We start from the raw sequence: 49,256 nt of genomic DNA, 5'->3' as shown, positions 1-49,256 counted from the left end.
TGCCTGTATTCCTGTCCCATCGCAACACCAACTATAACTGATGTTGCACTTGTGGTGTGAGTCTCCGGAATCCAGTCTCTTTCAATGGGGCATGGATTCCGGGTCTGCGCTCCACTTCGCCCGGAATGACGATTTTGATCAATCGACAAGCCAATCCAGCCAACCAGCCCTGCTGCCCTCGACATCACCAAACGCCACCGACCAGGTGGGCTGGACGGACAGGACAGGACTGAACCGGATTGCACCAGACCGACCTCGCCCCAGTCCGTGCTGCCCCGAACAAACACCTCGGGCTTTCGATGGACACCACAAACGCACCTCGCCCCAAAGGCAATGGCGTTGTCGCATGGCAGGCACAAATCCCGCCATCAATGACCCACGTTTCGGCATCTCCGAACGCACCATCGCCCCGCTGGCAACCGATCCCGCCCGCCGCTCCGGGCAAACCGATCCAAACCCGCCAAGCCAAGCCCGTTGCCCCCGGCATTGCCAACCGCCACCAACCACACCCCGGACGGACCCAGTTGCCCTGAACAGGCACCCGCCGCCCTCGGTTGACGCCGCAAACGCACCTCACCCCAAGGGCAACGGCGTTGCCGCATGGCAGACACACAAATCCCGCCATCGATCACCGGCCTTTCGGCATCTCCGAACGCACCATCGGCCCGCTGGCAACCAATCCTGCCAACCTATCCCGGCAACCCGGCCCACCGATCCAGTGCAGACGCAATTCGGGCCTGCTGATTCTCGGCATTGTCACACTTCACCGACCGGACTGGCCCCGGACTGGACTGAGCTGGACCTAACCAGCTTCGCCTCGCCCCGGCTCTCGCTGCCCCGAACAAACGCCCTTGCCCTAAGGACACATCTCTCCCGTCATGATAAACACCCGTTTTCGTAAATTTCCGACGGCCTTACGGCCCGGACGCACCACCGCCGTAATGACTTTTCCATGCGCCGTTAACGTCCCTTTGGCGATACCGCCTCCGCCATTGCGGCCTTTCAGATCGCTGCCCTGTCATCGTCTCATTCCTGTTTTTGCCGCCCGAAACGCAAAAAACCCACAAAAGCGAATCACGCTTTGCGGGTTTTGTCTCCGGACCCATTTGTCCTGTTGACTTTATCTTTATGCCACAAGAAAAAGAACAAATCAAGAACTTTTTTCCAGAAAACCGGAAAAAGTTCCCAATCAAAACTCATTACGACATAAAAGATATATTTCTCAATATCTTATCCGGGAAAATCTGTTTCCCCGGCCTTGTCGCTTCCTGAAAGCAGCATCAGTCCCAATCGGGTGCCAGCCCGTCGGGGCTGACGATCCGGCCGTTTTCATCGGCCAGACCATGAATGGCCTGCATTTCCTCGCCGCTCAGTTCGAAATCAAAGATATCGAAATTTTCCGCGACCCGGCTTTCGGTTGCGGTTTTCGACAGGGCAATCACATCATTCTGCTGCAACAACCAGCGCAAAACCACCTGTGCGACCGACCTGTCATGCGATTTGGCAATCTCGCCAAGCTGCTCATTCTCCAGCACCTTGCCATCGGCCATCGCATAATAGGCGGTCAGGGCCATGCCATGCTTGCGCGCAACGTCCATGACCTTGGTCTGATCAATGAACGGATGATATTCGACCTGATTGGTCACAAGCGGCGCATCCGATAGCGCGGCGGCCTCGTCCATCAGGGCAATGTTGAAATTACTAACCCCGATATGGCGCACTTTGCCGGCCTGCCTGACCTCGTTTAACGCCCCGATCTGATCGGCAAGCGACACATCCTTGTTCGGCCAATGCAACAGCAGCAGATCGACATAATCGGTTTTAAGCTTTTCAAGGCTTTCATCGACCGATTTGACAAAGGCATCATGCCTGTAATTGCTGACCCAGACCTTGGTGGTCAGAAAGATGTCCTTGCGCGGAACGCCGCTATCAAGGATCGCCTGCCCGACCGCGGCTTCGTTGTCGTAAATCTGGGCCGTATCGATATGGCGAAAGCCGGTCTGGATCGCCTTGGGCACGATACGCAGAACGTCGGCTTCGGGCATGCGAAAAGTGCCAAAGCCAAGGGCGGGAATCACCGCACCATTTGCAGATACATCAAACATCTGAATTCCTCATTGAAAATGTCGCGACTGTCTCCGCAACGGCTGCCGAACCCGAAGGTTCCGATCATCACGGCACTCAGGCCGATTTGCGCAGCGTCAGGATGACAATCCCGGTAATCACGACCAACCCGCCCAGCATCTGGGCCGGGCTGATCATCTGTTCCAACACCACCCAGCCAAACAGCAGGGTGGCAATCGGTTCCATATTCATCACCGGCGCATTGCGCGCCATATTCAGCCGCGGCACCGAAATAAACAGGACGGAAAAGGCACCACCATAAAGCAATACCAATGCACCAAGACCAAGCCAGCCAGGCGTTGCCGCGGGCAAATTCATCCCGCCCGGCACCAGTTCGGCGAAACCGGCCACGATCATCGATGCAAACACAATCAGCATGGTGAACATGCTGCGCACCGATCCGCGCAAAGCCGACAATTTGTGATCGGTCACCCAAAGGGCCACGGCAAAGGACGTTGCCGCCCCCAGCGCAAAGACAATCCCCTGCCACCAGTTCGCACCGACATCACCCTCCATCGCCAGAACGCCGGGCACATCAAGTGCTAAAACAAGCCCCGACAGGATAAACAGCATCAAGGCCGCCGATTTCAATGTCGGTCGAGCCCCACCCAACGCCCAGGTCAGCAACGCCAGAATGATCGGGAAACTGTTGGCCGTCAAAAGGGCCAACGCGACCGGAATGCGGGCCACCGCCGAATACAGGCACAGGCTTTGAATGGTGACCAGAAGCCCCAGCAATATCTGCCATTTCCGACTTCCGGCCGGAAGCCGGACCGTCTGGCGTTGCCAGATCACAAGCGTGATCAGGATGGCCAAAGCCACACCGGACCGGCACAGGATCGCCAGAAGCAACCCGGTGCCGTTTTCAAATGCCAGCCTTGCCGCCACATGGTTCCCGGCAAAGGAACAGGCAACAACAACAAGGATCAGAACCGCAATCTGGCGCGGGAAATGCGCGGGAACGGCAGCAGGCAGGGCAGTCGAAATGGACATATCAAAACCGGTTTTGTGGGGCGAACAATCAGAAAACGCCAGAAAGACCATTAAAACAAGCCTTTCCGGCAAAGGTTGCCACATCCGGTGAACAGGATGCGGCAACCCGATATAGGTTATGCGGTCTGAAGGGCGTTATCGGACCGACGATCCAGCGCGCCGCTGATCATGGTCAGGCCGACAGCAAACGCGACCAGAAGGGCCGCAACCCAAGGCGTTGCCGACAGGCCAAGCGACGAGGACACGACAATCCCGCCAACCCACGCTCCAATCGCAATACCAAGGTTAAAGGCCGCAATGTTCAGCGCCGATGCGACATCTACCCCGCCCGGCCGGTGCAGCTTTGCCAGTTGCACGACATAAAGCTGAAGCCCCGGCACATTGGCAAATTGCAGGAAACCAAGGGCCGCCAGCGTAATAACCGCAAGGATCGGCGACACGGCAGTAAAGGTAAAGATCACAAGTGTGACGGCCTGCAAGGCAAACAGGATGGTCAACGCCCGGACCGGGTTCCGATCCGCAATGCGTCCCCCGGCAAGGTTGCCAACCGCAATCGCAAGCCCATAAGCAACGAGGATAAGGCTGACACTGGATTCACTGAAACCCGTAATATCCTGAAGCACGGCAGACAGATAGGTAAAGGTGACAAACGTGCCGCCATAACCAAACGCCGTCATGCCAAACACCAGAAGCAACCGGCCACCGCCAAGCACGCGCACCTGATCAAGCAAGCGTGCGGGTCCCGCCCGGCTGAGGTTCGAGGGCAGCAAAGCCGCAATCCCGACAAAGGCAATCACGCCAAGAAGCGAAACACCCCAAAACGTCGCCCGCCAGCCAAACATCTGACCGATATAGGTGCCAAGCGGCACACCGGTCACAATCGCAACCGTCAACCCCATGAACATCATCGCAATCGCCGATGCCCGGCGGTTTTCCGGCACCAGATCGGCGGCAATCGTCGCCCCGATGGAGAAAAACACACCATGCGCAAAGGCCGAAATCACCCGCGCAACCAGAAGCATTTCATAACTCGGGCTAAGGGCGGCGGCACTGTTGCCAACCACAAACACCCCCATCAGCCCCAGCATCAGGGTCTTGCGGTGCATGCGCCCGGTCAGGGCGGTTAAAACCGGCGCGCCAAACGTAACGCCAAGGGCATAGACACTGACAATCAACCCGGCCATCGGCAGGGTCACCGAAAGATCGTTTGCCACGGTCGGCAAAAGGCCGACGACAACAAACTCCGTCGTGCCGATCGCATAGGCCGCGATCGTCAACGCAAATAAAGCAAGCGGCATTTCAATTCTCCGGCCCGCGCGCCATGCGCTTGCGGGCACAAATGGTTGGTGGGGCATCCCGCCCCGTTCATTGCCGCCCACTATGCCGATGGAATGCTTGCACGATAATCCGGATTGCGCGACAAATGCTTTTGAATTCAATTCAAAGCCGGAGGATCAGTTGGATAATCGCGCAGGGGAAATGGAAGTCTTCATCCGGGTCGCGGAACTCAGAAGCTTTTCCGAAGCCGGGCGCAAGCTGCATCTGTCGCCATCTGCTGTCAGCAAGCTTGTCACACGGATCGAAGACCGGCTGGCGACCCGGCTTCTGGTGCGGTCCACGCGTGGTTTGCAACTGACACCCGAGGGCGAAATGTATCTGGTCCGCGCCCAGCGGGTACTTGATGAAATCGACGATGCCGAACGTGCGGTCGCAAGCGGCGGCAAGGCCGCCCCGCGTGGACGGTTGCGCGTCAATGCGTCCATCGCGTTTGGCGTGATGTATGTTCAGCCGCTGATCCCGGCCTTTCTCGCACGCTATCCCGAGGTCGAGCTGGACTTTTCCCTGACCGACGGGATCATTGATCTGCTTGAGGAACGGGCCGATATTGCCATCCGCTCCGGATCATTGCCCGACTCATCGTTAAAGGCCCGCAAACTGATCGAAAGCAGCCGCACCATCGTCGCATCACCGGAATATATTGCCAAACGCGGCCTGCCCGGCCATCCGGACGAACTGGACAGTCACAATTGCCTGCGGTTCAACTTCCCGATCCCGATGAATGAATGGCCATTCATCAATCCCGACACCGGCGAGCGTTTCGGCCGGACGGTATCGGGCAATTTCCTCTGCGACAGCGGCCCGGCCATGCGCCGCCTTTGCCTTTCAGGGCTGGGCATGGCGCGGCTGGGGCGGTTTCATGTTCAGGGCGATCTGAAGGCCGGAACACTGGTTGAAATCCTGCCCGACTGGAACCCGAATGACGAACAGCTGATCCATGCGATCTTTGCCGGGCATGAACATCTTGCCGCGCGCATCCGGGCCTTCATCGATTTTCTGGTCAATCATATTGATCCGCACGGAAACGGTATCCGACTTCCGTAACGATCATTATCACGCTAAAAATAAAATCGCGGGTTCCGGCAGATCAGGAAACAGGTGCGCTTAGCAGTTCAAGGCACCGCTGCGCTACCGTTCGGGCCGGTTGCAGGGATGGATGCCTGAACGGCACGATTTCCGTGTTGGGAAGCAATGGCCGCGCATATCCACCGTCATAAAGTGACTGATGCAGACGTTGATGGCGCGGGCCTGCGATGCCATCGGGGGCATAGATATAAACCCCGCCCGGTGCGGCAGCCGCTTCGCAACACATCGAAACCGAATCTCCGGTAACAAGGATGATATCGGCCAGCGCCAGATACCCGAAATACGGATTTTCCGCCTTCGAGCTCCAATCATGCAGATGATAGGCAAGCCCCGAATTGCCAAGCATTTCGGCAATGATCTCCTCGTTCTCCGGGCCTGTGCGACGGCTGGTCGTGACCAGCAGGCTACCATCAATGGCCCCGGTCGCCTCAATCGCCCGACCGACCAGTTCCCGGGCCATATCCGCGGTGAATACCGTACTTTTGGTGCTGCCGCCGATGATCAGTGCCACGCGCGGGCTTGGCAGCCCCTTGAAATGCGGCCGCCATAGATCGGCTTCGATCAGAAGCCGCGTTTCGGTTACCCGATGCGGGGCACCGGGGATTTCAACAACATTGTCACGCGCTGGCATCCGGTCATGGGCCGGGACCGCAATCAGGTCAAACGCCCCCTCGCCTCCATCCGGACGCATGATCTGGCATATGCGAGTATGGCCGTTGCTTTGCTTTTTGATCCAGCGGGCAATCGGTGCGGTACGACGTCCTGCGGCAATCACCAGATCGGGCCAGGGTGCGACAAGCCGCGCCCGTGATCCGGTATCCACCCCCAAAAGGCTGGCCCGGCGGATAACATTGGGCAACCGTGCCAGATTGGTATAACCGATATCGACCCGCTTGAAGGGCTGTGCCAGTGCTTCTGCGACACCGATGGCCTGATTGACGTTTCCTGCACGGTCATCGGCCAGAACCCAGATCAGGCGTGCATCATCATCGGTCATTCAGGGTCACATCCTTGTCGGAATATGGATTTCCCGTCCAGGCAGGAAACGTGGGGTCACGATCAGGCCAGATCGTTTCCTGATTGGTACAGACAGTGCGCACTTTTATCAAGCGCCTGACACGCGAAGCCTTTTTCGGCTATGCATTGTTACCAATATGTCATCATAATACCCCGGCATAATTCTTGAAACGGTCTGGCGGGAAATGCTCAAGACATCAATATCCGCAAAGCGAAGTGCCCGGCTGGTTTTGGCCGGAATGCTGATATTGCTGCCGGTTACCGTCTGGCTGACCACGGAACTGTGGCGCGAAACCCGTCTTGTCGAAATCACCGAGGACGGCCGCAACAAGCTGGAACTTTATCGTTCCAACCTTCAGGGGGCGATCAAGGAACACGAATATCTTCCGATCACGCTTGCCAGTGACAAACGTATCCTTGACCTTGCCCTGCATTCCAGCCCGTCGGACGCGGCCGAGGTCAATCTCTATCTGGAAAAACTCGCCGCTGACAGTGGCGCATCCGACATCTATTTCATGGATCGCAACGGGACAACAATTGCGGCCAGCAACTGGAACAGTGATGCATCCTTTGTCGGGCGAAATTTTGCGTTCCGTCCCTATTTCAAACAGGCCGAAGCCGGACTGACCGGGCATTACTTTGCCTTTGGCATCACGTCGAATGTCCCGGGTTATTATATCTCGCATCCGGTCCGCCCGAACGGGGCGGCATTCGAAGGCGTGATGGTGGTCAAGACCCATCTCGAAACCCTTGTCCAACGCTGGGCACGCGGGAACGAGAACGTTCTGGTAACCGATGAAAACGGCATCGTCATCATTACATCACGGCCCGAATGGCGGTTTCGCGCCCTGACCGGCATTCCGCCCGAAGACCGGCCGGAACTGATGCTTTCGCGCAAATATGGTGAATATCCACTCGATCCGATGCCCGTTCATCAGGGCGAATGGCCCGGCGATGACGGGATCAGTATTCTGTCGCTTGCACCAGCACAGGTCATCACTCCGGAAACCCTTCAATCAGGGCAAGCTGCAACGGCAAAACCAGACGCCGAAGCCAGCGGAAAAGCCAAAAATGATGCCAAACCATATCTTGTGATCCGAAGCCCCCTGCCCAAACAGGGCTGGAATATTTATCTGCTGACCGACAAGGCGGTTCTTGATCAGTCGATCCTGACCGCGGGCTTCATCGGCGGGGCCATGCATATCATCATCATGGGGACGATTTTTGTGCTGCTGCAACGCCGTCGCGCGATGCTCGAACAAATAGAAATCCGCGACTGGTCGCAACGCGAACTGGAACGTCAGGTGCGACTGCGCACCGCCGACCTCATGAGCACAAACCTCCGCCTTGCCGAGGAAATCAGCGAACGCCGCCGCACCGAAGACGCCCTTCGCACGGCACAGGCCGAACTGGTGCAGGCTGGCAAACTTGCCGCCCTTGGCCAGATGTCAGCTGGCATTGCACACGAAATCAATCAACCACTGACCGCCATTCGAAGTTACGCCGAAAATGCGCTTAAATTCATTGCGCGCGGCAATGACGAAACCGCCAGTCGCAATCTGGGCCGGATTTCTGAACTGACCGAACGCATGGGCCGGATCACCAACCATCTGAAAACCTTTGCCCGCCGCCCAAAACATGACACCCATCCGGTGCAATTGGCCGAACCGCTGGAAAAGGCCATTGATCTGCTGCGCGAAACCGGCCGGGCCGGATTGGCCGACATACGTTATCAGCCGTTGGAAAACCTGCCAAAAGTCACCGCCGAGGAAAACCAGCTTGAACAGGTATTCCTCAATATCCTGAGCAACGCCGCCGATGCCTGCCGGGATGAGGAATTCCCCGAAATCGGTATCATGCTTGAGGAAAAGGATGGTCGCGTTCTGGTCGCGATTACCGATAACGGCCCCGGTATCCTGCCCGAAAATTTGCCCAAACTGTTCGACCCGTTCTTCACCACCAAACCGTTTGGTGACGGGCTGGGGCTGGGGCTTTCGATCTGTTATGGCATCATGCGCAGCTTTGGCGGCACGATACGTGCGGAAAACCGCCCGATGGGCGGGGCCTGTTTCACGATTGAATTGCGATGCATACAACAGGTGTCCGGGCATGACGGCACATCAAACTCGACGTCATCGCCGATGCCTGATACAACATCCGTCCAAACCGCCGAAACAGAAGGCGCGGAAACGGATCTGCTGGTACATCGTATGATCGCCCCGTGATCCGGAACGGATTAAAAGGGGAAGGCATTTGAATAACTCGGCCCATTGCGTTCTGTTTGTCGATGACGACGAAGATGTGCGGGAAGCCGCACAGCAAACGCTGGAGCTTGCCGACATCCTTGTCGAATGCCACAGCAACGCCGGTTCGGCGCTGGAACGTGTTCGCCGCGGCTGGCCTGGAATCCTGATTACTGATATCCGCATGCCGCGCATGGACGGCATGGAATTGCTGTCTCAGGTGCGCAAGATTGAGCCGGAAATGCCGGTGATCCTTGTCACCGGGCATGGTGACGTTGCCACCGCGGTGCGTGCGATGCGCGAAGGCGCGTTTGATTTCATCGAAAAACCGTTCGACCCGGATCATTTCATCGATATCGCGCGCCGGGCCATGGCTCATCGGCAGCTGGTTCTTGAAAACAGGACGCTCAAGGCTGAACTGGCCCGCCACAGCAAGGAAGTATCGGGCCTGATCGGTCGTACGCCTGCCATGGAAAAGCTGCGCACGCTGATTGGCAATATCGCCGCGACCGATGCCCATGTCCTGATCAATGGCGAAACAGGTGCGGGCAAGGAAGTGGTTGCGCGCACCCTGCACGAGGCATCAGGCCGCCCCGGCCAGTTTGTGGCAGTCAATTGCGGCGCAATGCCTGAAAACCTTATTGAATCCGAACTTTTCGGCCACGAAGCGGGTGCCTTCACCGGGGCGGAGAACAAGCGTATCGGCAAATTCGAATTTGCCGACAAGGGCACCATGTTCCTTGATGAAATCGAAAGCATGCCGTTATCGCTTCAGGTCAAACTGCTGCGGGTTTTGCAGGAACGCGCGCTGGAACGGCTGGGCTCGAACAAGTTGCAACCTATTGATTTGCGCGTGGTGGCCGCAACCAAGATTGATCTGCGCGAGGCATCATCACGCGGAGCATTCCGCGAGGATTTGTATTACCGGCTGAATGTCGTGCAACTGCACATCCCGCCATTGCGTGATCGAAAGGATGACATCCCCCTTCTTTTCCAGCATTTCATGAAAGAGGCGCAAGGAAGGTTTGGCCGGGAATTTGCCCCGTTGAACGGCACGGAAATCGCCCGCCTGACTGCCCATGACTGGCCGGGGAATGTCCGCGAATTGCGCAACGCCGCCGAACGCCGGGTTCTGGGCCTTGATCCGTTTGCCGGTGACAGCGCACAGGCAACCGAAAATGTCCTGTCCCTGCCCCAGCAAGTCGAAGCATTTGAAAAAGGCGTGATCTGCGAGGCACTCCGTCAGCATGGCGGCCATGTAACGGCAACGGTCAATGCACTGGGCGTTCCGCGCAAAACCTTCTATGACAAACTTGCCAAATACGGCATCGTCCCCGCAGAATTTCGCAATAAATCAGACGGTTAGGCACGACCAAGGCAAATCGCCCCGCAATACTGCCCGTAATCTGACAAAGCGACTGGCGGGATAAGCCTTTGCCGCACCTTTTGCAATTGGTCTGACCAATCACCCGCCCCGCCTGCGTCAAAAATCCTGCAATCGATAAAAAATTTGCATTTTCAACTTGAGATATTGTGCGGAAGACCGCACATTGCGAAGAAGGGATGTGCGGGAAAGACAACAAAAAGAAGAACTTACGCTGCACCGCACCATTGCGAAACACACTGCAAACCGCTGATATTACTTATCGTAATGACAGATATGCAGAACTGGCCCGGCAATTGCAGTGTTGCACCCCAGCGCCAAACGGCGACCTGAACGACGCCGATAATTGGCGCGCTACTGGGAAAACGCACAAAGCTTATAGGGAGACTATTGATGCGTCCGATTACCAAAAAACTTCTCGCAACCAGCGTTGCAATGGCAGCCGTTCTTGGCATGACCAGCGCGGCATCCGCACAGGTTGTTGTCAAATACGCCCATGTGGTTGCCCCGAACACCCCGAAGGGCCAGGGCGCTGAATTCTTCAAAAAGCGCGCCGAAGAAATCCTTGGTGACAAGGTTAAAGTCGAAATTTACCCGAACTCGCAGCTGTTCGATGACGACAAGGTTCTGCCGGCAATGCTGCGTGGTGACGTCCAGCTTGCAGCACCGTCGCTTGCGAAATTCGGCAAATGGACCTCGAAGCTCGGCCTGTTCGATCTTCCGTTCCTGTTCAACGACATGGAAGCTGTTGAATGCTTCCAGAAAGGCGAAAAAGGCCAGGAATTGCTGCTGTCGATGGCAGACAAAGGTCTTACCGGTCTTGGTTACTGGCACAACGGCCTGAAACAGCTTTCGGCCAACAAGCCGCTGCTGACCCCGGCTGACGCTGCTGGCCTGAAATTCCGTATTCAGAGCTCAGACGTACTTGCTGCACAGTTCGAAGCTGTTGATGCCGTTCCTCAGAAAATGGCATTCGCCGAGACCTATTCGGCACTTCAGACCGGCGTTGTTGACGGTCAGGAAAATACCTGGTCGAACATCTATTCCCAGAAGTTCTTTGAAGTTCAGGATTACATCACTGAATCCAACCACGGTCTTCTCGACTATCTCGTCGTGACCTCGACCAAATGGTGGGACGGTCTTGATCCGGAAATCCAGGCTGGCCTGAAACAGGCCATGGACGAGGCAACCGAATATGCCAACGGCCTGTCGGGCAAACTGGCCGACGAACAGCGCCAGCTGATCGTTGATTCGGGTGAAACCGAACTCGTCAAACCGTCTGCTGACGATGTCAAAGCATGGCGCGAAGCCATGAAGCCTGTCTGGGCGCAGTTCGAAGGTGATATCGGTGCCGATCTGATCGAAGCCGCTGCCGCCTGCAACAAGTAATTCCTCGAACCTAGAGGACCGTTACCGCTATGATTAAAACGGTCGTTGACCGGCTGGAGGAGGGCATTATTGCCCTCCTTCTCGCCGCCATGACGATGCTGACCTTCGTCAATGTCGTCCTTCGTTACGGCTTCAATTCCGGCATGACCTGGTCGATGGAAATCACCGAATTTCTGTTTGCCTGGCTTGTGCTTTTCGGCATGTCTTATGGTGTCAAGGTCGGATCCCATATCGGGGTTGATGCCCTTGTTCAACTGTTTGCAAAACCCGCCCAGCGCATCACCGGTATCTTTGTTGCTTTGGTCTGCATGTCCTATGCCGCGCTTATTCTTTATGGCGGCTGGGAAAGCATGACCTTCTATCACATGATCGGTATCGAGGCCGAAGATTCCCCGATCCCGATGTGGGTCGTCTATCTGATCCTGCCACTTGGCGGTGCGTTGCTGCTGTTCCGTCTCGGACAGGTCCTGTGGCGTATTCTTTTGGGTCAGCAAAACGGATTCTCGCTTGCCGATGAAGCACGCGAGGCGATCGAAACCATTGGCGAAGGCGACAAAGCCGACGTCATGGCCGACGGCATCGTCCGTCGCGACAACGATAAATGATCGCGGGGGAACGCCTTAAATGACAATCGCATATCTGTTCATCACGCTGTTTGCGTTGATGGCGCTTGGCACCCCGATCGGCGTGGCGCTGGGCCTGTCATCCATCACCACCATCCTGTTTTTCGGATCAGACTCGCTTGCGACCCTGATCGAAAAGCTGTTCAACGGGATGGAACATTACACCCTTCTGGCCATTCCGTTCTTTATCCTTGCCTCGACCTTCCTGTCGACTGGCGGGGTGGCACGCCGCCTGATCCGATTTGCCGTCGATACGGTGGGCTGGTTCCATGGCGGTCTTGCCATGGCGTCGGTTCTGGCCTGTATGCTGTTTGCCGCCGTTTCGGGTTCAAGCCCGGCCACGGTTGTTGCCATCGGTTCCGTCGTGATTGCCGGTATGATCAAATCAGGTTATCCGCGCAATTTCGCCGCCGGTGTGATTTGTAACGCCGGGACGCTGGGCATTCTGATCCCGCCGTCGATCGTGATGGTGGTTTATGCCGCGGCAACCCAGGTTTCCGTTGGTCGCATGTTCCTGGCTGGTGTTATTCCCGGTCTGATTGCCGGCATCATGCTGATGACCGTGATCTATATCGTGGCCCGGATCAAGAAACTGCCAAAACAGGATCGTCCGAGCGTTACCGAATGGCTTGAAGGCCTGTTTTCAGCATCGGGTGGTCTGCTTCTGGTTGTTGTGATCATGGGCGGCATTTATGGCGGGATATTTACCCCGACCGAGGCCGCGGCCGTTGCATCCGTCTATGCCATGCTGGTCGCCATCGTGTTCTATCGCGATATGGGGCCGATAAAAGGCGTTGCATGGGTTCCGGAAAAAGGCATGAGCTTTGCTGCCATTATTGGCCACAACCTGCCGAAAATCGGCAAGGCCATTGCCATGATCCCGTTCGACAAGGATATCCGCCACGTGCTGCTTGAGGCCGGCAAAGTGACCATCATGCTGATGTTCATCATTGCCAACGCCATGCTGTTTGCCCATGTGCTGACATCCGAACGCATTCCGCACACCATTGCTGAAACCATCATCAACTGGGGTCTGGAGCCCTGGGCCTTCCTGATCGTGGTCAACATCATCCTGCTGATTGCCGGGAACTTCATGGAGCCGTCGGCGATCCTTCTGATCATGGCGCCGATCCTCTTCCCGATCGCGATAAAGCTCGGCATCGATCCGATCCATCTTGGTATCATCATGGTTGTGAACATGGAAATCGGTCTGATCACGCCGCCGGTCGGACTTAACCTGTTCGTGACGTCGGGCATTACCGGCATGTCGCTGGTTCAAGTGGTTCGCGCCGCTTTGCCGTGGTTGATGATCCTTCTGGTCTTCCTGATCATCGTGACATACATCCCGGCAATTTCGACATGGCTTCCGACCATGTTGATGGGCCCGGAAAAGGTCATGAATTACTAGGGCCGGTGAAAACCGAAAACCTTGCAAACGGCACCCCATCGCGGGTGCCGTTTTCTTTTGCCGCCTATATTCTTCCACCGCCTCAAACGGTTATATGCATAGCTGATATTCAGCCCGCAAAAATCGCCGGGCTGGAAAAAACAGAATTTACGTGGATAATAGCATGACTTGAATCGTTTCAGGTTGCGATCCACCCGGCCCCGTCAATCGTAACGGCGCAGCCTTCCTAACGCCACGGCCATATCTGACCGGAATTTTCGCACCTCCCGCTATCCGGAGGTCGGCGAATTTGCCCCATTACCTGTCATTGTGGCCAGCCTTAAGGAAGTCCGTTAAATATCTACACAAGAAACCGGACGGATCGCACCCCACCTGCCACCATAAGAAACGGATACGGAAGTCATGGCGAATAAAGATGCCAGCGCCCCGATCAATACCAAGCGCCTTGCGATCCTGCTTGCCGCCCTGATCGCGACCGCGCCCTTTGCGATTGATACCTACCTGCCTGCCATCCCGGCTATGGCGGTCGATTTTGGTGCGCCGACCCACAATGTCGAAGTATCGATCAGCATGTTCCTGATCGGCTTTGCACTGGGGCAACTGATTGGCGGGCCACTTTCGGATCGCGTAGGTCGCCGTCCGGTCGCCCTTGTCGGACTGGTGATTTACATCATCACCAGTGCGATGATCATCTTTGTCGACAGTTCTTTCTCGCTCAACGTCATGCGCTTTATCCAGGCGATTGGCGGCGGTTTTGCCCTTGTCATCGTCGGTGCGTCGGTCCGCGACCTGTTTGACGGCAAAGATGCGGCACGTATGTTTGCCCTGATCGCGGTAATCATGATGATTGCACCGCTGGTCGCGCCCACGGTCGGCTCGGCCCTGTTGGTTTATTTCCAGTGGCAGGCAATTTTCGTTCTGCTGGTGATCTATGGCAGCATCATGCTGGTGGTTGTCTGGTTCAAGCTGCCTGAAACCACCAAGCTGCGCCCACGCTATGCGGGGCCTGCGCGACGGGTCTTGTGGACCTATCTGGAAGTTCTGCGTACCCGCAAGGCGGTTGGTTTCATGCTGGCCCATACCGGCGCCAGTGCGGTGATGTTCAGTTTCCTGACCGACAGCCCGTTCATGTATATTGATTATTTTGGCGTGTCACCCAGCCAGTTCCCTTATCTGTTCGGGGCGAATGTCATTGTCATCGTGATCTGCAACCGGCTGAACAATCCGTTGCTGAAACGGCTTGAATGTCATCAGATACTGGCGATCGGCACCGGCCTTCAACTGGCGGCGGTAATCGGATTGTTCATTGCGGTGAATGTGTTCGAACCATCCCTTTATGCGGTTGTGCCACTTGTGATGGTCGCCGTTGGCATGATCGGGCTGACAGCGCCAAACGCAACTGCGGCCTTCATGCAGTATTTCCCGCATATCGGCGGGACGGCAACGGCCTTGATGGGCACCATCCAGTTTGCCACTGGCGCCTTGGCAGGCACCATCATCGGACAGGTTCATGACGGCAGCCTCCTGCCCGCGACCGCATCAATGCTGGCCTTTGGCATTTTCGCCAATGTCATGGTGCATTTCGTGGCCGAGGCAAAACAGATCGAACAACCCGCCCCGGCGCAAAGCGGCGATACCGTTGTCGTTGCCGCCGACTAAACACAGTCAATTAAAGCCAGACAGGAGCCCCACCAAAATGGCAAAGATGAATTTCAACGATTATGGCCGCGCCATGGCCAAATACAACATCTGGCAGAATGGCGTTCTGTACGAACTTTGCGAACAGATCGGCGACGCGGAACGCCGTCGTGACCGCGGCATGTTTTTTGGCTCCATCCATGCAACGCTGAACCATCTGCTGTATATTGATCACCGCATCCTCGGTATCCTGAAAACCGGACAGGCCGAACCGTTTGATGCCCGTACCATAATGGCCGATGATTTCGAAACGCTTCGCAAAATGCGCGTTGAAACCGACGCGGCAATCGCCGAATTCGTCGCTTCCAGTGATCATGGTTGGCAGGATGACATTCGCGAATTGATGGGGCTGGATGGTGTAACCCGCAAATTACCGCGCCAGCTTTTCCTGATGCAGCTTTTCAACCACCAAACCCATCACAGATCGCAAATCACAAGCGAGCTGCACAAGATGGGCCTTGATTACGGCATTACCGATGTTCCGCTGACGCCGGATTTGCCGTTGTGATCTGACCGTTACCTGCCTTCGAACACCGCTTTTCTTTTTTCCAGAAAGGCGGTGTAGCCTTCCTTAAAATCCGCACTGTCAAAGGCGCGGTATCCTTCGTCAAATTCCTTGGCACCGATGGCACCACCTTCTTTGAGGCGATTGATCATTTTCTTGTGCAGGCGTTGGGTGATGGGTGCGCCACTTGCGATACGGGCGGCGGTTGATGCGATTTCCGCATCGAACGCCTCAATCGCCACATGGCGGGCGACAAAGCCGATTTCACGTGCGCGTTCGGCATCAAACACCTGCCCTTCAAGCAGGATTTCAAACAACGCCGCCTCGCCCAGCAGATCGAGCATGATCTGCAATTCCGGATAGCCCAGTGTCGCGCCAAGCTTCATCGGCGGCACGGCGAATTTGGCGTTATCGGCCGCAATCCGCAAATCGCAGGCCGCAGCCAACACAAATGATGCCCCGATGCACGGCCCGTCAATCGCGGCAATGACCGGATGCTGACAAACCCGAAGCGCCTGCAAGGCCTCGGCATGAAGCATTCCATAATCACGTGCCTTTTCGAACCCATCGCGTTCGCGGACAAATTCATGGATATCCGCCCCGGCCCCAAACCCGGCCCCGCTGCCGCCGCGAATAACGATGCAACGCAGGTTGCTGTCCCCGCCAAGATCGTCGGCAATCCGGGCAAGCTCCCCCCACATCGGTTTGGTCAGCGCGTTTTTGCGCTCCGGCTGCGAAATGGTGATGGTTGCAATGCCGCCGTCATTGATATCGACGGCAAGTCCGGTTTCCTGCGACATGGCAGTGCCTTTCAGCTTAATTCGGTAAAGCTATACCAAATAAACCCAAAACCGGATTTTGCCAATGCCTGACAAGGGCTTGGGTCATTATCACTGTCTTTGCGGTCGCAACTCAGGATGCCGTGACGTTACGCAATCCATGCGCGCGAAGGCGCCCGACCGCCTTCTCGATATCGGTTTCATAATGAACCAGCGGCGGCTTGATACCATGTGCAAACAGTTCCCGTCGAAGGTCATGCGATGTGCCGGTCAGGATCACCTCGATCCCGCGCCCGCGTGTTTTGTGGGCAAGTCCCGCAATCGTATTGGCCGCGGTTGAATCGAGAAACGGTACAGCGGCAAAATCAATGATCAATGCCCGGTGCGTATCGCCAATCCGGTCCAGAACCGATCCAATGGATGCCGCCGCCCCGAAAAAGAACACGCCGGTAATCCGGTAAATCATGATGTCGGGGTCGGTTGTCGATGAAATATCCGATGCCCCGCCGCCGGTCGTACCGTCGGCCCGGTCTTCGGATACGAACGGGCTGTGGGTGGCAATTGCGGTTGTTTTCGACATGCGTTGAATGAACAGAACCGAGCCAAGGGCAAATCCAACAACGATTGCTTCGAGAAGATCGCGGAAAATCGTCAGTAAAAATGTTACCAGCAACACCGCAGCATCGCCACGCGATGCGCGCAGCAAGGTCGCTATCGCGTGCTTTTCGATCATGTTCCATGCCACAATCGCCAGCACCCCGGCCAAGCTTGCCAACGGAATGAAACTGGCTAGCGGCGCAGCAACCAATATGAACAACAACAAAAACAGCGCGTGCAAAACGCCCGAAACCGGCCCATGCGCACCGGCCCGGATATTGGTGGCCGTTCTTGCAATCGTGCCGGTCACGCAAATGCCCCCAAACAGACCCGACGCCATATTTGCCACCCCCTGGGCCACCAGCTCACAGTTCGATCTGTGATGTCGGCCAGTCATGCCATCGGCCACCACGGCTGATAAAAGCGACTCAATCGCCCCCAAAAGCGCAAAGGCAATTGCATTGGGCAAAACCGCCTGCACCTTGGCAAGGGTGAATTCCGGCAAGACGGGCATGGGGAAATCACCGGGAATACCGCCAAAGACGCTGCCGATGGTCGATACCGGCAGATTGAACAACGCGGTCGCCAATGCGGCCCCGGCCACCGCAATCAGCATGCCCGGCCAATGCGGGCGCGCCCGTTTGGTGCCGATGATCACAAGGATCGTCGCGCCGGACAACGCAACCGTCACCGGATCGATCCCCGGCAATGCCGCCCAGATCACCGGGAGCTTTTCCAAAAGCGGCCCCGGTTCTTTGCCTGACAAAGTCAGTCCCAGCAAATCCTTTATCTGGCTTGCGAAAATGATCACCGCAATCCCGGCAGTAAAGCCAACCGTCACCGGATAGGGAATGAATTTGATATAGGTACCAAGCTTCAGCGCCCCGATGGCGAGCAACATCAATCCCGACAGGATAGTGGCAATGATCAAACCATCAAGGCCATGCGTCTGAACCGTACCTGCGACCAGAACGATGAAAGCCCCCGCTGGTCCGCCAATCTGAAAGCGACTGCCCCCCAGGAGCGATACCAGAATCCCCCCGACAATCGCGGTATAAAGCCCCTGTGCGGGGGAAACGCCCGATGCAATCGCAATCGCCATCGATAACGGCAAGGCGACAATCGCCACCGTCAAACCGGCAATCGCATCGGCCCGCAACTGCGCAAACCCGTAACCTTCGCGAAGGACGGTTACAAGTTTTGGGGTAAACAGGTCGGCATATCCGGGTTCGGATGCCTGATTGGTTTTCGAGGTTCTGGTTTCCATAGTCTCCGGCAGCCTTGCAAAAGGCGGCGGGATCGTCGGCATAAGTCGGCGGTCGCCGTCGCAAAATTGTTGCGGTCGTTATTGTTCGCCCTGCTCGTCTGGCAGTGTCGGTTTTATTTCCGGTTCTTTCAGACGCACACCGCGCCCGGTTGCCATGCTGGGCACGTTATCCCCGATCAATTCGATCCCGGCACGGTCAAGTGCTTCGACGACCTTGGTCAACGTATCAACCACACCACGCACATTACCCTTGCTGGACTCCATCCGCTGGATGGTTGGCACCGAAATCCCGGCCATTTCGGCCAGCGTTTTCTGATCAATGCCCAGCAACGCACGCGCCGCACGCATTTGTCCCGCGGTAATCATAGGGCGCATCCTTCATTCACACATGATCGAAGCCTAACAAAACGCATTTAAAACTGCAATTATGATATTTCAGATATCAATAATGCCATTTCAAATCGGCATTGTCTTATTCGCATCCGGTCCTGCTGCCCGCAAATTTGCCCCCGACATCGCCGGGCACCTGATCCTGACCAGCCGGACAGCGGCTTTTCTTTGCGCTTTGCGTCCAAAAACGCTAAGACGTGCGCAAATATTCGATCCGGAAAAGGGTATAGTCGCCATGACCAACGAAACTTCGACCGCGCATTGCTCGTATGCTGCCAAAACCGTCGCAAAGATTTTGCTTGATATCGGGGCTGTGAATTTCCGCCCGGAAGAGGCCTATATCCTGACATCGGGCTGGGCGAGCCCGGTCTATATTGATTGCCGCAAACTGATTTCCTTCCCGCGCGCACGCCGCAAGGTCATGGAACTTGCCGCCCGTCAGGTTTCCGACAAGGCCGGTTACGAGGCATTTGATGCGGTCGCCGGTGGTGAAACCGCGGGCATCCCCTATTCCGCTTGGCTGGCAGATGTTCTGGACCTGCCGATGCAGTATGTCCGCAAGAAGCCAAAGGGATTTGGCCGCAAGGCACGGATCGAGGGCGACATCCACGAAGGCCAGCGCGTCCTTCTGGTCGAAGACCTTGCCACCGACGGCGCATCGAAAGTCAACTTCGTCAATGCCATCCGCGAAGCCGGTGCCGAATGCAGACATGCATTTGTCGTGTTCTTCTATGGTGTGTTCCCCAATGCGCTTGAAGAACTGAAAAAAGACGATATCGAACTGCATTACCTGGCAACCTGGGCCGATATTCTGGCGGTTGCCGAAGAAGGCAAATACTTCCCCAAAGAAGCCATCGAAGGCGTTCGCGCCTTCCTTGCCGACCCGATCGGCTGGTCCAAGACCCATGGCGGCAAGCACGACTAAGCCAGCAGCACATTGCCAAATTCAAACGCCCGCAGATTTTCCCTGCGGGCGTTTTGCTTTTGATGGCCGGTCTAACGGGACTTATCCCGCCATATCCAATTCCGGCTTTGTTACCTTTGCCGGGATCGCCGCCCCAACCTCGCGTGCTTTTTTCAAGAGCTCCGCAGGGTCATTGCCGTCGGCCAGCAACATCAATTCCGAAGTTGCGACTTCCACTCCGCAATAATCAAAAATGCCCTGATGGATTTGCAATTTCATTGCCCCGAAATATCCATGCCGGGCAAATGTGCCAAGCCCTGCACCGCCAATTGCAACAAGATGAACCTTCAGATGGTTCAGCTTTTTGATCACCTTTTCACCGTCAATATCCTCATAAGCCCAGCCATTTGAAAACACCCGATCAATCCAGCCTTTCAGGATCGCGGGCATTGACCACCAATAAATCGGAAAAACCAGAACGAGCGTATCGGCATCCTCAATTCGCTTCTGTTCGGCAAGCACATCGTCGGGGAACGGGGCCCTCATCTCGAAGGCTGCGATATCATCCTGGCTGAAACGCGGATCAAACCCTTCGGCCGACAGATCAGCAAACTCGGAACTGTGTTCAGGTCCGGCATCCTCAATCCCCTTACCAATACAATTGGCAACCGCATGACTGAACGAACCGGAATTTGGATGGGCGACAACAACAAGCGCGCGCATGACATACCTCCTTGCTAGGCAATTGCCACTCAACGGCAATCACTATATACTATAAGTAAGTTACTATCTGTAAGTTACGTTTGGTATATAAAGATGTCAAGCAGCGACGCAAAAAAGTCCCCGTCACATACCCCACGCAAACGGATGGCGCGCGAAGATCGCAATCGGCAACTTCTCGACGTTGCATGGAAGATGATCCATGACGACGGGACCGAGGCACTCAGCCTTGGCAGTCTTGCCGAACAGGCCGGAGTCACCAAGCCGGTGGTCTATGATCATTTCGGAACACGATCGGGTTTGCTGATCGCGCTGTATCAGGATTACGATCGACGTCAGACAGCATTGATGGACTCTACCCTTGCGCAAAGCAGCCATACCCTGCGCGACAAGGCATCGGTGATCGCATCGGCCTATATTGATTGCGTGCTGTCACAGGGGCGCGAAATTTCGGGTGTCATTGCATCACTTGCCGGATCGCCGGAGCTGGAGAAGGTCAAACGCGACTATCACATTCTGTTCATTGATAAATGTCGCGATATCCTGTCCCCTTTCAGCCCGACCGGTAAAATACCAATGCCCCGCCTTTGGGGCTTTCTGGGCGCAGCCGAATCCCTTTCTTACGCAGCGGCAACCGGCGAAATCACCGCCGATCAGGCAAAGCAGGAACTTTTTGAAACCATCATCGTCATGGTGTCGCGAGACAAAACATAAAGAAAAAAGCCATCAACAGTCGACATACACTATTGATGGCTTTTCAGTCCGTTATTTGTAATCTGACAAATCTATTGGGAGGCAGATAAGGCGGGCTTTTGTGGCACCGGAAGCATCGATAGCCTTTTGGCCAGATAGCTTTGTCTTGATGCGATAAAATGATGAAGTTCCCCATGATACGTTTGGTGGACTACCGTCCGCACGATATCGTTTTTTAACAATCGTTCGCTCCAGCCACGAACATGTTCAAACCCCGCAAACAAATCCCGGTTAAGCCCGTATACCAATACCGGAAATGCCCGAAACGCGGTCGCATAGGCCATATCGACCATGCATAGCCCAACCTCGCGAAAGGGTCCGGCGGCTTCAAACTTCTTGTTGAGTATGGCCAAGATCAGGCCGATCCTGTGCAATGTCAGATCGCAGTCATGCTCATTATGAGCCCGATACACAAGATCTGCAGTTAGCGACAATATCCGCTCTGCTCGTAAAATCCAGATACTGTGTTCGGCACTCTCAATCAGATCGACCGGATAAAGCGCACGACCATTAATCCTGTCGAGATAATCGCAAATAACCGCAGCCTCGGTTAGCGGTCGCGTTTGGTCAAGAAGCAAGACCGGCACTTGCCTTTCCGAACTGAACTTTTCAAGCCAGGCTGGCTTGTCTTCCAGACGAATATCTTCCCTTTCATGATCAATCGCGTAGTGTCCCATAACCATTGCAACCCGTTGCACATACGGGCACAGCCGGTGGCCTATCAGCTTAAAATGCGGATGTTCCACCCCCACCTCCTTTTAGCCGTTTTCTCCCAAAAACCGCCAAGTTTCAGGCAAATCACGACATGTAATGAATGTTGATTTTATTGCCATCCGGATCGCGAAAATAGGCTGCGTAAAAACCGCTATCATCACCGCCGCGCGCGCCCGGTTCCCCTTCCGATACTGCCCCGACGCTGATCGCCTTGCTGTATACGGCGTCGACCTCGTCCTTTGATTTTCCCTGCAAGGCGATCATTACACCATTCCCAACGGTTGCCCGCCTGCCGTCAAAAGGCAGATGAACCGAAAAATTGGCCTCTCCTTCCCCACGTGCCCAGACAATGAAATCCTCCATCTCCATCACCCGCTTGGCCCCCATCATGCCAAGAATGGCGTCGTAAAATGCCCCGGACGTAGCAAGGTTGTTTGTCCCAATCGATGTATAACCAATCATTTTGCTCTCTCTTGGTTGTCTGGCTTTATCGGCTCCATCGTATGAATTTGCAAATTTACAATAAATAGGCAATTTTGTATAAATCCATTGCAAATTTGAAAGGTCAAAATGGACTGGAATTATGTAAAATCGTTTCTTGCCGTTGTCGACGCCGGGTCACTTGAAAAAGCAGCCGAACGTCTGAATGTCAGCAATACAACGGTATTTCGCCATATCCATGCATTGGAAAAAGAAACCGGAACACGCCTATTCGAACGGATCAAAGGCCGTTACAGCCTGACCGAAGCAGGTGAAGAGATGCTTGGTCCCGCCCGGCAAATCCTGAACAATTTCGAAGCTATCAATCTAAGTGTTTCCGGGCGCGATATTGCCGCTGCTGGGACGGTCCGAATTACCGCACCGACAAGCTTTGCCTATTTCATTCTGCCTGATTATTTCGCCCGCTTACAGACGGCCTACCCAGATATCAGCCTTGAACTTCTGGCAAGTAATCAGGAATTCAACATGGCAGAACGCCATGCTGATATCGCGATACGGGTCGCGGAACTCCCGCCCGAATATCTTGTCGGCCGCGAAGTTCGCAAGATAGATTGGGGACTTTACGCAAATCATGATATGGCGGAAAAAACCGAGCAGAATTTCAATGCCATGAAATTTCCGGATCGCTTGCCCGGTGGGTTTATCGGTGCCAGCGGAGCCCTAAGAAATCATCCGGTATTTAAATGGCTCGACGAAAACCACGCTGACCGGATCATCCATCGTAGCGATGATTTTGTTGCAATGGCAGGCCTTGCTCGCGCCGGAATTGGATATGCTTGCCTGCCTGCTGATCTGGCGATCCCAGATCTTGAACGCGTTACGTCTCTGCATCAATTCGTACCAAACAGGCTTTGGGTGCTTACACATCCAGAACTCAAACGCATTGAACGCATCAAGCTGGTTCTGCAATGGCTCGGAAATGCGCTTAAGAACGAACCCCGCTTGATATCGCCAGCTCGGTAACAAAGCCCGGGTCAATAAGCTGTCACGCGCCCTTTTCTGGACATCACGCGTAACTGGGTCCAATATATTCACAAGCAAAAGCAAGGCCGTACAATAAATGGCACTGTAAAGTAAAGGGAACGGCCAGGCGGACATCGCCTTGCGGCCAAAGGAGCAAGTCATGAAGATCAGAAGCGCTGGCCTCCTGTCCGGTCTTGTTGTTTCTGCGGCACTGCTGTCGGGCTGCGTGCAGCCCACCGCACAAAGCAATTCCCCCACCAATACCACGGCGGAAATCGTAACCCCGTGGGGTGGCCCGACCAAGTCAACATCCGCAAATGCGCCAGCCAATACTGCAAATGACAAATTTGTCATGGCGCCAGATCCGAAAAAGGCCGCAATCACCGATATGCAGCGCCAGCAAATCGACGAGGCGCGTATCGCCCTTGGTATACTTGATCGCATGGCGCAACGCTGTGTTCAGCAAAATGACCCGGCAGCCTGCAACACGCTACAGACCAACTGGTCAACCCTGTCACAGCAATTGCGCAAAAGCCTTGCGATCATTTCGGGTGACAGCATGGGAACAATGCCGTCTGCCGGCGCACCAATGATGGCCGATCCAACCGCGGGAACGTCAACATCTGGTCCGGTCATGATGCCCGATGACAGTGCCCCGACCATGGAAAAGTCCATTCCGATGATGTCACGTCCTGCCGACGGCTGAGCCAATTCACGGACAGTCATTTTCTCGCCACAGGGTTACGCGACACTCTATACACGCGGTAAGTGTAATTTGAGATAGAACAAAGAACGCCAGCACTGATCGCATTAGACTGCTTCTCATAACCACGCTAGCCGCCTTGATCGAAGGCGGGGCTGCCCGGAAAAGGAGACTGGCAGATGTATCGGGATATCCTTGTTCATATCGACAATTCGGCCCCTTGCGCCCAACGGCTTTCGGTTGCCCTGAAAGTTGCCAAAGCGCACAAAGCCCACCTGACCGGGCTGTTTCTTCTGCCCTATGCGGAAATTCCGCGTTTCATGGAAGTTCAGATTTCCCAGGAAATCATCAATCAGCAGCGTGCTGCAATGGCCGAAACCGCCAAGGAAGCCAAGCGCGACTTCGCCAAAGCCTGCGAAGATGCCGGTGTAACCTTCAGTTGGCAGGAAACACCATGCTCTGCCGCCGAGATTGCCGACACGGTTGCCATGTATGCGCGCCATCACGACCTGACGGTTCTGGGCCAGTATGATCCGGACAGTGCCGACCCGTCCTCGACCTCGGAAATGCCCGACAAGGCCATTCTGACTGCTGGCACCCCGGTTCTGGTCGTACCTTATGCCGGTCGGTTCGAAACGATTGGCGAACGCGTCATGGTTGCATGGAAACCCTATCGCGAAGCTGTCCGTGCGGTGAATGACGGCATGGCGTTTCTTGAAAATGCCAAATCGGCCCTCGTTCTGTGTGCCGATCCGAACAAGGGGGCACGTGATTCCATTCCGGTGCCGGGTGTCGATATCGGATCGCGGCTTGAACGCCACGGTGTCAATGTCCGCAAGGAAAGCATGAATGCCAGTGGCATCAGTGTTGGCGATCTTCTGTTGTCGCGTGCGGCGGATGAAAGCATCGATTTGATCCTTTGCGGCGCCTATGGCCGTCCGCGCCTGCGCGAACTGATGTTGGGGGGTGTGACCCAACATCTTCTGCGTCACATGACGGTTCCGGTTCTGATGTCGCACTAGGTTACGACCGACAACATCTTTACCAATCCGGCCGGTGCCCCTTGCCCGGCCGGTTTTGCTTTTGGGCTTCTGTTTTGGTGATTTCTGTTTTGACGAACCGCCAAAGAATCTTCGCCGGAACAGGGCCCAACTAATGATTTCCAACCCGCAGAATGCTGACTAAAGTGCCTGAAAGCATCAGGAACTTTCCTGCACGAAACAGAGGTTATCATGACCACAGACGCCATCATCGCCCCAACTGCCCCATCGGCCAAAGGCAATTCCGCGGCCAGCCGCGATATCGCAAGCTATCTGCATCCCTATACCAACTTTGCCGCACACGAAAAAACCGGTCCGCATATCATTTCAAAGGGCCACGGGATTTACGTGACCGACGACAATGGCCGCGATTTTATCGAAGGCATGGCCGGTCTTTGGTGTGCATCGCTTGGTTTTGGCGAAAGGCGCCTTGTTGAAGCCGCAACAAAGCAGCTTGAAACCCTGCCCTATTATCACACATTCGCATCGCGCAGCACCAACCCGGCGATTGATCTGGCCGAGAAGCTTCTTGAACTTGTACCCGTCCCGATGTCCAAGGTGTTCTTTGCCAATAGCGGTTCAGAGGCAACTGATTCTGCGGTGAAGATGGTCTGGTATTATCACAATGCCATCGGCCAGCCGGAAAAGAAAAAGATCATCTCGCGCAAGAAGGGTTATCATGGGGTGACGGTGGCTGCGGCCTCAATGACAGGGCTTCCGGGAAATCACAAAATGTTTGATCTGCCGATTGACCGCATCATCCATACCGAAACCCCGCATTACTGGCGCGAAGCCCAGCCCGACGAGGAAGAAGAAGATTTCGCGACCCGTCTGGCCGAACAGCTTGAAGACCTGATCCAGGCCGAAGGCCCGGAAACCGTCGGCGCATTTATTGCAGAACCGATCATGGGGGCCGGTGGCGTCATCGTGCCGCCGCGCACCTATTTCGAAAAGGTGCAGGAAGTTCTGGATCGTTACAATATCCTGTTCATTGCCGACGAGGTCATTTGCGGTTTTGGGCGGACCGGGCGGATGTTTGCCACCGAAACCTTCCGGCTCAAACCCGACATGATCACGGTCGCCAAGCAGCTTTCGTCGGCCTATCAGCCGATTTCGGCCCTGTTCATCAATGACAAGATTTATCAGGCGGCGAAAAAGGCATCCGATGAAATTGGTACCTTTGGCCATGGCTTTACCTATTCCGGCCATCCGGTCGCGGCCGCGGTCGCCCTTGAAACGCTGCGTATCTACGAAGAGGACGGTATTGTCGAACATGTCCGCAATGTCATGTCGCCGTTCCAGAAACGCCTTAAGGACCTGAACAAATTTGAACATATCGGCGAAACCCGCGGGCGCGGGCTGATTGGCGCATTTGAACTGGTCGCTGACAAATGCCTGAAAACACCAATGCAGCCTGTCGGTGCTGCCGGTAAGGCGGTTGTTGCAAAATGTATGGACCACGGTGTGATCCTGCGTGCACTTGGTGACAGCGTTGCCTTTTGCCCACCACTGATCATTACCGAAGAACAGGTTCATGACATGTTCGACAAGGTCGAAGCGGCCCTTGCGGACTGGCATGAAAGCCTCGGCTAAATCCATAACATTCCAGAAAACACATTAAAAACAAACACCTGCCGCCGCACTCCAACGAATACGGCGGCAGGCGAATAGCCTTAAACTTCCGAAATAAAACAATCGATAGATTTTGCCACTTGTTTAAATTGATTTAATTGTGGGTCGGAAGTCCTTTCAAAACCTTGCCAAATGCGATCAATAGCGCCAAATTGGAAAGTGAATGGGGAACCGCCCAACGCCACGAGATGGCGTGATCGACACACAATGAATGGACGCCTTCTTTGACAGCGTGGTTCGCAGTGAAGCTTTGCTGAAAAGTTTTAGCTGAAACTGGAATCGCTTTAAAATTTTTGACAAGGGTCAATGCCAAGTCGGAAGCCATGTCCGATAAGGAAGTTATCAAGACCCGGTCAGACGGGACCATGCTGATCCGGAGATGTACGCATATCCGGCCAGGACCAGAGCTTTACCAAGGGAGAGAGAACGGGATGAGACACAAGCCCGTACCCGCGGTAAAGAGACAGGCGAAAGACACAAAAGATGAATTATAACACCTTCTTTAAAGACGCGTTGTCCGGCCTCAAGGCTGAAGGCCGTTACCGCGTATTCGCCAATCTTGAACGTATTGTCGGTGAATTTCCCAAGGCCATGTATCACCCCGATAACGGTGATACACCGCGCAAAATTACGGTCTGGTGCTCAAACGACTATCTCGGCATGGGGCAACATCCCACGGTTCTTGAAGCCATGCAAAACGCCGTCACCGGTCAGGGCGGCGGGGCGGGTGGCACACGCAATATTTCCGGCTCCAACCATCTGCATGTCGCGCTCGAGAATGAACTCGCCGATCTGCATGGCAAGGAAGCAGCCCTTCTGATGACATCGGGCTATGTCGCCAACTGGACGACGCTTTCGACCCTTGGCTCGAAGCTGCCGGATTGTGTGATCATTTCCGACTCGTTCAATCACAATTCCATGATCGAAGGCATGCGCCATTCAAAGGCGGAACGCCGGATCTGGAAACATAACGACGTCGAACATCTTGAAGAAATCCTGCGCGATCTGGGGCCGAACCGCGCCAAGATCGTTGCGTTCGAGTCCGTCTATTCAATGGATGGCGACATCGCACCGATCGCCGAAATCCTTGATCTGTGCGAAAAATACAACGCGATTTCGTATCTCGACGAAGTCCATGCGGTTGGCATGTATGGCCCGCGCGGCGGCGGCGTCGCCGAACGCGACGGCGTGATGGACCGCGTTGATATCGTCCAAGGCACGCTTGCCAAGGCCTTTGGCGTTATTGGCGGCTATATCGCCGGTAAAACCGAAATCGTCGATTTCGTGCGCAGCTTTGGCAACGGCTTTATCTTTACCAGCTCCCATCCGCCCAGCATCGCGGCTGGTGCCTTGGCATCGGTTCGCCACCTCAAAGACAGCAATGTCGAACGCGAAGCGCAGAAAGAACGTGCCGAAACGCTGCGTGAACGTATGCGTGCCGCCGGTCTTCCGGTCATGGATGCGCCAAGTCATATCGTGCCACTGATGGTGGGCGACGCCAGCATGTGCAAGGAAGCCAGCGACCGGTTGCTGTTTGATCACGACATCTATGTCCAGCCGATCAACTATCCGACCGTACCGCGCGGCACAGAACGGCTGCGCTTTACCCCCGGCCCGCTTCACAATGATGAACTGATTGATCACCTGATCGATTCACTTCTGACCGTCTGGGGCCAGTTGGGCATCGCAAAAGCGGCATAAAGCGGAAAATCACGCGATCCGCGACGGAACACATAAGACCGGCACAGACATGACCATGTGCCGGTCTTGCTTTTTATGCACCAATAAGATCATTCAATTTCAAGACCGTTATGCTAGACTGATCCAGTCATGTTGAAGCAGCAATTAAACATTCGTTTTGTAATCAATGCGGGTTCCCTTCTCGCAGGAGCCTTACCCCGAGTGGGGTGAGGAACGTATTCCTATACCTGCACTCGGGGTTTTGAAGTCAAACCTTCAATGACCTTCGATGAACATCCAACCGGATCGTTTGACAGGCAGGATTACAATGACAGCTTTGAAATGCCGTGCTTTGGGTGGCATTCCCCCAAACAGCATCACATGCACGCAAACACACGATGTGCGCACGCGCCCTATCGGTCGCCCCCAGAAATTCAAACGACTTGAAACTTTGCGCCCTCTGACAAGCAGGCTTTGCCCGGGCGATTTTATCTGCTTTTCGATTAATGATCAGCCGCCACAGACATCGTTCCTAAGCCTGAACCTAACCAAGCCTCAAAGCCATGATTGGCAATATCAATGATCACTCAGCCAACTCTGGTGGCAACAGTCGCGATCCGAGTGTCGTTGATTTGCGAAGTTTTATCGGCCTGACCGTTATCGGCATGAAACCACGACAACGCAGCCCGCTTCTTTTGGCCGACACCACAGTCAGAAGGCTCCCCCTTCAGGGGGGTGAGCTTTTGGTCCCGTTCAACTGAATCCTGTTTGCGACCTTATGTGTCGCAACATCACATCCCATCCAAAGGACTTTTCGATATGCAAACCACTACCAAAACCTTCACTGAAACCCAGTCCCATGATCCAGCCGTTTTCATCGATCAGACCATCGCCGATCAGCTTGAAAACCTTGCACGGGCCAATATTGGCCGGAACCCGATTGTCGCCAACCGCCTGCTTGACGAAATAGACAGGGCTGTGATCGCCACACGATCCGAACTGCCCCCTGATGCCATCACCATCGGATCGGAAGTCACATTCCGCGACAATGCGACCGGTGGCATGCAAACCATAATTCTTGTCATGCCCACCGAAGCAGACATATCCACCCAGCGGATTTCGGTCATGACACCGGTTGGAGCAGCCCTGATCGGTATCAGAAAGGGTGAAACCATCTGGTGGCAAACGCCCGATGGTGAAGTCCGGGAACTGACCGTTCATGACGTCGTTGCCCCCTGAACGGGAGCGATATGTCTTTGACAGTCTGTTTGCGGAATCATGATTGTGATCTATATTCACCGGTGCCGGGGTTTCTCCGGCATCGACACCTTGCAATTAAGAACCGTTCGCGTTAACATAGGTACCTGCAACATGACAGGGACCGTTTATGTATTCGGATAGAACATTGCTGCCCAAAGAATGTCTGCGCCTCTGCGCACTTGGTACCCTTGCCCTTTCGGACAAACCGATCAGCTATGCCGATCTGGCCAATTCAGTGCGTCATTTTACCGCCCATATCATGGGGCCATCGCTTGATATGATGGGAAGCTCGCTTCAGCTTCTGAAGCTTGAAGGGCTGGTGCGCGAGGATTGCAATAGCGGGTCCTATTCAGATGCACAATTGTCGCTGACCAAGGCCGGGCACGATAAATTTCAGGAACTGATGCAGGGCACGCTTCGAGATACGTCGGGCGAACTTTCGCGGCTTGTCATGGCGCTTAAAATGCGGTTCTTGCATCTGCTTGATGATGAAACCCGTCGCGACCAGATCGAAATCCTGCATGACGTTTGCGAACTGGAACTTGATCGCGTTCTGGCACTGCGTGAAGACCACGCAAACGAAGCCGCACCGTTCACCGGATGGCTTGATATGGAAGCCCGTCGGCTGGAGCAAAAGCGCGACTGGCTTAAAAGCCTGTTGGTCTAATTGATTTTCCCGTTATAGTCGTGTGACAGACCTGCAGGTAGCAGGCGTGAAGTCACAGGATGGGACGGGACGATCATGCTTATACGCGATGAGACAAAGTCCGATATTCCGGCAATCCATGCATTGCTGGCCAGCGCATTCGCAACAGCCCCTCATAGTCAGCAAACTGAACATCTGATCGTCGATGCCTTGCGCAAAAAGGGCAAGCTCAGCATTTCGCTTGTCGCGATTGAAGATAACGAACTTGTCGGGTGCGTAGCCTTCTCGCCGATTACCATCGATGGCAAAAATATCGACTGGTTCGGCCTTGGTCCGGTGGCGGTGTGCCCCGACCGACAGGGTTTTGGCATCGGATCGGAACTGATCCAGGCAGGCATTGCACGCTTGCGGATCAATGATGCGGCGGGGTGCGTGGTTCTGGGCGAACCTGATTATTACAGCCGGTTCGGCTTTGCTCCCCTGCCCGACCTGAAACTGGACGGCGTTCCGGAACAGTATTTCATGGCCCGTCCGCTGATTGATGATATTCCGGCGGGCAAGGCTGAATATGATCCGGCATTTTACATTTCCTCGAACCACCACCGATAAAAAACAGCCGTAAGTTCCTGGCTGTTTTTTTCGATCAAAGCCCTACAGACTTGCAAAATCAGTACAGATGCTGCCCACCGGTTACGAAAATTTCCGTACCGGTAACATAGCTGCTGTCCTCCCCCACCAGATAATGAACGGCGGCGGCGACGTCTTCGGGGGTGCCCATTCGGTTCATCGGAATACGCGGCACCAGTGCCTCGTATTCCGGGGAAATCATTGCGGTTTTGATCTCGCCGGGTGCCACGGCATTGACCCGCACGCCCAGTTCGGCAAACTCCACCGCCATTTCACGTGTCAACCCCGAAAGGGCGGCCTTGGACGTGGAATAAGCCGATCCGGCAAACGGATGAACATAGTGGCCCGCGATCGAGGTGATATTACAAATCGCCCCCTTGCCGCGATGCAGGGCTGCGGCAAAGCCGCGCGACAAAGTCAACGGGGTAAAGAAGTTCAGTTCGAAGACATCACGCCATGCCTCGATATCGCCATTCAGGCAGCCGAGCCGTTCTTTATACGGCGTCTTGGGCGATACCCCGGCATTATTGACCAATGCATGCAGCGGATCATCGCCAAGAACTTCGTTGGCCTGCTTGATGAAAAGCTCGACATCTTCGGGTTTGGAAAGATCGGCGGCAATATGAATGCCCTGAGCCGGATCACGCGGGCAACTGGGCGGCGGAGCTTCACGTGAACAGCAAATCACCCGCCAGCCGCGCGCGGCAAAATAACCGACCGTAACATGGCCGATCCCCCGGCTTGCGCCAGTCAGGACAACGGTTTTCGGGGCAGTGGCATTCATTGGGTGGCTCTTTCAAATCCCGCGCGCCGACGTGGCACGTTATATCGTATCGTCATCTTCTTATAGCATTGCGATCCGTCGCAAGCACGCATCGCAACACGCGTTCCTATATAGGACGAAGGTTGTATCAAAACCAGTCAAACGGCTATGATCATTGTCAATTAAGGAACGAACAGACAATCCGATGTGCAGCCAATACCAGCTTATCAACGACATGAACGCGTTTCAGGCACAACTGGCCATCGACCTTAGCGATATCATTCGCAAGGAAGCATCGGATTTTGCAGCCGACCGCGATGTAGACGGGCGGGATGCAGATCGACGAGATACCGAAAAGCCATTGGAAGACGCGAACCAAGCCGCATTTGAAAGCCTGTCTGGCATTCGACGCCCGACCGATCCGGTGATTGTGATCCTGCCGGGTCAAAAGGCTGCCTCGCGCCGTTGGGGGTTAAGCGTTTCAACGCTGAATGCGCCACTGATCAATGCCCGTGCCGAAACCCTTGATCAGAAACCAACCTTTCGCCCCTTGCTGGATCGGCGTTGCCTGATACCAGCGACAAGCTGGTTTGAATGGCGCAAGGACGGCAGGGCAAAGCACAAGACCCGCATCACCCTGCCAGATCATCAGCCAGTGCTGTTTGCCGGGCTTGAAAACGGACGCGAGGCGGTCATCATCACCTGCGCCCCCGCACAGGCAATTTCACATATCCATGACCGCATGCCCGCCGTGATCGGGCCAAACCATATCGCCGGATGGCTTGATCCGGTCAACGGATTTGACGCCGTGCGTCACATGCTGGGCCCCGTGCCCAATCATGTTCTGGATTGGTGCGAAGAAGATGTCTTTGAAAAAAAGAATTCGCGAAAGTGAAAAGACCAGATCAACCTGTTCTGATCGGGACATCAGGGACTTTGTAAGTTATTCGCCATCCACATCGTTGGCGGCACATGGTGCTTCATTGCAATTGCTAACAGGGCCAGCAGCAACACCGGAATAGCTTGCAACCAAAGCGCCAAGATCGGGCAAGCCGACATTCTGACGGGTAAGTTCCCGGCTCAGATCCTCGGACATGGATGCGAAATCAATAACATCGCGAAGTGATAACATGGGATTTTCCCCTGCCAGACGTTTCTTCCACTGTTCTTTTATCGGGCGAAGGCCTCGTTGATCGGGCCGTCGTCTTTGTAAGATTTCAGTAACGGTGGCGGGTTTTGTTCGCAGACGCAACAAAAAAGGCGCAAAAGACTACGCCTTTTTTGTCATATACCAATGATCATACAAATAATCATCCGGATTTCAGGATGTTACGTGACCTATGGGTCAATGCATTATCCAAAGCGGCAAAGTGCATTTTGCCAGCATATCCTGTGTAACACCGCCAAGGATCATCTCCTTGAACCGCGAATGGCTGTAAGCGCCAAGTACGATGCTATCGGCACCGACCTTTTCTGCCTCGGATATCAAGGCATTAGCAACGTGCGACTGTTCGGGCAATTCGGACACCCGTGCCTCGACTCCGTGCCAAAGGAACTGTTCGGCCAATGCTTTGGCACAGGCACGCCCATGGGGGACTTCGCCGACACTGACGATGGTGACTTCCTTGGCCGTACGCAAAAGTGGCATGGCCGATGTCACGGCACGGGCGGCTTCCACTCCGCCATTCCAGGCAATCACGACTTTTTCGCCAACGGTTTCGGGTGTTTTTTCCGGCGCAACCAGCAACGGACGACCGGTTTCCATCAGGGCGGCATCAAAAGTAAGCGACGCGGCAGCTTCGCGCGGTTCGCGGCCAATGACCACAAGATCAAACAGACGGCCACGTCGGGCAACGGTTTCGTCTTCACGGCCATTGTCGCGCCGCCATGCACAGGTCGCCTGAAGATCGGCCATCGGAACGGCGGCCTCGGCAACGGCGGCGGCATCACGCGCCGCATCATAGGCAGCACGCCCGCGGGTTTCACGGCGCTGGGTTTCGTTTTCAGCTGCCCGCATCATTTCTTCGATGATCAGGCCCGACATGCCTTCCCCGACAATCGGGATCGCATCTTGTGGTTCGGCGGCAACAAACAATGCCTCAAGATGAGCATCAAATCTTTTGGCCGTCCGGAACGCCAGATCCAGTACACGCTGATCAATGTTCGAACCCGCCACCGGGGCCAGAATTGTTCTTACTGCCATCGCACTCACTCCCGAGAATTGATGTGTCTTCCGACACGTGTGCCTTGTTGCGATCACTACAATGCGTCAAGACGTCAGAAAGGGACAGTCTGCAACCAGAAAACGCATCTTTCCTTGTTCAAGATCAAAACTTTTATAAAAGATCCCGTCCATGCATTGAAAAGGGGCTTTCCCCTACGAAATGCTTAGGCGGAGAAAGAAACCAGTGTAACATCAAACCAATGCGTTGCTGAATGCCGAAGATTAATCATCCTATACGGTTTATCGGTCTTAACGTGCCAGAAAATAGCCGGACTGACTTCGAGAATGGATACTGCCTGCGATGCCCTATAAAAACTTGCATGAAAACGCTCGCGAGGCTGCCGAGTTCCTGAAAACATTGGGAAACGAGTGGCGTCTGATGGTTTTATGTTCGCTTGGAACAACAGAAAAATCAGTCAGCACGCTTGAAGGTGAACTGGGTATTAAACAATCTGCACTGTCGCAACATCTTGCCCGTTTGCGCCGCGAGGGACTGGTCAAGACACGCCGGGAATCGCAAACCATCTATTATTCGCTGGCCAATCCCGAGATCATGAAAATCATCGTCGTGTTACAGGAAGTCTTCTGCCCGTCAGAAGAATACTGATCAAACCTGCCAAACAAAAACGCGCGAACCGACATTCGCGCGTTTTGCATTTTTCAGAACAGCCTTCTACATCACGGGAAAAGCTTTTGCAGGTTCCAGCCCTTATCCTCGGCATCGCGGGTGTAAAGCTGGCGATCATGCAGGCGGAACTTGCCTTCGGACCAGAATTCGATGCGATCAGGGATCAGGCGGAAGCCCCCCCAATGCTCCGGGCGAGGTACTTTGCCCAGCCCGAATTTGGCGGTGAATTCGGCAACCCGTTTTTCCAGATCGAACCGGCCACTCATCGGGCGGGACTGGGTTGACGCCCACGCGCCAAGCTGGCTGCCGCGCGGTCGGGATGCGAAATACTCGTCGGACTCCACACTGTCGACCTTGGTCACCGCCCCCTCGATGCGAACGCATTTTTCAAGCGACTTCCAGTGAAAGCACAATGCGGCAAAGCTGTTTTCGGCAAGTTGATCGCCCTTGCGGCTTTCATAGTTGGTGTAAAAAACAAAACCGCGCTGATCAAAGTCCTTAAGCAGTACAATACGCGCCGAAGGCCGCCCGCGCGCATCTGCTGTCGCCAGCGTCATCGCATCCGGATACGGTTTCTCCTTGTTTTTCGCCTCTTTAAACCACACGTCAAAAAGATCGAACGGTACGGCATGATCTTCATGCCCCATTTTTGGCGTATTTTTTTCGTCCATTGGGGTCAGGATTCCTTTGATAGTTCAAAATCCGCACCAAATTCGAAAGATACGGGTTTTGGATATACGTGAAACGACGCAATCAAGATCGTTCCGTAGATACAGAACATATCGGTTGGGACAGGAAAGACAAGGTAGGCAAAAAAATATGAAATTTCGTCATATCGTAATCCCCGTCATGATGACCGCATTCATTGCCGGTTGTGCACAGGATCAAGGTCAGAAACAAACCGCAGGCACCCTTTTGGGCGCGGTTGGTGGTGCGGTTGCCGGTGCGCAGTTCGGCAAAGGCTCGGGACAGCTTGTCGGTGTGGCACTTGGTACACTGGCAGGCGCCTTTATCGGCAGTGAAGTCGGCAAGTCACTGGACAATGCCGACCGCGCGATCATGGCACAAAGCACGCAGCGCACCCTTGAAAGTGCGCCGACGGGTCAGACATCGACCTGGAACAACCCCGATACCGGGGTTCGTGGCACGGTAACCCCGACCCGGACCTATCAGGAACCGAAAACCCAGGAATATTGCCGTGAATACCAGCAGACCGTCACCATCGGCGGCAAGCAGGAAGAAGCGTACGGCACCGCATGCCGCAAGCCGGATGGAAGCTGGGAAGTTGTAAACTGACCTGCGCGAAACGACATTAAAAAAAGCGGCGCGTTCCTTGCGAACAGCGCCGCTTTTTCATATCTGAGCCATGTCAAGGACAGCAATAAAAACAAATGCCTTCCTTGCAACAGCTAATACAGGCCTATAATACATTTATAGCGTTTCCCATTTTCCAACCGGTCAGGCGATGCAGGATCCCTACAAGACTTTGGGCGTTGCCAAAAACGCCACCCAGGACGAAATCAAAAAAGCCTATCGCAAACTTGCGCGCGAATTGCACCCGGACGTCAATCCCGGTGACACCAAGATCGAAGAGCGGTTCAAGAAAGTTTCGGCCGCCTATCATCTTTTGGGGGATGCCGAACGTCGCAAAAAATATGACGCGGGCGAAATTGATGCCGATGGCCGTGAAACCGGACCGTTTGGCCGTGGTGGCGGTGCGCGTTATAGCGGTCAGGCTGGCGGTGATCCGTTTGGTTTTTCCGGTGCCAATGCAGAGGATATCTTTGACGAGATTTTCGGCAAGGCTGGCCGCGGCGGGGGCGGTTTCGGTGGTTTTGGTGGGCGCAGACAGGCCGAAAAGGTCAAAGGACCCAATATTTCCTATGAGCTTAGCCTTGATCTGGCCGAAGCCATTATCGGCACGACCAAGCGCATCAATCTTGCCAGCGGCAAAAGCCTTGAAGTCCGCATCCCTGCCGGAAGCGAAGATGGCCAGACCCTTCGCCTGAAAGGCCAGGGAATGACCGGCATGAATGGCGGGGAAGCGGGTGACGCGCTGATCAAGCTGCATGTCCACCCGGACAAGGTTTTCCGTCGCGAAGGCAATGACCTGCATTGCGATCTTGCGATCAGCCTGGCCGAAGCAATCCTTGGCGGGTCTATCGAAGTCCCGACGATCAATGGCAAGGTCAGCATGAAACTGCCCGCCAACGCCAATAGCGGCACGAAATTGCGGCTACGTGGCAAGGGTGCGGCATATGACCGGGGTGACAAACGCGGCGATCAATATGTACATCTGACCGTCAAACTGCCCGAAGATCGCGACGATGAACTGATCGATTTCGTACGAGAATGGTCGGAAAAACATCCTTACAAGGCACGTTAACACGGGTAGCCCAGCCACGCCCGATTGCGGCTTGACCGGGCTCAAGACTCGCATCTGCTCTAACAGGCATTCTGCCTTTGCAGTTTTATCTGACAAAGGCAGAAGTCATGAAACCCATTGCTCTTTCTACGATTCTGGCCGGTATCGCCCTGATCGGGTTGACCGCATTTGTCGGCACATCGCGCCCGACGCTTGAACTTTCATATACGAATGATTGCCAAGACAGCACCGATTGGCAAAACCGCCTTAAGGCCGAAGGTTTTGACGTTCGCGCCGCACAGGTCAGCAACCTGTCCCTTTCAGAACAACAGGCAATGATGATCACCCCTGCCCCGATGCGCGATTGCAAGATCGGTCGGGTTGCGGGTTATAGCGTGATCGGCGAGGTCCCGTCTGGCGATATCGTTACACTTTTGCGGCGCAAACCGGCGGATGTTATCGCGCTTGCCCTTGATGGCCCGGCACAGGAAACCGTAGCGATCCATTATGATGGATCAGTCGAGCGGCGCAGGTCAGAATAATGGAATATCTTTCGCGCTTGCGGCTTGCCTTTACCGGGATCGGCATGGTTGCGGTTGGCATTTTATGGGGCAGTGCTGCAATGGTATGGTTGTCATTGCCCGGCGGCTCGCCGACATTCATGCCCGCAAACAGTTTACTGCCCGCACTTGTGATCAGCCTTGCGATCTTTGGCGGGCTCGGCTTTGGGGCCGCAGTTCTGACCGAACGCTGGGAGCGCGAAACCCTGCGGAACCGATCATCCGACTAAGCACTGCCTCACAGTTAGATATAAGACGGTGGAAACGGTTTTAGGTTTTCACCCGTCCAACCATGATGATGTCCTTGTCCTGTTCACTTCCGGCAAAGGCATCGAACTGTCGGCCGATTTTTTTGAACACGGTCAGACAATGTTCAAGTTCTTCATCGGTAACATCGGCAAAAATCTGGGCTCGGACACCCTGTATGACCGCCTGAATCTGTCGAAGCGCCGGTTCGGCCTTTTCGGTCAGGTGAACCGTTTTTGCCCGCCGGTCATCGGGGACTTCGCGCCTTTCGATCAATCCCTTTTCCTCCAGCCAGTCCAATGTCCGCACCAATGTCGGTCCCTGCACCCCGGCAATACGCGCCAGTTCCTTTTGCGTCAGGTCATGATCGGTCGTGCTGAGACGAAACAGGATGATCCAGCGCGCCTCGGTCAGGATAAAGGGCGATAAACGCCGGTCGACTTCCGCACGCCATTGCCGGGCAAGCGTGCCCAGCCAGAAACCGAACTGTTCACGCGATGCATTGCTATCTTTGGAAATTGTCATGGGGGGAGATACCTGCAGGAGGTTTTTGATCCTAAAGATTTAGATAGATAGCTATCTAACGTCAAGGAAACCAAAGCCAAAAGACGCATCTTTCGCAGAACCAACCAGAACACGAAGAATTAGCCCCCTATCTCCCGCGGGCGGTTTCGCGTTACCATATGAAATATAATGCTTTCCATTCGCCAATCATAATACAGGGCAAAATCAGGGGACGTATGGAGCAATTCTGGAATCCCGACCAGCTCGTGATCTGGCTTGAACAGGCAGCCGCATGGGTGGACAACAATATCTTGCTGGTTCCGATCCTGTTACAGATCGGGGCATGTTTGCTGTCGGTGATCCCTGCCCTGTTGCTGCGCAGGCCGCTTTCGCGCCAACTGGCGCGCTTGCAAAACTGGCGGGCGCTTTTGCACTATGCCGGGTTCCGTCGGTTGCTTGCGGTTTTACCCGATCTGGCGTTTCCGATCATTCTGGTTCTGCTGATCTGGTTTATTGATGCGGTCGCGATACAGGCGGGGCTGCGGCACAATATCCTGCGCCTTGTCGCAAGCCTTCTGAATGCGTGGATTTTCATCCGTCTGGGCACGGCGGTGGTGAATGATCCCGTCTGGGCCCGCAGTATCGCCATCATCGCATGGGGGCTGGCCGCCCTTAACATTGTCGGCTGGCTTGATCCGGCAATTGATCTGCTGGACAGCCTTGCCCTTCATATCGGGCAGTTTCGGATATCGGTGTTTGGCATCCTCAAGGCAATGCTGTCTTTGGCGATCCTGCTTTGGGTCGCGTCATTTGCCTCGCGCATTTTCGAACAACGCATCCAGAAGGTTCACCGCCTGACGCCATCGGTTCAGGTGCTTATGTCCAAGCTTCTGAAACTTGTGCTGCTGTCGATTGCGGTTTTGTTTGCCCTTTCGACCATCGGTGTCGATCTGACCGCGCTTGCTGTCTTTGGTGGTGCCATCGGTGTCGGCATCGGGTTTGGTCTGCAACGGATTGTCGCCAACCTGATCAGCGGCGTGATCCTGTTGCTGGACCGGTCGATCAAGCCGGGCGACGTGATTGCGATTGGCGATACATTTGGCTGGATTCAGTCGCTTGGCGCGCGTTACACCGCCGTTCGCACCCGCGACGGTACCGAATTCCTGATCCCCAACGAAGACCTTATCACCAATCAGGTGGAAAACTGGAGCCACTCGGACGTCAAATTGCGCCTGAAAGTTCCGGTCGGCATTGCCTATCGTTGCGATCCGCATTTCGCGATCAAATTGTGCAATGAAGCCGCAGCAAAATGTGCGCGCGTTCTGGATAATCCCGGCCCGAACACACTGCTACGCGGCTTTGGCGATAATTCGGTCGATCTTGAAATCCGCTTCTGGATCACGGATCCACAAAACGGACGTGGTAATATCATCAGCGAGGTATTGCTCAATGTCTGGGATAGCTTCAAGGAAAACGAGATCGAAATTCCGTTCCCGCAGCGCGACCTTCATCTACGCAGTTCCGATGGTACGGTAAAGATCGAAATCCCCGGCAATGCCTCAGAAGACACTGCCCGCTAAAGTAACATTTCCAAGGTTTTTGCTTTAACAACCCCTCATTCAGGTTCCTGTCAGGTTCCAGGCCAAGAATGCGCTATCAACGCAGTCGAAGGCCCAATGGCATGCTTCACCTGAATTATAATGAAAACGGTTTCCCCGCCGCCAAGCTCAGTTTCCAGAAACGCGGTTTTCTGGATCATCTGCAGATGCGTGCCTGTGCCATTTCGGTGCTGACACTTCTGGCGACAGAACGCCCCGAAGTCGAAACATTCATTGCCAATATCTATGCCGATGCCTATGACGCGGCGATCCGCGTACAATATGGCAGCCTGATGAGTGTCCGCGACGATGCCGGACGGATCGTCGCCGCCCTTGGTTTCCGGTCAGCCGGGCATGGGCCGCTGTTTCTTGAACAATATCTGCCCGCGCCAATCGAAGTGATCCTTGGTGTACCGCGCCATCAGATTGTCGAGATCGGCAATCTGGCGTCATCGGGTGGTGGGGCGTCGTCCTTCCTGTTTGCGGCACTGTCGGCCTATCTGCACCATAACGGCTTTAAACAGGCGGTTGTGACCGGCACCGACAGTATCGAAAAACGCCTGCGTAAAATGGGCCTCAAGCCCGTTCGCCACGCCCATGCCGATCCATCACGCCTGACAGAAAACGAAATCGACTGGGGCCGGTATTACGACACGTGCCCGCATGTTCTGTCTGGTTCGGTCGAACATGGTTATCGCCGCCTTCAGACATTGCTGGGTGCAGAATACACCCACATGCGCCCACGCCTTTATCCCCATCTGCAACATAACGGCGAGAAATAATCATGCTGTTCGAACGCATCCGCACCCATAACGCCGATCAAGTCGCGCTCCGCGAAGGCGATGATAGCGTAACCTATGGCGACCTCTCCGACCTGATCGACGCACGTTGTCTTGAACTTGCAGATGTCGATGTACTGGGTATAGCACTTGATAACGGGATCGACTGGCTGGTCTGGGACCTTGCCGCCCTATCGGCCGGTATTTTATGCGTCCCGATCCCGCCATTTTTCACCCGCGATCAGATCAATCACACCATTGTGACCGCGGGCATCACCCACATGCTGACGGCTAATGGGATGGCGGAAACAGGGCAGTCGCGTTCGCCCGACATCCCCGATGGCACGGCAAAAATTACCTTCACATCCGGCACCACCGGTACGCCAAAGGGCGTTTGCCTGCCCGCATCGGCGATGATCACTGTTGCATCTTCGATCCACGCGATGCTGGGCGACGATTTTGCTGGCACCCATGCCTGTGTGCTGCCACTTGCCGTACTTCTGGAAAATGTCGCGGGAGTTTATACCGGTCTTCTGGCCGGGTGTACCATTACCCTGACACTGCTTGGCCAGTTCGGGCCGCAATATCAGGGCCTGCACGAAATCCTTAAGGATACCCGCGCGACGTCGGTCATTCTGGTGCCTGAAATCCTGCGTGCGCTGATGATGCTGGTCATCCGCAAGGGTCCCCTTCCTGACCTTAAATTCATTGCGGTTGGTGGATCGCGTGTTGATCCGGCCCTGATTGCCAAGGCACGCCATATCGGGCTTCCGGTTTACGAAGGATATGGTCTTTCGGAATGCGCATCGGTCGTTTCAATGAATGTACCGGGCAAAGATAAGCCCGGCACCACCGGAACGCTTTTGCCCCATGTAAAGGCCGAGATTTCCAACGATGAAATCATCATCGAAAATCCCGGTTTCCTTGGCTATGTCGGCGAAGCAGCACCGGCCTTTCTTGCAACCGGCGATCTGGGGCAGATTGATGACGATGGTTTCGTCTGTGTGACAGGGCGACGCAAAAACGTCCTGATCACATCGTTTGGGCGCAATATTTCCCCCGAATGGCCCGAAGCCGCCATTTTGGCCCAGCCAGGCATCTATCAGGCCATGGTCTTTGGCGATGGGGAACCGGAACTGAGCGCTCTGATCGTTCCGACCGGTCCGACCGCCGATGTAAGTGCCGCGGTTGCCGCGGCCAATGCTGGCCTGCCCGATTACGCACACATCAAACATACCCGCATCGTTGCCCCCTTTACGGTCGAAAACGGCTGCCTGACAGGCACCGGACGCCCGCGCCGCGAGGCGATTATTGCCAAACTTTACACATCCCCCTTGTCCGTCCCGGAGAAAACCATGAATTTTTATGATCGCCTTGTTGCCGAAACCGCCGAAGCCCGCGCGTCCCTTTATCACGTTCCCCAGCTTGTTGATGGCCTGCAAGGTCGCATTTCACGGTCAACCTATGTCGCCTACCTGACGGAGGCATATCACCATGTCAAACACACCGTTCCCTTCCTGATGGCAATGGGATCGCGTCTGCCAGATGAAAAACGCTGGCTGCACAAGGCGATCATTGAATATCTCGAAGAAGAAGAAGGCCACGAAGAATGGATTCTCAATGATATCGAAGCCGCCGGTGGTAACCGCGAAGCCGCCCGCCACGCGATACCGAACCTCGAAACCCAGGTGATGGTTGCCTATAACTACGACTATATCAGCCGTAAGAACCCGGTCGGTTTCCTTGGCATGGTCTTCATGCTTGAAAGCACATCCACCCAAATCGCCAGTCAGGGTGCGGATGCCGTCATGACCGGCCTTGATTTGCCGAAATCAGCATTCAGCTATCTGTTTTCGCACGGCACCCTTGATCTTGAACACATGAAATTCTTCGAAAAGACCGTCAATCAGGTCACCGACCCGGCTGATCAGGCCGCCATCATCGAAGTCGCGCAAAACACCTTCCGGCTGTTTGCCAATCTGTTTGCGGCGATCCCGCATGAAGGACAACGTAAAAATGTTGCTTGATGGAAAATCCGTTTTCCTGACGGGCGCGACTGGCGGCATTGGCATGCCACTGGTCAACCTGCTGATCGAGCGCGGGGCAAATGTCGTTGCCTATGACCGCACGACGCAGGGCAACCTGATGGAAAGCATTGATACAACCTGCAAGGCATTGCGTGAACACACGCCCGACATCCTGATCAATCTGGCTGGGATCAATGATTTCAATCATGCCGAAGATCAGGATTACGACGCGCTTGTGACGCTGAACCTTTTGGTGCCAATGCGCCTGTGCCAGGCCGTTCTTCCGGCCATGCGCAAACGCGGTAGCGGTCAGATCGTCAATATCGGATCAATGACCGGATTGATCCCGTTGCCCCATATGACCGGCTATGTCGCCGCAAAATCCGGGCTTAAGGGATATAGCGATGCGCTGCGTCGTGAACTGACTGGCACTGGCATCACCATAAGTCACATCGCCCCGCGTGCGGTTCGTACCACCATGAACAGCGGCAAGGCAGGGCTGCTTAACCGTCGCACAAATGTCACCGAAGACGATCCACGTGACGTTGCCCGTCAGATCGTCAATGCGATTGAACACGATAAAACCGATGTTCGGATCGGCTGGCCGGAACGGCTTTTTGCCCTGATCAATGCCGTCATACCGGGCATCGTCGACAGGGGACTTCGTAAAAACACCGCCATCGGCGAAGAAATCCTCAAGGCTGATCAGGTGGTTGCACCAATCCCCCTGATCGCCAACAAACCGGACGCCAACCCAAGGAGCCACCCGGCATGAAAATCACCCGTTTTGCCATGATATGCGTCTTTGCGCTTGGCCTGCCTTTGTCTGCCAATGCCGACACGGCCAATAACGAGGCCATGAATGGCGTTGCCCATCTGCAGGAAGAATGGGCCCGTATCAAGTACCAGATGACGGATGAAAAACAGCAACTTGATGCCATTCATCAACTTGAAACCGAGGGCGAAAGTCTGCTGAATCTCTATCCGGATAGTCCCGAAGTCATGATCTGGCAGGGTATTGTCCTGTCGACCGATGCCGGGATCGTGCGCGGCATTTCCGCCCTTGGCAAAGTAAACGACGCGCGCGATTTGTTTGAAAAGTCGATTGCCCTCGATCCAACGGCACTTGATGGATCGGCGTATACGTCACTGGGATCGCTTTATTATCAGGTGCCCCCATGGCCGCTTGCCTTTGGCAGTGACAGCAAGGCCGAAGAATTCCTGAAAAAGGCATTGGAACTTAATCCTGACGGGATTGACCCCAACTATTTCTATGGCGATTTTCTGCTTCAGAATGATCATTACGCTGAAGCCAAGGTTTATCTGGAAAAAGCATTGAACGCACCCGAGCGCCCCAGCCGCGCATCGGCGGATGCCGGACGTCGGGCGGAAATAGCCAAGGCACTAAATGAAATCGCGCAGGAAGTTTCCAAAAACTAACCTTGACGAACAGCACAATTCGCCAAACCAAACAAGGCCGGAGAACACAAACCCGGCCTTGTATTTTGATGCCTTCGGAACGCTTCAATCGACGATTTCGGTCATGTCTTTTGGGCCGATTTCGTCTTTCTTTTCGTCTTCGGGCTTGGTTTCAACCTGCTTGGGGGCTGTATCATCGGGTTTTGGCAAATCAAGCAGGGCAGCAATTTCAACATCCAGAACGGATTTTCGCGTTTTTTCCAGTTCCACCAGACGTTCGCGCATGGCTCCTGGCCAACCGCCATCCGCATTAACCAGAAGCAACCGGTCATAATCCAGAAACAGCCCCAGTCTGGACATCAGATCCACCAGCGTGATCCGCGACAGATCGCCTGATAAAAGCCAGCGGTGGCTTTCGGACCGTTCAATCAGCTTTTCACGCCGAAGGGCCGCCAAGGCCCAGTTAAGATCCCGTCCGCCCAGCTTGGTTTCGCGCAACATGCGGCGATAGGTCGGCGGTTTGGTTGCTTCGCGGAAACCATGTTGCAAATATTCCAGAACGCGCAACACTGCGATAATGCGTTCCATATGGCCGGGCACGGCACCCCGCGGATCGGGGATCAGCCCAGCGGCACGTGCCGCACGCCATTCGGATCGGGCGGCAGCAACCTGTGCGCCCAGCAGCACAACAATCCAGGTCAGATACATCCATAACAGGAAGATCGGTACAATCGCCACGGCGCCATAGATCGTCTGATAGGTCGGGAAATTAATAACGTAATACCCGAACCCTTTTTTAAGCGCCTCGAACAATCCAGCCGCCACCAAGCCGCCCAAAATACCGTCAATGATCACAACAGAACGGTTCGGCATGCCGATAAACAAAAGCGAGAAGGCAATCGAGGATAGCAGGAAAGGGGCCAAAAACGTCAATTGCCCGATATGTTCACCCAGCCCGTCGGCCCCGACCATATAGCGCATGGCAAAAATATAGGATGCCACCGAAAGACTTAGCCCCAGCAACATCGGCCCGACCGTCAGCAGAGTCCAGAAAACGACGAGTTTCGCCAAAAGTTTGCGCGGAGTGGTAACGCGAAACACATCGTTCATCGCACCTTCAATCGCAGCAAGCAGCATGACCGCGGTCAAGGCCAGCACAATTGTACCCACCGCTGTCATCTGGCCGGTATTCTGAAGGAAATTGCTGAGGTAACCTGTCACCTGTTCGCCAGTTTCGGGCAGAAAATTGTTCAGGACCACGCCCATGATCTGGTCCTTCCACTGTTCAAAAACCGGGAAGGCCGACAATACCGTAAGCGCAACAGCAAGGAACGGAACCATGGCAAGAAGGGTTGTATAAGAAAGTCCCGCTGCGCGTTCGACGGATTTGTCATGCACAAATCGCATAATGGCGTAGCGCCAAAATCCAGTGCGGTCCTTAAGTAATTGGCCGATTGGAACCATTAAACACTTATCCCTGCACGATTTCTGGTTATAGTGTAATTGATCAACAGGATAACGTGACCGCACAAGATAAAACAGGCCAGATTGACCTTGGCTTCGCTTTGTGTAGGATGCGCCCAATGTCAAATGCCTCCTGTGTGGGCCACAGCTTTGTTCCGCGCTGCCCCGCACCAGAGAGAGATCGTGGGAACGAGAGGGAAAATGAGCTTTTCCGCCGAAAACATTTCCGGCCTGATGGCTGGCAAGCGTGGCCTGATCATGGGCGTCGCGAACGATAAATCCATCGCCTGGGGTATTGCACGCACTGTGGCTGCCGCTGGCGCCGAAGTTGCTTTTACCTTCCAGGGCGAAGCACTTGAAAAGCGTGTTCGGCCATTGGCGGAGTCTGTTGGCAGCGATATCGTCCTGCCCTGCGACGTGACCGACGCAGCAAGCATTGATGCCGTGTTCGAAACGCTGAAAGAAAAATGGGGCAAGCTGGACTTCGTGGTTCACGCTATTGGATTTTCCGACAAAAACGAACTTCGTGGTCGCTATGTCGATACCTCGCCTGAAAACTTCGCTCTTTCAATGAACATCTCGGTCTATTCCTTTACCGCCGTTGCACAGCGCGCGGAAAAGCTGATGACCGATGGTGGTTCGCTTCTGACCCTGTCCTATTACGGGGCGGAAAAGGTGATGCCGCATTACAACGTCATGGGCGTTGCCAAGGCGGCCCTTGAAGCCAGCGTGAAATATCTTGCCAATGACCTTGGTCCGGATCGCATCCGTGTGAATGCCATTTCGGCAGGCCCGATGAAGACCCTTGCCGCGTCAGGGATTGGCGATTTCCGCTATATCCTGAAATGGAATGAATATAATTCGCCGATGCGCCGCAACGTTACCCTTGATGATGTTGGCGGGTCGGGCCTGTATTTCCTTTCGGACCTGTCAACCGGTGTTACCGGGGAAACCCATCATGTCGATTGCGGTTATCACACCGTTGGCATGAAGCAGGCAGACGCACCTGACATCAATGTTCAGAAAGCCTGATCTGAACATGATATGATCTTGCGGGCTGCCTTGCTGGCAGCCCGTTTTGTCTTCAAACACCTGAATTCTGGATATCGGAAATGGCTGGCAACAGTTTTGGCTCCCTGTTTCGCTTCACCACCTTTGGCGAAAGCCACGGCCCGGCCATTGGCTGCGTCGTTGACGGTGTGCCACCGCTTCTTGACCTGACCGAGGAAGATATCCAGCAGTTTCTTGAAAAACGCAAACCGGGCCAGTCGCGCTTTACCACCCAGCGCCGCGAACCCGATCAGGTCAAGATTCTGTCAGGCGTGTTCGAAGGCAAAACCACCGGCACCCCGATCGGGCTTCTGATCGAAAATGTTGATCAGCGATCCAAGGACTACGGCGAGATTAAAAACCAGTTCCGTCCGGGCCATGCCGATTACACCTATTGGGAAAAATACGGCATCCGTGATTATCGCGGCGGCGGACGATCATCGGCACGCGAAACAGCGATGCGGGTTGCGGCCGGGGCGATTGCGCGCAAAATCCTTGGCGATGACATCAAAATCCGCGGCGCCCTGATCAAGATGGGCACCAAGGAAATCAATCGCGACAACTGGAACTGGAACGAGGTTGATAACAATCCGTTCTTCTGCCCCGATGCAGCCGCTGTTCCGGTATTCGAGGAATATCTTGATGGTCTGCGCAAGGACGGATCATCGGTCGGTGCAGTAATAGAAGTTGTCTGTTCGGGCGTTCCGGTCGGGCTGGGTGACCCGGTCTATGACAAACTTGATGCTGATCTGGCCAAGGCGATGATGACAATCAACGCAGTCAAGGGTGTTGAAATCGGCAACGGATTTGAGGCCGCCGAACTGACCGGCATCGAAAATGCCGATGAAATGCGCATGGGCGAAGATGGCAAGCCGGTCTTTGGCTCCAACCATGCGGGCGGCATTCTGGGCGGGATTTCATCCGGGCAGGATGTTGTTGTGCGTTTTGCCGTCAAACCGACCAGTTCGATCCTGACCTCGCGTAAAAGTGTCGATATTTACGGCAAGGATGTCGATGTCGTCACCAAGGGCCGCCATGATCCGTGTGTAGGCATTCGTGCCGTTCCGGTGGGCGAGGCCATGGCAGCCATCGTTCTGGCCGATCATCTTTTGCGCCATCGAGGCCAGTGTGATGGCTGGAACCGCAACAAGTAATCAACAACTAATTCCTGCGTGAAATCGCACAAATAGTCTGTCACAAGCAGCCTGTTGCACCGTCATCGGTGTATGAACCCGACATTGTACAAAGCCCTGATTCTGCTTGCATCCGCGAACAAACCGGCCCCGGCCTCCAAGGCAGCCGGTCGGGATGCTGGCTTGGGCAATAGAACAGTTCTTTATCCTGATGAACCGGTCGATCTGCCCGATTGGGGCATTGCGGCCCTGCCCGCCATGATCCTTGGCGCAGCGCCGCAAAGCTGCCTTTTCGTCAGCGATCTGACCATCGAGCAACCCGAAGGCGACGGCGATAGCAACGCCGGTTCCTCTGATGACGAAAAAGACGAAAGCGTGGGCAGCGTTTCCTTCTCGCTCACGGTCGACAGTGCCCCTGATCCAACTGCCAAAATCACTCAACGCCAGATCACCTGGCGATTGGCGATGCCGGTGACCGCCTTCCGACAGGTTACCACCAACGCCAACAGCACACCTGTGCGTGCGCCTGTAATCAGAACGAAACTGGTCCTGCGCGATGTCATCTGTGATGTCGAGCTTGGCCTGCTTGAAATGGCGGGCATCACCCAACCGCTTCTGGTCGGACGCGATATTCTGTCCAATCGCTTCCTGATCCGCCCGGATCACGATAAGACATCATCAAACCCACCCTCACCCTCGGCAACGCTTGCCCCGACGCCCGAGGACAAACCTGCCGAAACGGCGTCTTCTGCGCCATTGGCATCTGATACAGGCACCAGCAACCAACAATCCGCTGCAACCACGCCAGACATGCCGTCGAGCACGACCGATACTGGCAATGCAACACCAACCGCAGCCGATGAACCACAAAGAGCCCCTGCACCTTCTGCAACAGGCGACAGCACCAATACGGTAACGGATGGCGGCACCAGCAGTTCGGCCACACAGCCTGCCGGTCAAACCGGTGCGGACGCAGGAAGCAAGTCCGACTCATCCGCAGCAGGTTCGATACCAACAGATGACACAACGGCATCTTCTAAGCCCGACGCCACCACTGGCGCACTTGCCGATACCACGGCGGCAGAGTCACCAACGAGCAGTAATGCGCCAACCGAAAACGGAACAGAAGCCGCAGCCACAGCGATAACTGCGCCCAAAAGTGACGCTGCAACCGATGACAGCAAAGCCGACGATAACAGCCAGGACCCTGCCGCAACTTCACCGGCAACCGTTAGTGATGACGCATCCTCAATATCTGCGGCCCAGAATGAAGATGATGAAGCCACATCATCGCCGCCTCCGGCAACCTAGCGTTCAGGATTTTAGCGGTGCTTTAAGCCCGGCTCCAAAATTCCATAATCCCCGACAGCGCCAAACTGGACCGTCACATTGACGGTCCCAGACTGCTGACAAAGTCCTCGCCATTGGCGGGGATTTTTGATTCAATGGGGAATGCTTAAGAAACCCAGCCCACATCAAACCGAACTTGAGATGGTGACACTCGACAGTTTG

Annotated in this window: 50 protein-coding genes; 34 read left to right on the top strand and 16 right to left on the bottom strand. The window is 54.9% G+C overall.

Translation table 11 applies throughout. The annotated features are described in order from the left end of the window. Positions 1–299: 299 nt before the first annotated feature. Together BC440_RS22590 and BC440_RS23075 are read left to right on the top strand one after the other, a co-directional pair. The gene (locus BC440_RS22590) at positions 300–533 is read left to right on the top strand and encodes a hypothetical protein (protein WP_139192081.1); all 234 of its coding nucleotides are present in this window, start codon (positions 300–302) and stop codon (positions 531–533) included. Positions 534–600: 67 nt separating this feature from the next. After that, positions 601–744, top strand: coding sequence for a hypothetical protein (locus BC440_RS23075; RefSeq protein ID WP_175484464.1), 144 nt, complete (start codon positions 601–603; stop codon positions 742–744). Positions 745–1,280: 536 nt separating this feature from the next. On the opposite strand, the gene BC440_RS04750 is transcribed toward BC440_RS23075, so the two are convergent. From BC440_RS04750 to BC440_RS04740, 3 genes are all read right to left on the bottom strand, one after another. Further along, positions 1,281–2,105, bottom strand: a complete 825-nt coding sequence (locus tag BC440_RS04750) for an aldo/keto reductase (RefSeq protein ID WP_071239690.1) — start codon at positions 2,103–2,105, stop codon at positions 1,281–1,283. Between the two features lie 76 nt (positions 2,106–2,181). Beyond that, positions 2,182–3,117, bottom strand: a complete 936-nt coding sequence (locus tag BC440_RS04745; RefSeq protein WP_071239694.1) for a DMT family transporter — start codon at positions 3,115–3,117, stop codon at positions 2,182–2,184. Between the two features lie 116 nt (positions 3,118–3,233). Next, a complete protein-coding gene (locus BC440_RS04740; protein WP_071239689.1) occupies positions 3,234–4,415 on the bottom strand; it encodes an MFS transporter in 1,182 nt (393 codons plus the stop codon). 160 nt (positions 4,416–4,575) lie between these two features. Here BC440_RS04740 and BC440_RS04735 point away from each other — a divergent pair, with 160 nt between their 5' ends. After that, positions 4,576–5,499, top strand: a complete 924-nt coding sequence (locus BC440_RS04735; RefSeq protein WP_071239693.1) for a LysR family transcriptional regulator — start codon at positions 4,576–4,578, stop codon at positions 5,497–5,499. Positions 5,500–5,542: 43 nt separating this feature from the next. On the opposite strand, the gene BC440_RS04730 is transcribed toward BC440_RS04735, so the two are convergent. After that, entirely contained in the window at positions 5,543–6,538 is a 996-nt protein-coding gene (locus tag BC440_RS04730) for a mitochondrial fission ELM1 family protein (protein WP_007090931.1), read from the bottom strand. Positions 6,539–6,743: 205 nt separating this feature from the next. Between BC440_RS04730 and BC440_RS04725 the strand changes: the two genes are divergently transcribed. The 7 genes from BC440_RS04725 to BC440_RS04695 all read left to right on the top strand — a co-directional run bounded on the left by BC440_RS04725 (position 6,744) and on the right by BC440_RS04695 (position 15,811). Then, positions 6,744–8,783, top strand: a complete 2,040-nt coding sequence (locus tag BC440_RS04725) for an ATP-binding protein (protein ID WP_071239688.1) — start codon at positions 6,744–6,746, stop codon at positions 8,781–8,783. 28 nt (positions 8,784–8,811) lie between these two features. Next, positions 8,812–10,167: a sigma-54 dependent transcriptional regulator gene (locus tag BC440_RS04720; protein ID WP_071239687.1), complete on the top strand. Its 1,356-nt coding sequence runs from the start codon at positions 8,812–8,814 to the stop codon at positions 10,165–10,167. 411 nt (positions 10,168–10,578) lie between these two features. After that, positions 10,579–11,574 (top strand): TRAP transporter substrate-binding protein, encoded by a 996-nt coding sequence (locus tag BC440_RS04715; RefSeq protein ID WP_007090928.1) that lies wholly within the window; start codon positions 10,579–10,581, stop codon positions 11,572–11,574. Positions 11,575–11,603: 29 nt separating this feature from the next. Further along, on the top strand, positions 11,604–12,179 hold the full coding sequence (locus BC440_RS04710) for a TRAP transporter small permease (protein ID WP_071239686.1): 576 nt from the start codon (positions 11,604–11,606) through the stop codon (positions 12,177–12,179). A 19-nt stretch (positions 12,180–12,198) separates the two neighbouring features. Then, the gene (locus BC440_RS04705; protein ID WP_007090926.1) at positions 12,199–13,605 is read left to right on the top strand and encodes a TRAP transporter large permease subunit; all 1,407 of its coding nucleotides are present in this window, start codon (positions 12,199–12,201) and stop codon (positions 13,603–13,605) included. A 402-nt stretch (positions 13,606–14,007) separates the two neighbouring features. Beyond that, on the top strand, positions 14,008–15,264 hold the full coding sequence (locus BC440_RS04700) for a multidrug effflux MFS transporter (protein ID WP_071239685.1): 1,257 nt from the start codon (positions 14,008–14,010) through the stop codon (positions 15,262–15,264). 37 nt (positions 15,265–15,301) lie between these two features. Then, the gene (locus tag BC440_RS04695) at positions 15,302–15,811 is read left to right on the top strand and encodes a DinB family protein (RefSeq protein WP_083379304.1); all 510 of its coding nucleotides are present in this window, start codon (positions 15,302–15,304) and stop codon (positions 15,809–15,811) included. Between the two features lie 8 nt (positions 15,812–15,819). Here the strand turns inward: BC440_RS04695 and BC440_RS04690 are convergent, their stop codons facing one another. From BC440_RS04690 to BC440_RS04680, 3 genes are all read right to left on the bottom strand, one after another. Then, complete coding sequence (locus BC440_RS04690; RefSeq protein WP_063095398.1) at positions 15,820–16,608, bottom strand: enoyl-CoA hydratase-related protein; 789 nt, start codon at positions 16,606–16,608, stop codon at positions 15,820–15,822. Between the two features lie 112 nt (positions 16,609–16,720). Further along, on the bottom strand, positions 16,721–18,451 hold the full coding sequence (locus BC440_RS04685) for a SulP family inorganic anion transporter (RefSeq protein WP_071239684.1): 1,731 nt from the start codon (positions 18,449–18,451) through the stop codon (positions 16,721–16,723). 78 nt (positions 18,452–18,529) lie between these two features. Continuing rightward, on the bottom strand, positions 18,530–18,817 hold the full coding sequence (locus BC440_RS04680; RefSeq protein WP_007090922.1) for a helix-turn-helix transcriptional regulator: 288 nt from the start codon (positions 18,815–18,817) through the stop codon (positions 18,530–18,532). Between the two features lie 259 nt (positions 18,818–19,076). Between BC440_RS04680 and BC440_RS04675 the strand changes: the two genes are divergently transcribed. Next, positions 19,077–19,766, top strand: coding sequence for an orotate phosphoribosyltransferase (locus BC440_RS04675; protein WP_071239691.1), 690 nt, complete (start codon positions 19,077–19,079; stop codon positions 19,764–19,766). A gap of 81 nt (positions 19,767–19,847) precedes the next feature. Here BC440_RS04675 and BC440_RS04670 read toward each other — a convergent pair whose 3' ends face one another. Continuing rightward, positions 19,848–20,468 carry an NAD(P)H-dependent oxidoreductase gene (locus BC440_RS04670; RefSeq protein WP_071239683.1) on the bottom strand — a complete coding sequence of 207 codons (621 nt, stop codon included), beginning with the start codon at positions 20,466–20,468 and terminating at the stop codon, positions 19,848–19,850. A 93-nt stretch (positions 20,469–20,561) separates the two neighbouring features. Between BC440_RS04670 and BC440_RS04665 the strand changes: the two genes are divergently transcribed. Then, positions 20,562–21,179 carry a TetR/AcrR family transcriptional regulator gene (locus tag BC440_RS04665; protein ID WP_071239682.1) on the top strand — a complete coding sequence of 206 codons (618 nt, stop codon included), beginning with the start codon at positions 20,562–20,564 and terminating at the stop codon, positions 21,177–21,179. Between the two features lie 71 nt (positions 21,180–21,250). Here BC440_RS04665 and BC440_RS04660 read toward each other — a convergent pair whose 3' ends face one another. Then, positions 21,251–21,964 carry a glutathione S-transferase family protein gene (locus BC440_RS04660; RefSeq protein ID WP_007090918.1) on the bottom strand — a complete coding sequence of 238 codons (714 nt, stop codon included), beginning with the start codon at positions 21,962–21,964 and terminating at the stop codon, positions 21,251–21,253. Positions 21,965–22,016: 52 nt separating this feature from the next. Further along, the gene (locus tag BC440_RS04655) at positions 22,017–22,394 is read right to left on the bottom strand and encodes a VOC family protein (protein ID WP_071239681.1); all 378 of its coding nucleotides are present in this window, start codon (positions 22,392–22,394) and stop codon (positions 22,017–22,019) included. Between the two features lie 108 nt (positions 22,395–22,502). On the opposite strand from BC440_RS04655, the gene BC440_RS04650 reads away from it, so the two are divergent. The 8 genes from BC440_RS04650 (at position 22,503) to BC440_RS04605 (ending at position 30,966) form a co-directional block, all read left to right on the top strand. Continuing rightward, positions 22,503–23,396, top strand: coding sequence for a LysR family transcriptional regulator (locus BC440_RS04650; protein WP_071239680.1), 894 nt, complete (start codon positions 22,503–22,505; stop codon positions 23,394–23,396). Between the two features lie 160 nt (positions 23,397–23,556). Then, positions 23,557–24,102 carry a hypothetical protein gene (locus BC440_RS04645; protein WP_071239679.1) on the top strand — a complete coding sequence of 182 codons (546 nt, stop codon included), beginning with the start codon at positions 23,557–23,559 and terminating at the stop codon, positions 24,100–24,102. A gap of 176 nt (positions 24,103–24,278) precedes the next feature. After that, positions 24,279–25,121, top strand: coding sequence for a universal stress protein (locus tag BC440_RS04640; RefSeq protein WP_007090914.1), 843 nt, complete (start codon positions 24,279–24,281; stop codon positions 25,119–25,121). A gap of 210 nt (positions 25,122–25,331) precedes the next feature. Further along, positions 25,332–26,732 carry an aspartate aminotransferase family protein gene (locus BC440_RS04635; RefSeq protein WP_071239678.1) on the top strand — a complete coding sequence of 467 codons (1,401 nt, stop codon included), beginning with the start codon at positions 25,332–25,334 and terminating at the stop codon, positions 26,730–26,732. Between the two features lie 522 nt (positions 26,733–27,254). Continuing rightward, on the top strand, positions 27,255–28,472 hold the full coding sequence (hemA, locus tag BC440_RS04625) for a 5-aminolevulinate synthase (protein WP_007090912.1): 1,218 nt from the start codon (positions 27,255–27,257) through the stop codon (positions 28,470–28,472). A 798-nt stretch (positions 28,473–29,270) separates the two neighbouring features. After that, the gene (rnk, locus tag BC440_RS04615; RefSeq protein ID WP_037989959.1) at positions 29,271–29,690 is read left to right on the top strand and encodes a nucleoside diphosphate kinase regulator; all 420 of its coding nucleotides are present in this window, start codon (positions 29,271–29,273) and stop codon (positions 29,688–29,690) included. Between the two features lie 148 nt (positions 29,691–29,838). Next, entirely contained in the window at positions 29,839–30,378 is a 540-nt protein-coding gene (locus BC440_RS04610) for a hypothetical protein (protein WP_007090909.1), read from the top strand. A gap of 75 nt (positions 30,379–30,453) precedes the next feature. After that, positions 30,454–30,966, top strand: a complete 513-nt coding sequence (locus BC440_RS04605) for an N-acetyltransferase (RefSeq protein ID WP_071239677.1) — start codon at positions 30,454–30,456, stop codon at positions 30,964–30,966. Between the two features lie 58 nt (positions 30,967–31,024). Here the strand turns inward: BC440_RS04605 and BC440_RS04600 are convergent, their stop codons facing one another. Then, a complete protein-coding gene (locus tag BC440_RS04600; protein ID WP_071239676.1) occupies positions 31,025–31,768 on the bottom strand; it encodes an SDR family oxidoreductase in 744 nt (247 codons plus the stop codon). Between the two features lie 184 nt (positions 31,769–31,952). Here BC440_RS04600 and BC440_RS04595 point away from each other — a divergent pair, with 184 nt between their 5' ends. Then, complete coding sequence (locus tag BC440_RS04595) at positions 31,953–32,642, top strand: SOS response-associated peptidase (protein WP_071239675.1); 690 nt, start codon at positions 31,953–31,955, stop codon at positions 32,640–32,642. A gap of 48 nt (positions 32,643–32,690) precedes the next feature. Here BC440_RS04595 and BC440_RS04590 read toward each other — a convergent pair whose 3' ends face one another. After that, complete coding sequence (locus tag BC440_RS04590) at positions 32,691–32,879, bottom strand: hypothetical protein (RefSeq protein ID WP_063095421.1); 189 nt, start codon at positions 32,877–32,879, stop codon at positions 32,691–32,693. A gap of 213 nt (positions 32,880–33,092) precedes the next feature. Then, positions 33,093–33,950 carry a universal stress protein gene (locus tag BC440_RS04585; protein ID WP_051682248.1) on the bottom strand — a complete coding sequence of 286 codons (858 nt, stop codon included), beginning with the start codon at positions 33,948–33,950 and terminating at the stop codon, positions 33,093–33,095. A gap of 322 nt (positions 33,951–34,272) precedes the next feature. Between BC440_RS04585 and BC440_RS04580 the strand changes: the two genes are divergently transcribed. Continuing rightward, the gene (locus BC440_RS04580; RefSeq protein ID WP_007090903.1) at positions 34,273–34,578 is read left to right on the top strand and encodes a metalloregulator ArsR/SmtB family transcription factor; all 306 of its coding nucleotides are present in this window, start codon (positions 34,273–34,275) and stop codon (positions 34,576–34,578) included. A 71-nt stretch (positions 34,579–34,649) separates the two neighbouring features. Here BC440_RS04580 and pdxH read toward each other — a convergent pair whose 3' ends face one another. Next, positions 34,650–35,270, bottom strand: coding sequence for a pyridoxamine 5'-phosphate oxidase (gene pdxH, locus BC440_RS04575; RefSeq protein WP_007090902.1), 621 nt, complete (start codon positions 35,268–35,270; stop codon positions 34,650–34,652). A 148-nt stretch (positions 35,271–35,418) separates the two neighbouring features. On the opposite strand from pdxH, the gene BC440_RS04570 reads away from it, so the two are divergent. The 4 genes from BC440_RS04570 (at position 35,419) to BC440_RS04555 (ending at position 37,754) form a co-directional block, all read left to right on the top strand. Further along, a complete protein-coding gene (locus BC440_RS04570; RefSeq protein WP_007090901.1) occupies positions 35,419–35,895 on the top strand; it encodes an RT0821/Lpp0805 family surface protein in 477 nt (158 codons plus the stop codon). Positions 35,896–36,064: 169 nt separating this feature from the next. Continuing rightward, positions 36,065–36,985 (top strand): DnaJ C-terminal domain-containing protein, encoded by a 921-nt coding sequence (locus tag BC440_RS04565; protein ID WP_040059695.1) that lies wholly within the window; start codon positions 36,065–36,067, stop codon positions 36,983–36,985. A gap of 107 nt (positions 36,986–37,092) precedes the next feature. Beyond that, positions 37,093–37,506 carry a DUF411 domain-containing protein gene (locus tag BC440_RS04560; RefSeq protein ID WP_139192078.1) on the top strand — a complete coding sequence of 138 codons (414 nt, stop codon included), beginning with the start codon at positions 37,093–37,095 and terminating at the stop codon, positions 37,504–37,506. Next, on the top strand, positions 37,506–37,754 hold the full coding sequence (locus BC440_RS04555; protein ID WP_071239673.1) for a hypothetical protein: 249 nt from the start codon (positions 37,506–37,508) through the stop codon (positions 37,752–37,754). Before BC440_RS04560 ends, BC440_RS04555 begins: the two co-directional genes overlap by 1 nt. A 40-nt stretch (positions 37,755–37,794) precedes the next feature. On the opposite strand, the gene slyA is transcribed toward BC440_RS04555, so the two are convergent. Further along, positions 37,795–38,295: a transcriptional regulator SlyA gene (gene slyA, locus BC440_RS04550; protein ID WP_071239672.1), complete on the bottom strand. Its 501-nt coding sequence runs from the start codon at positions 38,293–38,295 to the stop codon at positions 37,795–37,797. 215 nt (positions 38,296–38,510) lie between these two features. Between slyA and BC440_RS04545 the strand changes: the two genes are divergently transcribed. The 5 genes from BC440_RS04545 (at position 38,511) to BC440_RS04525 (ending at position 44,118) form a co-directional block, all read left to right on the top strand. After that, positions 38,511–39,854 carry a mechanosensitive ion channel domain-containing protein gene (locus BC440_RS04545; protein ID WP_071239671.1) on the top strand — a complete coding sequence of 448 codons (1,344 nt, stop codon included), beginning with the start codon at positions 38,511–38,513 and terminating at the stop codon, positions 39,852–39,854. 101 nt (positions 39,855–39,955) lie between these two features. Beyond that, a complete protein-coding gene (locus BC440_RS04540) occupies positions 39,956–40,654 on the top strand; it encodes a thermostable hemolysin (RefSeq protein ID WP_071239670.1) in 699 nt (232 codons plus the stop codon). A gap of 2 nt (positions 40,655–40,656) precedes the next feature. Continuing rightward, on the top strand, positions 40,657–42,678 hold the full coding sequence (locus BC440_RS04535; protein WP_071239669.1) for an AMP-binding protein: 2,022 nt from the start codon (positions 40,657–40,659) through the stop codon (positions 42,676–42,678). After that, positions 42,650–43,453 carry an SDR family NAD(P)-dependent oxidoreductase gene (locus BC440_RS04530; RefSeq protein WP_247643530.1) on the top strand — a complete coding sequence of 268 codons (804 nt, stop codon included), beginning with the start codon at positions 42,650–42,652 and terminating at the stop codon, positions 43,451–43,453. Before BC440_RS04535 ends, BC440_RS04530 begins: the two co-directional genes overlap by 29 nt. Continuing rightward, positions 43,450–44,118 carry a tetratricopeptide repeat protein gene (locus tag BC440_RS04525; protein ID WP_071239667.1) on the top strand — a complete coding sequence of 223 codons (669 nt, stop codon included), beginning with the start codon at positions 43,450–43,452 and terminating at the stop codon, positions 44,116–44,118. Before BC440_RS04530 ends, BC440_RS04525 begins: the two co-directional genes overlap by 4 nt. Positions 44,119–44,202: 84 nt before the next feature. On the opposite strand, the gene BC440_RS04520 is transcribed toward BC440_RS04525, so the two are convergent. After that, on the bottom strand, positions 44,203–45,504 hold the full coding sequence (locus BC440_RS04520) for a YihY family inner membrane protein (RefSeq protein ID WP_247643529.1): 1,302 nt from the start codon (positions 45,502–45,504) through the stop codon (positions 44,203–44,205). A gap of 258 nt (positions 45,505–45,762) precedes the next feature. Between BC440_RS04520 and fabI the strand changes: the two genes are divergently transcribed. The 3 genes from fabI (at position 45,763) to BC440_RS04505 (ending at position 49,055) form a co-directional block, all read left to right on the top strand. Continuing rightward, positions 45,763–46,593: an enoyl-ACP reductase FabI gene (gene fabI, locus BC440_RS04515; protein ID WP_062952450.1), complete on the top strand. Its 831-nt coding sequence runs from the start codon at positions 45,763–45,765 to the stop codon at positions 46,591–46,593. Positions 46,594–46,673: 80 nt separating this feature from the next. Then, the gene (gene aroC, locus BC440_RS04510; RefSeq protein WP_071239665.1) at positions 46,674–47,765 is read left to right on the top strand and encodes a chorismate synthase; all 1,092 of its coding nucleotides are present in this window, start codon (positions 46,674–46,676) and stop codon (positions 47,763–47,765) included. Positions 47,766–47,927: 162 nt separating this feature from the next. Further along, entirely contained in the window at positions 47,928–49,055 is a 1,128-nt protein-coding gene (locus BC440_RS04505; protein ID WP_139192077.1) for a hypothetical protein, read from the top strand. The last annotated feature ends 201 nt before the right edge of the window (positions 49,056–49,256 follow it).

The sequence above is a fragment of the Thalassospira sp. MIT1004 genome (genome assembly GCF_001858545.1).
In the GTDB taxonomy this organism is placed as follows: Bacteria; Pseudomonadota; Alphaproteobacteria; order Rhodospirillales; family Thalassospiraceae; genus Thalassospira; species Thalassospira xiamenensis.
The sequence above is the reverse complement of the archived record's forward strand: the minus strand, read 5'-3'. Positions and strand labels throughout refer to the sequence as shown.

Coding starts and splice junctions, on each gene's coding strand:
- rnk (WP_037989959.1), top strand. CDS start 29,271: ATGCAAACCACTACCAAAACCTTCACTGAAACCCAGTCCCATGATCCA.
- BC440_RS04595 (WP_071239675.1), top strand. CDS start 31,953: ATGTGCAGCCAATACCAGCTTATCAACGACATGAACGCGTTTCAGGCA.
- BC440_RS04715 (WP_007090928.1), top strand. CDS start 10,579: ATGCGTCCGATTACCAAAAAACTTCTCGCAACCAGCGTTGCAATGGCA.
- BC440_RS04655 (WP_071239681.1), bottom strand. CDS start 22,394: ATGATTGGTTATACATCGATTGGGACAAACAACCTTGCTACGTCCGGG.
- BC440_RS04535 (WP_071239669.1), top strand. CDS start 40,657: ATGCTGTTCGAACGCATCCGCACCCATAACGCCGATCAAGTCGCGCTC.
- BC440_RS04525 (WP_071239667.1), top strand. CDS start 43,450: ATGAAAATCACCCGTTTTGCCATGATATGCGTCTTTGCGCTTGGCCTG.
- BC440_RS04750 (WP_071239690.1), bottom strand. CDS start 2,105: ATGTTTGATGTATCTGCAAATGGTGCGGTGATTCCCGCCCTTGGCTTT.
- BC440_RS04600 (WP_071239676.1), bottom strand. CDS start 31,768: ATGAATGCCACTGCCCCGAAAACCGTTGTCCTGACTGGCGCAAGCCGG.
- BC440_RS04745 (WP_071239694.1), bottom strand. CDS start 3,117: ATGTCCATTTCGACTGCCCTGCCTGCTGCCGTTCCCGCGCATTTCCCG.
- BC440_RS04705 (WP_007090926.1), top strand. CDS start 12,199: ATGACAATCGCATATCTGTTCATCACGCTGTTTGCGTTGATGGCGCTT.
- BC440_RS04530 (WP_247643530.1), top strand. CDS start 42,650: ATGAAGGACAACGTAAAAATGTTGCTTGATGGAAAATCCGTTTTCCTG.
- hemA (WP_007090912.1), top strand. CDS start 27,255: ATGAATTATAACACCTTCTTTAAAGACGCGTTGTCCGGCCTCAAGGCT.
- BC440_RS04680 (WP_007090922.1), bottom strand. CDS start 18,817: ATGATTACCGCGGGACAAATGCGTGCGGCGCGTGCGTTGCTGGGCATT.
- BC440_RS04650 (WP_071239680.1), top strand. CDS start 22,503: ATGGACTGGAATTATGTAAAATCGTTTCTTGCCGTTGTCGACGCCGGG.
- BC440_RS04610 (WP_007090909.1), top strand. CDS start 29,839: ATGTATTCGGATAGAACATTGCTGCCCAAAGAATGTCTGCGCCTCTGC.
- BC440_RS04555 (WP_071239673.1), top strand. CDS start 37,506: ATGGAATATCTTTCGCGCTTGCGGCTTGCCTTTACCGGGATCGGCATG.
- BC440_RS04725 (WP_071239688.1), top strand. CDS start 6,744: ATGCTCAAGACATCAATATCCGCAAAGCGAAGTGCCCGGCTGGTTTTG.
- BC440_RS04640 (WP_007090914.1), top strand. CDS start 24,279: ATGTATCGGGATATCCTTGTTCATATCGACAATTCGGCCCCTTGCGCC.
- slyA (WP_071239672.1), bottom strand. CDS start 38,295: ATGACAATTTCCAAAGATAGCAATGCATCGCGTGAACAGTTCGGTTTC.
- BC440_RS04700 (WP_071239685.1), top strand. CDS start 14,008: ATGGCGAATAAAGATGCCAGCGCCCCGATCAATACCAAGCGCCTTGCG.
- BC440_RS23075 (WP_175484464.1), top strand. CDS start 601: ATGGCAGACACACAAATCCCGCCATCGATCACCGGCCTTTCGGCATCT.
- BC440_RS04675 (WP_071239691.1), top strand. CDS start 19,077: ATGACCAACGAAACTTCGACCGCGCATTGCTCGTATGCTGCCAAAACC.
- BC440_RS04560 (WP_139192078.1), top strand. CDS start 37,093: ATGAAACCCATTGCTCTTTCTACGATTCTGGCCGGTATCGCCCTGATC.
- BC440_RS04645 (WP_071239679.1), top strand. CDS start 23,557: ATGAAGATCAGAAGCGCTGGCCTCCTGTCCGGTCTTGTTGTTTCTGCG.
- BC440_RS04635 (WP_071239678.1), top strand. CDS start 25,332: ATGACCACAGACGCCATCATCGCCCCAACTGCCCCATCGGCCAAAGGC.
- BC440_RS04695 (WP_083379304.1), top strand. CDS start 15,302: ATGGCAAAGATGAATTTCAACGATTATGGCCGCGCCATGGCCAAATAC.
- BC440_RS04590 (WP_063095421.1), bottom strand. CDS start 32,879: ATGTTATCACTTCGCGATGTTATTGATTTCGCATCCATGTCCGAGGAT.
- BC440_RS04540 (WP_071239670.1), top strand. CDS start 39,956: ATGCTTCACCTGAATTATAATGAAAACGGTTTCCCCGCCGCCAAGCTC.
- BC440_RS04665 (WP_071239682.1), top strand. CDS start 20,562: ATGTCAAGCAGCGACGCAAAAAAGTCCCCGTCACATACCCCACGCAAA.
- BC440_RS04690 (WP_063095398.1), bottom strand. CDS start 16,608: ATGTCGCAGGAAACCGGACTTGCCGTCGATATCAATGACGGCGGCATT.
- BC440_RS22590 (WP_139192081.1), top strand. CDS start 300: ATGGACACCACAAACGCACCTCGCCCCAAAGGCAATGGCGTTGTCGCA.
- BC440_RS04670 (WP_071239683.1), bottom strand. CDS start 20,468: ATGCGCGCGCTTGTTGTTGTCGCCCATCCAAATTCCGGTTCGTTCAGT.
- BC440_RS04710 (WP_071239686.1), top strand. CDS start 11,604: ATGATTAAAACGGTCGTTGACCGGCTGGAGGAGGGCATTATTGCCCTC.
- BC440_RS04580 (WP_007090903.1), top strand. CDS start 34,273: ATGCCCTATAAAAACTTGCATGAAAACGCTCGCGAGGCTGCCGAGTTC.
- BC440_RS04585 (WP_051682248.1), bottom strand. CDS start 33,950: ATGGCAGTAAGAACAATTCTGGCCCCGGTGGCGGGTTCGAACATTGAT.
- fabI (WP_062952450.1), top strand. CDS start 45,763: ATGAGCTTTTCCGCCGAAAACATTTCCGGCCTGATGGCTGGCAAGCGT.
- BC440_RS04570 (WP_007090901.1), top strand. CDS start 35,419: ATGAAATTTCGTCATATCGTAATCCCCGTCATGATGACCGCATTCATT.
- BC440_RS04605 (WP_071239677.1), top strand. CDS start 30,454: ATGCTTATACGCGATGAGACAAAGTCCGATATTCCGGCAATCCATGCA.
- BC440_RS04545 (WP_071239671.1), top strand. CDS start 38,511: ATGGAGCAATTCTGGAATCCCGACCAGCTCGTGATCTGGCTTGAACAG.
- aroC (WP_071239665.1), top strand. CDS start 46,674: ATGGCTGGCAACAGTTTTGGCTCCCTGTTTCGCTTCACCACCTTTGGC.
- BC440_RS04685 (WP_071239684.1), bottom strand. CDS start 18,451: ATGGAAACCAGAACCTCGAAAACCAATCAGGCATCCGAACCCGGATAT.
- pdxH (WP_007090902.1), bottom strand. CDS start 35,270: ATGGACGAAAAAAATACGCCAAAAATGGGGCATGAAGATCATGCCGTA.
- BC440_RS04520 (WP_247643529.1), bottom strand. CDS start 45,504: ATGCGATTTGTGCATGACAAATCCGTCGAACGCGCAGCGGGACTTTCT.
- BC440_RS04565 (WP_040059695.1), top strand. CDS start 36,065: ATGCAGGATCCCTACAAGACTTTGGGCGTTGCCAAAAACGCCACCCAG.
- BC440_RS04740 (WP_071239689.1), bottom strand. CDS start 4,415: ATGCCGCTTGCTTTATTTGCGTTGACGATCGCGGCCTATGCGATCGGC.
- BC440_RS04730 (WP_007090931.1), bottom strand. CDS start 6,538: ATGACCGATGATGATGCACGCCTGATCTGGGTTCTGGCCGATGACCGT.